Source organism: Streptomyces sp. DSM 120436 (genome assembly GCF_055778765.1).
Window position 1 is genome coordinate 2,713,783 of sequence record NZ_JBSKBS010000001.1, and the last position, 57,671, is coordinate 2,771,453.

At 73.1% G+C, this 57,671-nt stretch carries 38 protein-coding genes and 1 pseudogene (2 of these 39 only partly in view); 19 read left to right on the plus strand and 20 right to left on the minus strand.

The window, feature by feature from the left end; translation table 11 throughout:
• Positions 1–168: the 3' end of a coenzyme B12-dependent isobutyryl-CoA mutase large subunit gene (locus ACWH4W_RS12580; RefSeq protein ID WP_473075827.1), read on the plus strand. The gene continues 1,533 nt to the left of window position 1, outside the view; only the last 168 of its 1,701 coding nucleotides appear in the window; the start codon falls outside the window, past its left edge; it ends in the stop codon at positions 166–168.
• A gap of 188 nt (positions 169–356) precedes the next feature.
• Here the strand turns inward: ACWH4W_RS12580 and ACWH4W_RS12585 are convergent, their stop codons facing one another.
• The 3 genes and pseudogenes from ACWH4W_RS12585 to ACWH4W_RS12595 all read right to left on the minus strand — a co-directional run bounded on the left by ACWH4W_RS12585 (position 357) and on the right by ACWH4W_RS12595 (position 3,015).
• Entirely contained in the window at positions 357–1,709 is a 1,353-nt protein-coding gene (locus tag ACWH4W_RS12585) for a WD40 repeat domain-containing protein (RefSeq protein ID WP_473075828.1), read from the minus strand.
• Positions 1,710–2,112: 403 nt separating this feature from the next.
• A pseudogene (locus ACWH4W_RS12590) lies at positions 2,113–2,307 on the minus strand (VOC family protein); the annotation flags it as partial.
• Positions 2,308–2,379: 72 nt separating this feature from the next.
• Positions 2,380–3,015 (minus strand): TetR/AcrR family transcriptional regulator, encoded by a 636-nt coding sequence (locus ACWH4W_RS12595; RefSeq protein WP_473075829.1) that lies wholly within the window; start codon positions 3,013–3,015, stop codon positions 2,380–2,382.
• Between the two features lie 237 nt (positions 3,016–3,252).
• On the opposite strand from ACWH4W_RS12595, the gene ACWH4W_RS12600 reads away from it, so the two are divergent.
• The 6 genes from ACWH4W_RS12600 (at position 3,253) to ACWH4W_RS12625 (ending at position 12,197) form a co-directional block, all read left to right on the plus strand.
• A complete protein-coding gene (locus ACWH4W_RS12600) occupies positions 3,253–4,227 on the plus strand; it encodes a tetratricopeptide repeat protein (protein WP_473075830.1) in 975 nt (324 codons plus the stop codon).
• 659 nt (positions 4,228–4,886) lie between these two features.
• Positions 4,887–5,531 carry a DUF6230 family protein gene (locus ACWH4W_RS12605; RefSeq protein WP_106412378.1) on the plus strand — a complete coding sequence of 215 codons (645 nt, stop codon included), beginning with the start codon at positions 4,887–4,889 and terminating at the stop codon, positions 5,529–5,531.
• 107 nt (positions 5,532–5,638) lie between these two features.
• Positions 5,639–6,202 (plus strand): DUF6114 domain-containing protein, encoded by a 564-nt coding sequence (locus tag ACWH4W_RS12610; protein ID WP_365421521.1) that lies wholly within the window; start codon positions 5,639–5,641, stop codon positions 6,200–6,202.
• Positions 6,192–7,550: a hypothetical protein gene (locus ACWH4W_RS12615; RefSeq protein WP_473075831.1), complete on the plus strand. Its 1,359-nt coding sequence runs from the start codon at positions 6,192–6,194 to the stop codon at positions 7,548–7,550. The genes ACWH4W_RS12610 and ACWH4W_RS12615 overlap by 11 nt, the downstream gene beginning before the upstream one ends.
• A 420-nt stretch (positions 7,551–7,970) precedes the next feature.
• A complete protein-coding gene (locus tag ACWH4W_RS12620) occupies positions 7,971–11,789 on the plus strand; it encodes a cell envelope integrity TolA family protein (RefSeq protein ID WP_473075832.1) in 3,819 nt (1,272 codons plus the stop codon).
• An 18-nt stretch (positions 11,790–11,807) separates the two neighbouring features.
• Complete coding sequence (locus tag ACWH4W_RS12625) at positions 11,808–12,197, plus strand: hypothetical protein (RefSeq protein WP_473075833.1); 390 nt, start codon at positions 11,808–11,810, stop codon at positions 12,195–12,197.
• Positions 12,198–12,282: 85 nt separating this feature from the next.
• Here the strand turns inward: ACWH4W_RS12625 and pyk are convergent, their stop codons facing one another.
• The 3 genes from pyk to pta all read right to left on the minus strand — a co-directional run bounded on the left by pyk (position 12,283) and on the right by pta (position 17,142).
• Positions 12,283–13,710, minus strand: coding sequence for a pyruvate kinase (gene pyk, locus ACWH4W_RS12630; protein ID WP_473075834.1), 1,428 nt, complete (start codon positions 13,708–13,710; stop codon positions 12,283–12,285).
• A gap of 73 nt (positions 13,711–13,783) precedes the next feature.
• On the minus strand, positions 13,784–14,971 hold the full coding sequence (locus tag ACWH4W_RS12635) for an acetate kinase (RefSeq protein ID WP_473077484.1): 1,188 nt from the start codon (positions 14,969–14,971) through the stop codon (positions 13,784–13,786).
• A gap of 74 nt (positions 14,972–15,045) precedes the next feature.
• Positions 15,046–17,142, minus strand: coding sequence for a phosphate acetyltransferase (gene pta / locus ACWH4W_RS12640; protein ID WP_473075835.1), 2,097 nt, complete (start codon positions 17,140–17,142; stop codon positions 15,046–15,048).
• A gap of 223 nt (positions 17,143–17,365) precedes the next feature.
• Here pta and ACWH4W_RS12645 point away from each other — a divergent pair, with 223 nt between their 5' ends.
• A complete protein-coding gene (locus ACWH4W_RS12645) occupies positions 17,366–18,391 on the plus strand; it encodes an ATP-dependent 6-phosphofructokinase (protein ID WP_473075836.1) in 1,026 nt (341 codons plus the stop codon).
• Positions 18,392–19,331: 940 nt separating this feature from the next.
• Here ACWH4W_RS12645 and ACWH4W_RS12650 read toward each other — a convergent pair.
• Together ACWH4W_RS12650 and ACWH4W_RS12655 are read right to left on the minus strand one after the other, a co-directional pair.
• Positions 19,332–20,027 carry a response regulator gene (locus ACWH4W_RS12650; RefSeq protein WP_473075837.1) on the minus strand — a complete coding sequence of 232 codons (696 nt, stop codon included), beginning with the start codon at positions 20,025–20,027 and terminating at the stop codon, positions 19,332–19,334.
• Positions 20,024–21,739 (minus strand): sensor histidine kinase, encoded by a 1,716-nt coding sequence (locus tag ACWH4W_RS12655; RefSeq protein ID WP_473075838.1) that lies wholly within the window; start codon positions 21,737–21,739, stop codon positions 20,024–20,026. The genes ACWH4W_RS12650 and ACWH4W_RS12655 overlap by 4 nt, the downstream gene beginning before the upstream one ends.
• A gap of 155 nt (positions 21,740–21,894) precedes the next feature.
• Between ACWH4W_RS12655 and ACWH4W_RS12660 the strand changes: the two genes are divergently transcribed.
• The 4 genes from ACWH4W_RS12660 to ACWH4W_RS12675 all read left to right on the plus strand — a co-directional run bounded on the left by ACWH4W_RS12660 (position 21,895) and on the right by ACWH4W_RS12675 (position 26,643).
• Positions 21,895–23,289: a cation:dicarboxylate symporter family transporter gene (locus ACWH4W_RS12660; protein ID WP_473075839.1), complete on the plus strand. Its 1,395-nt coding sequence runs from the start codon at positions 21,895–21,897 to the stop codon at positions 23,287–23,289.
• A 203-nt stretch (positions 23,290–23,492) separates the two neighbouring features.
• On the plus strand, positions 23,493–23,921 hold the full coding sequence (locus tag ACWH4W_RS12665; protein WP_473075840.1) for a MerR family transcriptional regulator: 429 nt from the start codon (positions 23,493–23,495) through the stop codon (positions 23,919–23,921).
• Complete coding sequence (locus tag ACWH4W_RS12670) at positions 23,918–24,241, plus strand: thioredoxin family protein (protein ID WP_473075841.1); 324 nt, start codon at positions 23,918–23,920, stop codon at positions 24,239–24,241. The genes ACWH4W_RS12665 and ACWH4W_RS12670 overlap by 4 nt, the downstream gene beginning before the upstream one ends.
• Before the next feature lie 170 nt (positions 24,242–24,411).
• A complete protein-coding gene (locus ACWH4W_RS12675) occupies positions 24,412–26,643 on the plus strand; it encodes a HelD family protein (RefSeq protein ID WP_473075842.1) in 2,232 nt (743 codons plus the stop codon).
• A gap of 12 nt (positions 26,644–26,655) precedes the next feature.
• Here the strand turns inward: ACWH4W_RS12675 and glgB are convergent, their stop codons facing one another.
• The 4 genes from glgB to ACWH4W_RS12695 form a co-directional block, all read right to left on the minus strand.
• Entirely contained in the window at positions 26,656–29,370 is a 2,715-nt protein-coding gene (gene glgB, locus ACWH4W_RS12680; protein WP_473075843.1) for a 1,4-alpha-glucan branching enzyme, read from the minus strand.
• A 32-nt stretch (positions 29,371–29,402) separates the two neighbouring features.
• Positions 29,403–30,821, minus strand: a complete 1,419-nt coding sequence (locus tag ACWH4W_RS12685; RefSeq protein ID WP_473075844.1) for a maltokinase N-terminal cap-like domain-containing protein — start codon at positions 30,819–30,821, stop codon at positions 29,403–29,405.
• A 110-nt stretch (positions 30,822–30,931) separates the two neighbouring features.
• Positions 30,932–32,632: a maltose alpha-D-glucosyltransferase gene (treS, locus tag ACWH4W_RS12690; RefSeq protein ID WP_473075845.1), complete on the minus strand. Its 1,701-nt coding sequence runs from the start codon at positions 32,630–32,632 to the stop codon at positions 30,932–30,934.
• Positions 32,629–34,785: an alpha-1,4-glucan--maltose-1-phosphate maltosyltransferase gene (locus tag ACWH4W_RS12695; protein WP_473075846.1), complete on the minus strand. Its 2,157-nt coding sequence runs from the start codon at positions 34,783–34,785 to the stop codon at positions 32,629–32,631. Before ACWH4W_RS12695 ends, treS begins: the two co-directional genes overlap by 4 nt.
• Before the next feature lie 771 nt (positions 34,786–35,556).
• On the opposite strand from ACWH4W_RS12695, the gene ACWH4W_RS12700 reads away from it, so the two are divergent.
• Entirely contained in the window at positions 35,557–38,175 is a 2,619-nt protein-coding gene (locus ACWH4W_RS12700) for a glycosyltransferase family 1 protein (protein WP_473075847.1), read from the plus strand.
• Positions 38,176–38,276: 101 nt separating this feature from the next.
• Here ACWH4W_RS12700 and ACWH4W_RS12705 read toward each other — a convergent pair whose 3' ends face one another.
• The 7 genes from ACWH4W_RS12705 to ACWH4W_RS12735 form a co-directional block, all read right to left on the minus strand.
• A complete protein-coding gene (locus tag ACWH4W_RS12705; RefSeq protein WP_473075848.1) occupies positions 38,277–38,798 on the minus strand; it encodes a DUF1990 domain-containing protein in 522 nt (173 codons plus the stop codon).
• Positions 38,799–38,878: 80 nt separating this feature from the next.
• The gene (locus ACWH4W_RS12710; protein ID WP_473075849.1) at positions 38,879–40,924 is read right to left on the minus strand and encodes a M4 family metallopeptidase; all 2,046 of its coding nucleotides are present in this window, start codon (positions 40,922–40,924) and stop codon (positions 38,879–38,881) included.
• 311 nt (positions 40,925–41,235) lie between these two features.
• Positions 41,236–42,999 (minus strand): ABC transporter ATP-binding protein, encoded by a 1,764-nt coding sequence (locus ACWH4W_RS12715; RefSeq protein ID WP_473075850.1) that lies wholly within the window; start codon positions 42,997–42,999, stop codon positions 41,236–41,238.
• Positions 42,996–44,717: an ABC transporter transmembrane domain-containing protein gene (locus ACWH4W_RS12720; protein WP_473075851.1), complete on the minus strand. Its 1,722-nt coding sequence runs from the start codon at positions 44,715–44,717 to the stop codon at positions 42,996–42,998. Before ACWH4W_RS12720 ends, ACWH4W_RS12715 begins: the two co-directional genes overlap by 4 nt.
• 61 nt (positions 44,718–44,778) lie before the next feature.
• Entirely contained in the window at positions 44,779–45,663 is an 885-nt protein-coding gene (locus ACWH4W_RS12725) for a fructosamine kinase family protein (protein WP_473075852.1), read from the minus strand.
• Between the two features lie 77 nt (positions 45,664–45,740).
• Entirely contained in the window at positions 45,741–47,594 is a 1,854-nt protein-coding gene (locus ACWH4W_RS12730; RefSeq protein ID WP_473075853.1) for an ABC transporter ATP-binding protein, read from the minus strand.
• Positions 47,591–49,378 carry an ABC transporter ATP-binding protein gene (locus ACWH4W_RS12735; RefSeq protein WP_473075854.1) on the minus strand — a complete coding sequence of 596 codons (1,788 nt, stop codon included), beginning with the start codon at positions 49,376–49,378 and terminating at the stop codon, positions 47,591–47,593. The genes ACWH4W_RS12730 and ACWH4W_RS12735 overlap by 4 nt, the downstream gene beginning before the upstream one ends.
• Before the next feature lie 220 nt (positions 49,379–49,598).
• On the opposite strand from ACWH4W_RS12735, the gene ACWH4W_RS12740 reads away from it, so the two are divergent.
• From ACWH4W_RS12740 to ACWH4W_RS12755, 4 genes are read left to right on the plus strand one after another with little or no spacing between them, the layout of a single operon-like run.
• Entirely contained in the window at positions 49,599–50,501 is a 903-nt protein-coding gene (locus tag ACWH4W_RS12740) for an ABC transporter ATP-binding protein (protein WP_473075855.1), read from the plus strand.
• The gene (locus tag ACWH4W_RS12745; RefSeq protein ID WP_473075856.1) at positions 50,498–51,247 is read left to right on the plus strand and encodes an ABC transporter permease; all 750 of its coding nucleotides are present in this window, start codon (positions 50,498–50,500) and stop codon (positions 51,245–51,247) included. The genes ACWH4W_RS12740 and ACWH4W_RS12745 overlap by 4 nt, the downstream gene beginning before the upstream one ends.
• A gap of 26 nt (positions 51,248–51,273) precedes the next feature.
• Entirely contained in the window at positions 51,274–52,530 is a 1,257-nt protein-coding gene (locus tag ACWH4W_RS12750; protein WP_473075857.1) for a sensor histidine kinase, read from the plus strand.
• Positions 52,520–53,194, plus strand: coding sequence for a response regulator (locus ACWH4W_RS12755; RefSeq protein ID WP_473075858.1), 675 nt, complete (start codon positions 52,520–52,522; stop codon positions 53,192–53,194). Before ACWH4W_RS12750 ends, ACWH4W_RS12755 begins: the two co-directional genes overlap by 11 nt.
• Before the next feature lie 11 nt (positions 53,195–53,205).
• On the opposite strand, the gene glgX is transcribed toward ACWH4W_RS12755, so the two are convergent.
• Positions 53,206–55,458: a glycogen debranching protein GlgX gene (gene glgX, locus ACWH4W_RS12760; RefSeq protein WP_473075859.1), complete on the minus strand. Its 2,253-nt coding sequence runs from the start codon at positions 55,456–55,458 to the stop codon at positions 53,206–53,208.
• Between the two features lie 186 nt (positions 55,459–55,644).
• Between glgX and ACWH4W_RS12765 the strand changes: the two genes are divergently transcribed.
• Both ACWH4W_RS12765 and ACWH4W_RS12770 read left to right on the plus strand, forming a co-directional pair.
• Positions 55,645–56,871 carry a L,D-transpeptidase gene (locus ACWH4W_RS12765; RefSeq protein ID WP_473075860.1) on the plus strand — a complete coding sequence of 409 codons (1,227 nt, stop codon included), beginning with the start codon at positions 55,645–55,647 and terminating at the stop codon, positions 56,869–56,871.
• A gap of 235 nt (positions 56,872–57,106) precedes the next feature.
• A protein-coding gene (locus ACWH4W_RS12770; RefSeq protein WP_473077485.1) for a L,D-transpeptidase crosses the window boundary here: on the plus strand, positions 57,107–57,671 show its 5' end (the start). It continues 650 nt past the right edge of the window; only the first 565 of its 1,215 coding nucleotides appear in the window; the start codon lies at positions 57,107–57,109; the stop codon falls past the right edge of the window.

The following is a 57,671-nucleotide window of genomic DNA, read 5'->3' on the forward strand; positions in this document are numbered from 1 at the left end:
GACGCGAAGGTGCGCGGCGCGCTCGACGCCATGGTCGAGGCGGCCCGCTCCGGCGCCAACATGATCGAGCCGATGCTCGACGCCGTACGCGCCGAGGCGACGCTGGGCGAGATCTGCGACGCCCTGCGCGACGAGTGGGGCGTCTACACGGAGCCCGCCGGGTTCTAGACCCGACGCCACTCCGTCACGACGGCGGGGGAGCCGCCGACGCGGCCGCCCCCGCCGTCGTGCCGCTGGTCGGAGGTGTTCCGCGCGGTCTCGGAGCCGGTGGCCGGCTCCGAGACCGCGCGGAAGGGAGGTCGCCGTGGTCCGCGGTCCTGATCCGGGCCACGGCGACCTCCGTGCCTGAGGCCGGGTCAGCGGCGGGTGATCTCCACGGTCACCTCGGCGGAGGCCGCGGTGTGCCAGGGGTCACCGGCGTACGTCACGCCGTACCTCACCTGACCGGTCCTGCTCGGCGTGTCGGTCACGGTGAAGGTGCCGTCGGCCGACACGGTGACGGTGCCCAGCGAGGTGCCTTCCGGAGCGGCGGCGTCGTAGCGCGTCACCGCGACGGTGGCGCCGGGAGCGAAGCCGGCGGCCGGAGCCAGGGTTCCGGTGACGGTCAGTTCCCGGTACCTCCTGCTGGTCGGGGGCGCCTCGAGGGCAAGGGTGGTCTGCACGGTGGTGGCGACCTGCCGCGCGTGGAACCGGAGTCCGATGACGCGGGGCTGCTGCGTCACGGCGAAGACCCGGCTCCCGTCCGGCGCCCAGGCCAGTCCCCCGTCCACCAGCCTCTCGGTGTCACCGCCCAGCTCGACCGTGGTCAGTGGAGCGGGAGCGCCCGGCGCGTAGAAGGACAGGTCCGGCACGTCGACGCTGTTGTTGGAGGTTCCTCCGGCCACCGTGCCGTCGGGTGCGACGGCGACGGCCAGGGGAGAGGGCGAAGCCGCGGGGGTTCCCTGGTCCGAGAGGTCGTCGAGGCGGAAGGTCTGGTAGCCGGGCGATGTGAGGGCGGCCACGACGACGCTCCGGCCGTCGGGTGTCACGTCCAGGTCCCGCAGACCGTTCATCTCCGTCCCGGAGAAGACCCGTCGGGCGGTCACCTCGGGTGATCCGCTGCCCACGTCGTACACCGTGAGGGTGTTGACGTTGGGGTTGCCCGTGCCGGCCACCAGTACGTCGGAGTCGGCGGGAGAGGCGACGAGATCCGCCCCCCAGTCCAGTGAACCGTCCAGACCGAGCTCGACCACCGGCTCGGCACCGGACACGTCGACCGACCCGAGACCCCCGGTGTCGCCGTATCCGAACCACAGCTTCCCGCCCGCGAAAGCCAGGCTCCACGGGGCGGTGTCCTCGCCCACGAAGTACCGTGCGGTCTCCGTCAGTGTCGCGGTGTCGTACGCGACGATGGTGTCGATGTCCCGCGCGGCCACGTAGAGGGTCCGGGAGTCGGGTGAGAGGGCCAGCCCGCCGGCGCCCGGCAGGCCGTCCAGCCAGGTGCTGTTCCCGCCGTCGTAGTCCGTCACCACGACCCGGCCGTCCACCCCCGCGGGCATGCTGAGGAAGACCTGCCGGTTGCTCCCGTCGACCTCCATGTCGGCGAGGGAGTACATCGGCAGCGGCACGGCATCCGCCGCGGACGCCGGGGCGGCTCCCGGAACGGTCAGCAGCAGCGAACCGAGGGCTGCGGTGAGCGTGGTGCCCAGCGCCCGTCTGAGTATGCGCAAGGTGGTGCCCTTCTGTGTCCCATGAGTCACGGCGGCACACCGGTTGGACGACCGGAGGGGACGGCGTAGGGCGCCGCCCGCCAGGATTCTGCGGCGCGGAGTCCCTCGAATCACGGCGGCACACCGGTGGGACGACCGGAGAGGGAGGCGCGCGGCGCCGTCGGGATTCTGCGGCGCGGAGCCAGGAACTCGGGACTCCGTAGCTGCGGCTCGACGCGTGTTCCCGACCGGTTCCGCGTGTGCCGCAGTGACCGCCCCGCACGGCGGGGCGGTACGGAACCCGTGACCGGTGCCGATGAGCGGCGAGCGGGTCACCCGGCCGGCCTCCGCCCCCTGGGGCGCGGCCCGCCGGCCGGGGCACCGCGGCAGGGGAGACGGCTCCCCACCTCGTCCCGGGAGACGCTCAGTCGAGACAGAACTCGTTGCCCTCGATGTCCCGCATCACGATGCACGACTCGTTGTCCTCGCCGGCGTACAGCGTTCGCTCGTGTACCGCGCCGAGCGCGACCAGTCGTGCGCACTCGGCCTCGAGCGTGGCGAGGCGCTCCTCACCCACGAGCCCGGTACCGGCCCGCACGTCGAGGTGCACCTGGTTCTTGAATTTCTCGCGGGCAAGAAGGGATGAAATGATCTTACCGACGGGAAAGGGGCGTCTCCTGTCACGTTTTGACTACGCCGGGCGGTCGGCTGTCGCTGCGGAGGTGAGGCCCGACAGCAGGACCCGGGTGAAGCCGTGCACCCACTCCTCGTCGGCCGGTTCCGCGCTCACCAGGGTGCGGTGCACCACCGCGCCGGCCACCATGTCGAAGATCAGGTCGACCGTGCGCTCCGCCTCCCGCGCGTCGGACTCCGGCGGCAGTTCGCCCCGCGCCTGCGCCTGCGCCCGGCCGGCGAGGACGAGACGCTTCTGCCGGTCCACGATCGAGGCGCGGATCCGCTCGCGCAGCGCCTCGTCACGGGTGGCCTCGGCGACCACCGCCATCAGCCCGCTGCGCGCCTCCGGACGGTCCAGGATCGCGGCGAACTGGAGCACCACGCCCTCGATGTCGGCGGCCAGCGAGCCGCGGTCGGGCAGGGTCAGTTCGTCGAAGAGCTCCGCGACGGCGTCCACGACGAGTTCGTTCTTGCCCGCCCAGCGCCGGTACAACGTCGTCTTGGCCACCCCCGCGCGCACCGCGACGTCCGAGAGCGTGAGCTTGGACCACCCCAGGTCCACCAGCGCCTGCCGGGTCGCGGCGAGGATCGCGGCGTCGGCCGCGACGCTGCGCGGACGCCCGGTGCGACCGGCTGGGGTGCGGCTCTGCATGGCACGACGATAACGGCGGACCCCGTACGTCGGTGCGTGAGGGAGATCACCGGAGCACCCTGTTCAGCGGACCCCGGCCGGCATTACGCTACGACCCGTAGCGAAAGCACGCGTGACCGGCGTGCCCGAGCGACGACCACCGCGCCGGGTGGGGACCCGGCGCACCCGCACCACACGTACGCCTGGGTTTCCCGGGGGCTTTTCACACTCACGCGGAGTACGGGGGAGGATAGGCGCATGCAGCCACGGAACATGTCCATGAGCGGAGTCGTCGACCTCGCCGCGGTGAAGGCGGCCCAGGAGGCCAAGGCGAAGGCGGAGCAGGCGCGCGCCGAAGCGGCCCGGAGGGGCGGCACGGGCGCCGTCTCGCCCGCCGATCTCGTCATCGACGTCGACGAGGCCGGATTCGAGAGCGACGTCCTGCAGCGCTCCACCGAGGTCCCGGTCGTCATCGACTTCTGGGCCGAGTGGTGCGAGCCCTGCAAGCAGCTGAGCCCCGTCCTGGAGCGGCTCGCCGTCGAGTACAACGGCCGTTTCCTCCTCGCCAAGATCGACGTCGACGCCAACCAGATGCTGATGCAGCAGTTCGGCATCCAGGGCATCCCCGCCGTCTTCGCGGTGGTGGCCGGCCAGGCCCTGCCGCTCTTCCAGGGCGCCGCGGGCGAGGCGCAGATCCGCCAGACCCTGGACCAGCTCGTGCAGGTCGCCGAGGAGCGCTTCGGCCTGACCGGGCTGACCGTCGACCCCGAGGCCGAGCCGGGCGGCGGCGCGGCGGCCGACGAGGCCCCCGCCGGCCCCTACGACTCCCTCCTCGAGGCCGCCGCCCGCGCGCTGGACGCCGACGACCTGGACGGCGCGGTGCGGGCCTACCAGAACGTGCTCGCCGAGGATCCGGCCCACCCCGAGGCCACGCTGGGCCTGGCCCAGGCCGAACTGCTGCGCCGGGTGCGGGACATGGACCCGCAGCAGGTGCGCAAGGACGCCGCCGAGAAGCCGGGCGACGCGCAGGCCCAGATCGCCGCCGCCGACCTGGACATGGCGGGCGGCCACGTCGCCGACGCCTTCGGCCGGCTGGTCGACACGGTGGCCCGCACGGCGGGCGACGAGCGCGAGGCCGTGCGCGTGCGGCTGCTGGAGCTGTTCGACGTGGTGGGCGCCGACCACCCCAGCGTGGTGACCGCGCGCCGGGCCCTGGCCCGCGCCCTGTTCTGAACCACCCGCACCCGGGCGCCCGTTGTAGCCTCTTTCGCCCGTTATGGCGACGAACGGGGCCCGAGGTGCCGCCTCGCCGGCAGAGGCTGAAGCGGCCGCGCTTTACCAAATCTTGGTAAGCGCGGCCGCTGTTACTGCGAGTAAGTCGCGGGAGTTGGCCTGTCGGCTTCTGTCCACTGATCAACAGTTTTGTCCACCCCCGCCGGTGCACCCAGCGTCGCCGATCGGGCCCGGCGGGTCGCGTCGCGGTGACCCGGCCGTTACTAGCCAGTAACGAACCCCCTTGTGCGGGCGGCGAGAATGCACCACGATCGGCGACGCTCGGTCCCTTGCCCGTACACCCGACAGCCGGTCGGGCCGCGGGAACCCCTGGGTCCCCACCGAGCAGGAGCGTCGGCAGTGACGTCGCTCCTTGGACAGGGGGGTCTTCGTCCATCCGGCGAAGCCTGTCCAGCAGGGTTGTGCGTGATGCGTGTCAGGCGCGACCAGTGGTTGTCGCTCGGGGGTGGTCGCCGGCGAATCCGGGCGCGTCACCCGCGCCGCGGAATGCGGGCGCTCCCCTTCCCGAGGACGTAGCACTTCTCCCATCCCTGCCCGACTCGGCCGCCGGTCAAGGCGGTGAGCCAGGACAGGAGATGTACGTCCGAGAAGGAGGAAATATGGAGTCCCAGGTGCGTGGCGGGACCAGATGGAAGCGGTTCGCCGTGGTCATGGTGCCCAGCGTGGCCGCCACGGCGGCGGTGGGCATCAGCCTGGCGCAGGGCGCCCTCGCGGCGTCGTTCAGCGTGTCGGGCCAGTCGTTCAAGGTGACGGCGCAGAAGCTGGAGGGCAAGGGCTTCTCGCAGTACGGCGCGCTCACCGAGGGCTACACCCTCACCGGCGGTAAGGCGACCCACCCGGTGGCCGTCTCGGCGTTCAAGGACGCCACGATCCAGAAGATGTGCCAGTCGGTCGTCACGCCGAACATCCCGGTGCTCGGCTCCGTCACGCTGCGGCTGACGGCGGGTGACAGCTCCGACAAGGACAGGCAGGTCAAGGCCGAGAACCTCTACATCGATGTCGCCAACCTCGAGGCGGACGCCACCTTCGGGGGCATCGACATCGGTGTTGCGGCCAAGGACGCCAACAAGGGCCCTGGCATGAAGGGCGGCAAGGAGGAGGCGAACCCGTTCGGCTTCGCTCAGCAGGCGGACACGGCGCTGCTCACCGACGTGAAGCAGACGGCGTGGGCGACCACCGCCGGAACCTTCAAGCTCAGCGGCCTGAAGATGTCGCTGTCCACGAAGAACAAGGAGTGCTACTAAGCACTCCTTGGCGGGCGGGGCGCCACCGGCTCCCCGCCCGCCCGGCCCGTCCTCCGGGCGCGGCCCCATCATCACCACAGCAACGCCGCACCAGGGAGCTGTTTTCCATGAGCGCCGAGACATCTGCCGCCTCCGGCCAGTTCACCCGCCGGAGGCTGCAGTTCCGGGCCTGGCGGGGATCGCGACCGTTCTGGGCGGGCCTGTTCGTCCTGTTCGCAGGCTTTCCGATCATGTACTTCCCGTACGCGAACCTCCAGATCGGTCATCTGACGCTGGCCATGTCCACGACTGCGGGTGCCGGCTCCCTGATCATCGGGGCGCTGTTGGTCGTCCTGGGCGTCAGCCTGTGGGTCCAGCAGCACATCCGCGTCTTCGCCGGCGTCGCGGCCATCCTGCTGGGACTGGTCTCCCTCCCGGTGTCCAACTTCGGCGGCTTCCTCATCGGTTTCCTCTTCGCCCTCATAGGCGGAGCGATGGCCGTGTCGTGGGCGCCGGGCGTTCCGCCCGAGCCGCAGGCGGCTGGGGCGGGTGAGGACGGGGGCGCGGCCCCGGAGGCGGACGCGGTGCCCGGCGGCACGCTCCCCGAACCGCGGGACGGGGCGGACGAACCGAACGATCTGTCAGGAACGAGCCCGGCGAACGGGGCGAACGGGAGGCACAGTGCCGGCTGACGAGGCGACCCGCGGGGCTGATGTGGAGCCGTCCCGTGAGAGAACCGGGCCGCGTCACGCGGCGCCCAAGAAGCCGTTGTTCACCAGGTTCCACATGCCCGCGGGGAAGGCGATAGCCATCGCGGCGATGCCGACCGCGGTACTGATGGGGATGGGCTTCACGCCGACGCTCGCCCAGGCCGACGACCAGCCGTCGTCGAGGAGTCTCACGGCGGACGAGTTCAAGGAGTGCCTGGAGGCCATCGAGCAGGCGGAGAAGGGGGATGCGAGCGCGTCGCCCACCCCGTCCGCCACCGCGAGCGAGGGCGCCTCCGAGGACGACGAGGAGCCCTCGGCGGACCCGTCCGCCTCGGCCCCCGTCCAACAGGCCCCGGACAAGGACGCGGACAAGGACGCGGACAAGGGCTCGGACTCTTCGCCGGATTCAGGTTCCGACGACGAGGCCGCCCCCGCGCCCACGCCCTCCGCGACCGCGGGCGGACAGGCGGCGGAGGCCGAGCCCGCCCCGTCCCCGTCGGAGACCGACCGGAACCTGCTGGAGCAGATCGGGGACGCCGTCAAGGACGTCTTCACACCCGGCGACAAGAAGGACGAGGAGACGCCGAGCCCCGGCCCGTCCGCCCCCGCGTCGTCGTCCGCCCCCGCCGAGGAGACGGACGACAAGGGCGAGGAGATCGTCCGGGAGCCCGCGGAGAAGGCCGCCGAGACCGCCGGGGACACCGATGAGAAGGCCGGCGAGGCGGCGGAGGAGATCACGGAGCAGCCCGAGGAGCCTGCGGCGAAGGAGCCCGCGGCGGAAGGGACCGAGGAGCCCGGGGCCACCGCCTCGCCCAGCCCCTCCGAGTCGTCCGGGATGGACCTGGAGGACTGCCCGGTCGCCACCGACGCCGAGGGCGGGGTCGACAACAACGTCCCGCTTCCCGACGAGCCGTGGTTCCTGAACGCCAGCTCGCTGCTGCTGAAGGGCGCCGACTACAAGGGCATCGTCGAGGTCCGCACCGCCGGCGGCAAGACGAAGAAGGTGCTGAAGTACGTCATCTCCGACGGCACCGACATCGGCGACCTGCACCAGACGGTCAAGGACGAGCAGAGCGGCAAGACGTACCACGTCCAGGCCGCCAAGGGCTCCACGTCGACCATCCGCGACGGCGACACCGTGATGTACACCGAGAGCATCTCCGGCAACCTGCTGGGCCTGATCCCGGTGACGTTCAACCCGGAGAACCCGCCGCCGCTGAACATCCCGCTGATCTACTTCACCAAGGTCACGGTCCAGCAGGCCGGCCAGTTCGGCGGAACCCTGCACGTGCCCGGACTGCACCAGTTCACTACCGACGGGACGGCGTGAGCGACTGAACCGTCGCCTCGCCGTGTTCCTTCCGGGAGCCGGGAAGGAATGTGCCCCACCGCGCACCGGCGCGGTGGGGCACATTTTTTTCGAGCGCATGGTGGCATGCATGGCGCAAATCGAACCTGAAATCGAGTCAAGGGTTCCCCAGCGCATTTCCCTCTGTCATGATGATCGTGTCCTCTTGGGGAGGGGGGCACGGGGGGACGCGTGTTGACCGCACGCGGACAACGGGAATTCTCCCACTTTCCTGTTCTTGCCTTTTTCGCTCGGCGCGCCATCTGAACGACTAACAGGCTCGCCGACGATTCGTCGTGCCTTTTTCCTGTGCGGACGAGACCGACCATCGGACTGACCACCCAGGCAGGAATCGACGTGCGAACAACACGAAGACCACAGAGAAGGCCCCAGTTTTCCGGCGTGCGGAAGGGGTTCACGGCTGTCGCTCTTGCGACCGCCACCGCCGTGCTCGGCGGACTCGTCGGCGCCGCCCCCGCGTTCGCCGACGAACCGGGCGACAACCCAACCAACCTGTACGAGCGCACCCTCCGGATCAGCCTGGGCGCCCAGGCCCGTATGGACCGCTGCCAAGTGGCGCGGGCGGTGCACTTCGGCGGGCCCGAGATGAAGACGTACGCGGCGGGCAAGCTCGCCGGTCCGGACGCCGGACTGCGTACGGTCGTGGCCAACTGGACCCTGGGTGAACTGGGCGAGGCCCACCGGCGCGACCTGGACGCGGGCCTGGCGGACTGGAAGACGAACCGTGACCGCCAGGACACGTTGAACACGGCCAACAAGCCCTATGCGTCGGTGAACTACTGGGGCGGACGGGAATACCACGCGCCCGACTTCGGCAAGGACGTCGTCGCCTTCACCCTCGGCACCCAGCGCGACCTGTACGACAAGGCCTGGGAGAACCCGACCCCGAGGCCCGGCACAGCGTCGCTGGACCAGGCCCGCAAGGTGCTCGACGCGTTCGACACCGGTGACGATGCGTGGGCCGGCGCCTACAAAGACGTCGCCGGACGAGAACTGCTCGACACGAGCAACCTGGGCTACTCCTCCGCCAACGACGTCGCCACTTTCCTACGGTTCGGCGGCTTCCCCACCAAGGCCCCCGAGACCGACTCGCTGGAGTTCCGCAACGAGGTCGAGGCGCTCAAGACGGCCTGGGCGTCCTGCGACAGCAACAACCCCATCGACCACTACCGGGTACTGACCGGCCCGGTCACGCAGGCGTACACGGAGTGGGAGGCGGAGTACGCCGGCCAGGCCGAGCAGCGCAAGGCGATCGTCGCCGCCGAGTCCACCGCGTCGAAGGAGACCCGGGTCGCCACGGGCGCGATGATCGAGGCGGTCCGGCAGGCCTGGCAGGCGGACCAGATCCTGTACTGGCAGAAGTACTGGGCCGCGCACAAGGAGTCCGTCAACTACCCGTCGAAGACTCAGTTCACCAAGGCAACGACGGACCTGAACGCCGCGAAGAGCAAGGCCGCCGCGCAGGTGTCCGTGGCGAACGCGGCGGCCGGCCGGGCCAAGACGGCGGCGGACACTGCGGGCGCCGAGCAGGCGAAGGCGTGGGCGATCGCCGACGCCGCGAAGCTGCCGCGCGGGCGGGGTCTGCTATACGCGCAGCAGTCCGTACAGGCCGCCAAGGCGTCGTCCGCGGCGGCCCAGGCGGCGGCCAAGGCGACACTGACGGCGTCCAACGCGGCGAAGGCAACCGTGGCCGACTCGCAGACGCTGCTGGCGCTCGCGAAGACCCAGACGCACGCGTTGAACACGGAGTTCCGCAAGGTGGCCGCGCTGGAGGCCAAGGCCCAGGCGAAGGCGGCCGCCGAATCCGCCGCCAAGCTGGCCGCCGGAGCCGCGGCCGATGCCGCCACCGCGAAGAAGGCCCGGGCGACCGCCGAGAAGGCGGAGCAGACGGCCAAGGACCAGGCCGCCGAGGCGAAGCGGCAGCGCGGTATCGCGGAGGCCGAGAAGGCCACGGCCGAGCGCGAGAGTGACACCGCGGCGAGCGAACGCAAGAAGGCCGACGCGGCCGAGCAGCGGGCGAAGGGTGAGGCCGACAAGGCCAGGACGGCGCGGACGGCCGCGGAGGCCGCGGGTTCGACGGCCACGCAAAAGCTGGCAGCGGCTCTGGACGCCGAACGGCGGGCCTACGCGGCACGCAACGTGGCGGTCAAGGCCGAACGCGAGAAGCAGGCGACCGCCTCCCGGGCGGCTGCTCTGGAGTCGGCTGCGGCCGCTGCCGAGGGCACCGCGGCCGCAGGCGAGACCCGGCAGGCGGCCAACGAGGCACGTAGCGCCGCCACCGAGGCGGCCGGCGCCGCTACCCGGGCCCGTACCGCGGCGAACGAGGCCACCACGGCGGCGGTGAACGCCCGTGCGGCGGCGACCCGTGCACAGGGCGCGGCCGAGCGTTCCAGGTCCGCGGCGGCGTCGGCCCAGGCGGCGTACACCAAGACCCAGGCGGCGGCCGCGACCGCGCACGCCGCGGCGGCCGAGGCGATCGACGCGTCCCAGTCCGCCAAGGACAAGGCCAAGAAGGCGGACGCCAAGGCGAAGGACGCCCAGGCCGCCGCGATCACCGCGCGCAAGGAGGCCACCGCGGCGGTGGCCGAGGCCGCCAAGACGGCGGCGTGGGCGGCAAAGACCGCCGGGTACGCGCTCGCCACAGCTCAGTACGCGCAGGGCGCCCGGGATGCCTCGAACGCCGCGACCAAGGCGGGTGACGAGGCGGTCACCATTGGCTCCCCGTACCGCGAGAGCGACACCTCGGCGGCGTACGCGGTACTGATTGGGCAGACGGCCAAGACGATGGCCGAACAGCAGGCCAGCGCTGCCAAGGCCAAGTCGGACGAGGCGAAGAAGGCGGCGGCGCAGGCCAAAGCGCTCGCCGAGAAGGCCGCCGGCGACGCGAAGATCGCCCTGCAGGCGGCGGCCGACGCCGCGGACTACGCCGTACAGGCAGTCGCGTCGGCCGCTGCGGCCAACGCCTCCGCCACGGCGGCGGCGACCGACGCGGCGGCGGCGGCGAAGGCCGACGCGAACGCCCAGAAGTACGACCAGCAGGCGGGCACCGACGCGTTCTGGGCGAACTCCGCCGCGAACGACGCCGAATCGGCCGCCGCCCAGGCCGACCGCGACGCCACGGCGGCCGAGAAGGACGCGACGAGCGCCCGCTCCGCCGCCACCATCGCCGAGAACGACGCCTCGGCGGCAGACAAGGTCGCGACGCGCGCCGAGTCGGACGCGGGCAAGGCCGAGGAGGCGGCGTCCAACGCGGACGCCGCTGCCAAGGAGGCTGACGCTGCCGCCACCCGCGCCGAGGAGGAGGAGCGCAAGCGGCTGGAGGAACTCCGCAAGGAGTATGCCGAGCAGGGCCCCGACCCCGGTCCGGGCCTGTCCTCCGACGAGGAGGCCGCCCTGCTGCGCATGTGCGGGCAGGAGTGCGTGGACGAGTACCGGTCCGCGCTCGCCCTGGCCTCGCTGAGCCTGCTCGAATGGGTCAAGCAGAACGGCGGCCAGATCCTCCTCGACGAGATCGGCTGGACCGACCTCAAGAACTGTCTCACCAAGGGTGATGTCGAGGCGTGCCTGTGGACGCTGGCGAAGGCCGTCCCGGCCAGCAAGATCGTCGGGGTGGGCAAGGCGATCGTCCGGATCGCCTCGGGCGTCGTCGGGTTCTTCGAGAAGTCGGCGAAGGCCAAAAAGACCCTCGACAAGCTCCGCAAGCTGGCCGACAAGGCGAAGAAGGAGCCGGAGCTCCCGTCCTGTGAGAAGAAGCCCGCGGCGACCGCCTCCGCGGTGCGTACGGTCTCCTTCGCGAAGGCGTCGACGGTCGCGGCTTCCGGTGACGACGAAATCGACTTGGACCTTTGCGACTTCAACCTGTCGCAGGACCTGCCGTACGAGGTTCTGGCGGACATCGAGAAGAAGTACGGCTCCGATGTCGCGGACGGCGTCGAGTACCAGTGGATGCGGATGGCCAGCAACAACGCCCAGCACGCCGCGGACCATGCCCTGCCGGGCATCAACCGCAATTTGAAGGACATGGCCGAGTACTTCAAGAAGTGGCGGGGCAAGCAAACCCACATCGACACCAGGACCCAGAATCCCGTGGCCTACGATGAGGACAAGGGTTTGATCATCATCCTTCAGCCCCACCGCATCCACGCCTACAAGATGAGGTGGGAGACCTTCCACAACGGTGGCCGCTACGAGGCTCTCTGAGCCACGGGAGGAGAGACTGTGCGAACACAGTTGAGGCTGACCCGCGACGGGGACGTGTTCGTCGCCCGGCTGGCGTCCTCCCAGGCGTCGGCGATGCACGAGGCGCTGAGCTGTCTGCGCGAGCGGGAATCCGGCGACGCGGCGCTGACCTTGCTGGTCGGCGCGGGCGGGGCGGCGGTCGACGCCGTCCTGGAACGCCTGGCCGGGCCGCACGCCGAGGCGCGTGACGTTCGGTTCTCCGTGGCGGAACTCCACATGGTGCACAGCGCGCTGACCGCCGCGCCCACCCTGTTCGTCGAGCGCGGAGGCCTTTTCGCGCAGGAGCCCTTCCACATCCGTACGGGCTTCTACCGGGAGAACTTCGACGCCCTGGCGTCCGCGCTCCTCCAGGCGGCCGGTCAGGCGTGAATCCCGCCGTGAGGCACTGACACACACAGAGGGCGCCCCCCGCCGCGAAGCGAGGGGCGCCCTCGGGCGTGCAGCGGGTGCCGGGTCAGGCGGTCGCCTCGCCGAGGTGGTGGACGCGGACCATGTTGGTGGTGCCGGGGACGCCGGGCGGGGAGCCGGCGGTGATCACCACGATGTCGCCCTCGTTGAACCGGCTGAGCCGGACCAGCTCCTGCTCCACCAGCGCGACCATCTCGTCGGTGCTGTTGACGAACGGCACCACGTACGGCTCCACGCCCCAGCTCAGCGCGAGCTGGTTGCGGGTCGACTCGTCCGTGGTGAACGCCAGGATCGGCTGCGCGACGCGGTAGCGGCACAGCCGGCGGGCCGTGTCGCCGGACTGGGTGAAGGCCACCAGGCCCTTGCCGCCGAGGAAGTCGGCGATCTCGCAGGCCGCGCGGGCCACCGAACCGCCCTGCGTGCGCGGCTTCTTGCCGGGCACCAGCGGCTGCAGGCCCTTGGACAGCAGCTCCTGCTCGGCCGCCTGGACGATCTTCGACATCGTCCGCACGGTCTCGATCGGGTACGCGCCCACGCTGGACTCGGCGGACAGCATGACCGCGTCGGCGCCGTCCAGGATCGCGTTGGCCACGTCGGAGGCCTCGGCGCGGGTCGGGCGGGAGTTGGTGATCATCGACTCCATCATCTGGGTCGCCACGATCACCGGCTTGGCGTTGCGCCGGCACAGCTCGATCAGGCGCTTCTGCACCATGGGGACCTTCTCGAGCGGGTACTCGACGGCCAGGTCGCCGCGGGCGACCATCACGCCGTCGAACGCCATCACGACGGCCTCCATGTTCTCCACCGCCTGCGGCTTCTCCACCTTGGCGATGACGGGGACGCGGCGGCCCTCCTCGTCCATCACGCGGTGGACGTCGGCGACGTCCTTGGCGTCCCGGACGAAGGACAGGGCGACCAGGTCGCAGCCCATCCGCAGGGCGAACCGCAGGTCCTCGACGTCCTTCTCGGACAGCGCCGGCACGTTCACGGCCGCGCCGGGCAGGTTGATGCCCTTGTGGTCGGAGATGACGCCGCCCTCGATGACGATCGTCTTCACCCGGGCGCCCTCGACGTCGACCACCTTCAGCTCGACGTTGCCGTCGTTGATGAGGATCTGGTCGCCGCGGGAGACGTCGCCGGGGAGGCCCTTGTAGGTGGTCCCGCAGATCGTCCTGTCACCGGGGACGTCCTCGGTGGTGATGGTGAACTCGTCACCGCGCACCAGCTCGACGGGGCCCTCGGCGAAGGTCTCCAGGCGGATCTTCGGGCCCTGGAGGTCGGCGAGGACGCCGATGGCCCGGCCCGTCTCCTTGGCGGCGGCCCGGACCCGGTCGTACCGGCCCTGGTGCTCGGCGTGCGAGCCGTGGCTGAAGTTGAAGCGGGCCACGTTCATGCCGGCTTCGATCAGAGCGACGAGCTGCTCGTGGGAGTCGACCGCGGGGCCGAGAGTACAGACGATTTTCGAACGGCGCATGGGGCGATCCTATCGGTTTGTTTCGCTCCGGAATATTCCGTCTGGCGGAATGAACACATGAGGTTCCCGCTGCTCAGTTGTCCTTTCCGACCAGTGCGTAGGTCTGCTGTGCGATCTCCATTTCCTCGTCCGTGGGTACCACCGCGACCGCCACCCGTGCCCCCTCGGGCGAGATCAGCCGCGCCCCGCCGCCGCGGACGGCGTTGCGCTCGCCGTCCACCGCGAGGCCCAGCCCCTCCAGGCCCGCCACGGCGGCCTCGCGCACCTCGGCGGAGTTCTCGCCGATTCCGGCGGTGAAGGCCACCGCGTCCACCCGCCCGAGCACGGCGTAATAGGCGCCGATGTACTTCCTCAGACGGTGAATGTAGATGTCGAAGGCGAGGCGCGCCCGTTCGTCGCCCGCGGAGATCCGGCGCCGGATCTCCCGCATGTCGTTGTCCCCGCACAGGCCGACCAGCCCGCTCTTCTTGTTCAGAAGGGTGTCGACGTCGTCGGCGGACATTCCGCCGACGCGCATCAGATGGAAGATGACGGCCGGGTCCATGTCACCGGACCGCGTACCCATCACGAGCCCCTCCAAGGGGGTGAGCCCCATGGAGGTGTCCACGCAGCGGCCCGCCCGCACGGCCGAGGCGGACGCCCCGTTGCCCAGGTGCAGCACGATCACGTTCACCTCCTCGGGCGCCTTCCCCAGCAGCCGCGCCGTGGCCCGGGAGACGTACGCGTGCGAGGTGCCGTGGAAGCCGTAGCGGCGCACCCGGTGCGCGTCGGCGGTCTCCACGTCGATCGCGTAGCGGGCCGCCGACTCCGGCATCGTGGTGTGGAACGCGGTGTCGAACACGGCGACCTGCGGCAGGTCCGGGCGCAGCGCCGTCGCCGTGCGGATGCCGGTGAGGTTGGCCGGGTTGTGCAGCGGCGCCACCGGGATCAGCCGCTCGATCTCGGCGAGCACCCGCTCGTCGATCACCGTCGGCTCGGTGAAGTGCTTGCCGCCGTGCACCACCCGGTGGCCGATCGCGAGCAGTTCGGGGGAGTCCAGGCCCAGGCCGTCGGCGGCCAGCTCCTCGGCCATCGCCTTCAGCGCGGCGTCGTGGTCGGCGACCGGCCCGGTCCGCTCCCGGGGCTCCCCGCCGGACGCCAGCGGGGTGTGGCGCACCAGCGAGGTCCGCTCGCCGATCCGCTCGACGAGACCGGAGGCCAGCCGGCTGCTGTCGCTCATGTCCAGCAGCTGGTACTTCACCGACGAGGAGCCGGAGTTCAGGACGAGGACGCGGGCGGGAGGGGCCGGGCGCGGCTCGTCGGACGGGGTGGTGGCGGGAGACGGGCGGGCGGGACTCACTGGGCGGCTGCCTTCTCGCTCGGGGCCGGGGACTGGGCCTGGATCGCGGTGATCGCGACGGTGTTGACGATGTCCTGCACCAGGGCGCCCCGGGACAGGTCGTTGACCGGCTTGCGCAGGCCCTGGAGGACCGGGCCGACGGCGATCGCGCCGGCCGAGCGCTGCACGGCCTTGTAGGTGTTGTTGCCGGTGTTCAGGTCGGGGAAGACCAGCACGGTCGCCTGGCCGGCCACCTCGGATCCGGGCAGCTTGGTCGCCGCGACCGACGGCTCCACGGCCGCGTCGTACTGGATCGGCCCCTCGACGCGCAGGTCCGGCCGGCGTTCGCGCACCAGCGCGGTCGCGGTGCGCACCTTGTCCACGTCGGCGCCGGAGCCGGAGGTGCCCGTCGAGTACGACAGCATCGCGATCCGCGGCTCCACCCCGAACCGCGCCGCGGTGGCCGCCGACTGCACCGCGATGTCGGCGAGCTGCTCGGCGTCCGGATCCGGGTTGACCGCGCAGTCGCCGTACACCAGCACCTTGTCGGCGAGGCACATGAAGAACACCGACGAGACGATGTCCGCGTCCGGGCGGGTCTTGATGATCTCGAAGGCCGGGCGGATGGTCGCCGCCGTGGAGTGCACCGAGCCGGACACCATGCCGTCGGCGAAGCCCTCCTCGACCATCAGCGTGCCGAAGTAGTTCACGTCGGACACCACGTCGTACGCCAGCTCCACGGTGACGCCCCGGTGGGCGCGCAGCGCCGCGTACTTCTCCGCGAAGGAGTCGCGCAGCTCGGAGACGGCCGGGTCGATCAGCTGGGTGCCGCCCAGGTCGATGCCCAGGTCGGCGGCCTTCTTGCGGATCTGGTCGACGTCGCCGAGCAGGGTCAGCTCGCACACGCCCCGGCGCAGCAGCACCTCCGCCGCGTGCAGCACCCGCTCCTCGGCGCCCTCCGGGAGCACCACCCGGCGCAGGTCGGAGCGTGCCTGTTCGAGCAGCTTGTGCTCGAACATCATCGGAGTGACGCGGCCGCCGCTGGGCGCGGACACCTGGCGGGTGAGCTCGGCGGTGTCGGTGTACCGCTCGAACAGGCCGAGCGCCCGTTCCGCCTTGCGCGGGGTGGCCGCGTTCAGCTTGCCCTCCAGGGAGAACAGCTGCTCGGCGGTGGGGAAGCTGTTGCCCGGCACCGACAGCACCGGCGTGCCGGGCGCCAGCCGGTCGGCGAGGGCGAGGACGCGCTCGCCGGGCACCTCGTCCAGGGTCAGCAGCACCCCGGCTATCGGCGGGGTGCCGGCGTTGTGCGCGGCCAGCGCGCCCACCACCAGGTCGCCCCGGTCGCCCGGGGTCACCACCAGGCAGCCCGGGGTCAACGCGGCGAGCAGGTTGGGCAGCATCGCGCCGCCGAAGACGAAGTCCAGGGCGTCGCGGGCGAGCCCGGAGTCGTCGCCGAGCACCACCTTCGCCCCCAGGGTGTGGGCGATCTGGGACACCGTGGGCGCGGACAGCGCGGGCTCGTCGGGCAGCACGTAGCAGGGCACGGGCAGCCGGGAGGCGAGCCGCTCGGCGATCTCGTCCCGGTCCTCGCGCGCCACCCGGTTGACCACCATCGCCAGCACGTCGCAGCCGAGGGTGTCGTAGGCGCGGTAGGCGTTGCGGGTCTCCGCGCGCACGGACTCGGCGGTCTGCCTCCGACCGCCGACCACGGGGATCACCGAGGCGCCGAACTCGTTGGCGAGGCGGGCGTTCAGGGACAGCTCGTCGGGGAACTGCGTGTCCGCGTAGTCGGTGCCCAGCACCAGCACCACGTCGTAGTCGCGGGCCACCAGGTGGAACCGGTCGACCAGGGTGGACACCAGCTCGTCGGTGCCGCGCTCCGCCTGGAGCGAGCCGGCCTCGGCGTAGTCCATGCCGTAGACGGTCGAGGGGTCCTGGGAGAGCCGGTAGCGGGCGCGCAGCAGTTCGAAGAGCCGGTCGGGCCCGTCGTGCACCAGGGGACGGAACACGCCCACCCGGTCGACCTGCCGGGTCAGCAGCTCCATGACCCCGAGTTCGACGACCTGGCGGCCGTCGCCGCGGTCGATGCCGGTCACGTACACGCTGCGGGTCACGCGCGCTCTCCGTTTCGTCGGGGGCCGCACAGACGACCTCGTCGAGGCCGCAAGGCAACGGCAGGGCCTTGAAACCGCCCACACAGGTGAGTGGATCCCTCTTGACAATACCCGCGGCGCTGGTTTAGGTGCCCGCGCATCCGGCCGTCGGCGGCGCTCCGGAGGACGTGAAACAATCGGCAGTGGCTCACCGGTATCGACAGCGACCAGGAGACACATCACGATGCGTATAGGAGTCCTCACCGCAGGCGGCGACTGCCCTGGGCTGAACGCAGTGATCCGGTCGGTCGTGCACCGGGCGGTGGACAACTACGGCGACGAGGTCATCGGCTTCGAGGACGGCTACTCCGGCCTGCTCGACGGCCGCTACCGCACGCTGGACCTCAACGCGGTCAGCGGCATCCTGGCCCGCGGCGGGACCATACTGGGCTCCTCCCGGCTGGAGCGCGACCGGCTGCGCGAGGCCTGCGAGAACGCCTCCGACATGATCCACCAGTTCGGCATCGACGCGCTGATCCCGATCGGCGGCGAGGGCACGCTGACGGCGGCGCGGATGCTGTCCGACGCCGGTCTGCCGGTGGTCGGCGTCCCGAAGACGATCGACAACGACATCTCCTCCACGGACCGCACCTTCGGCTTCGACACCGCCGTCGGCGTCGCCACCGAGGCGATGGACCGCCTGAAGACCACCGCCGAGTCGCACCAGCGGGTGATGGTCGTCGAGGTGATGGGGCGGCACGCGGGCTGGATCGCCCTGGAGTCCGGCATGGCGGCCGGCGCCCACGGCATCTGCCTGCCCGAGCGGCCCTTCGACCCGGCCCAGCTGGTCAAGATGGTCGAGGAGCGCTTCGACCGGGGCAAGAAGTTCGCGGTCATCTGCGTCGCCGAGGGAGCCCACCCGGCCGAGGGCACCATGGACTACGGCAAGGGCGAGATCGACAAGTTCGGCCACGAGCGCTTCCAGGGCATCGGCACGGCCCTGGCGTACGAGCTGGAGCGGCGCCTCGGCAAGGAGGCCAAGCCGGTCATCCTGGGCCACGTCCAGCGCGGCGGCGTGCCCACCGCGTACGACCGCGTCCTCGCCACCCGCTTCGGCTGGCACGCGGTGGAGGCCGCCCACCGGGGCGAGTTCGGCAAGATGACCGCCCTGCGCGGCACGGACATCGTGATGGTCCCGCTCGCGGAGGCGGTCACGGAACTGAAGACGGTCCCGAGGGACCGCATGGACGAGGCGGAGTCGGTCTTCTAGGCGGTCCCCTCACCGGCCGTCGTCCTTGCCCGCCCGCCGCTCCGGCCGGGGCGGCGGGCGGGCGGTCCCGTGCCTCGACGAGGCCGACAACCGATTCCGGTGCTCCTGACGGCTCCCCCGACCCGCTGTCCGAAGCGCGGTGCTCCCGGCGACGGAGAAGGTCCTCCACGCCGACCAGCCGTCGTCGCCGTGCCTGCCGTCGTACGGCGACGTGCGGAACCCGTACGTCGTCCTGCCGTCGACCTCGACGCCGTCGGCGTCGCGACGGCAGGACGACACCGTCCTGCACCTGTCCACCGTCCACGGCGACGTCGCCCTCCGGCTCCCACGGGACACGGCCCGGGCGCCCGTCGAGTTGCCGCCGGGACTGGCGGAGGCAGCGCTGGTTGCAGTGCGTCCGGGCACGTGCCTCGTTGCAGCTCGGGCCCGGTCCAGGAACTCGCGCCGGAGGGCGCCCACCGCTCCCTCGCAGATCGCGTTCGCTCTCGGCGCCTGCGGCGGGCCGAGGAGGATCCACACGTCGTCGGCCTGGAAGACGGCGTCGAAGGCGTCGGCGTACTGACGCTGTGGCGCTGAAGCGCCTGTACGCCCTCGCGCCGGAGCCCGAGGTGAGCAACAAGGCCGTTGCCGCGCCGGCCGGCGCCGAGAAGCCTCCGGTGCCGGCTCTGAGGACCCTGGCCCGTGCCCACCTCACGGAGCGGGAAAGTGAGCGCGGATGGCGGCGGTTCCATGATCCGGTGCGGGTGCTCGGGGCGGGTGCGGTGGCGGGGACGTGGGGCCGCGGGAGGAGGCGAGCGAGGCGTACGGCGAGTCTCCGAGGCCCTGCCGGACGTTTCAGGACCGGCACGGTCGAGGGGCGAACCCGTCACGAGCCGGCCTTCGTTCACGAGGACGCCCACCGCCCCGCCGGGGCTCGCGCCGCCCTGGAGACCCCCGCTCCCTAACGCCTCTTCTCCCCTCCCCGAACCCACCGGTAAACCAACTCCGGCCGTCCCACCTGCCCATAAACCGGAGTCCGCCCGGCCCTCCCCGTCTCCACCAGATGCTCCAGATACCGCCGGGCCGTGATCCGGGATATCCCCACGGCCTCGGCGACCCCCGCCGCGGTCAGCCCGCCCTCGGCCTCGCGCAGCGCCCCCGTCACCCGCTCCAGCGTCGGCCCGCTCAGCCCTTTCGGCAGTGCGGCCGGTCCCGGTGCCCGCAGTGCCGCCAATGCCCTGTCCACCTCGTCCTGGCCGCTGGCCTCGCCGGCCGCCGCGCGGAACTCGGCGTAGCGCACCAGCCGGTCGCGGAGCGTCGCGAAGGTGAAGGGCTTCAGCACGTACTGGACGACGCCCAGGGACACCCCCTCGCGCACCACCGCCAGGTCCCGCGCCGAGGTCACCGCGATCACGTCGGCGTGATGGCCCGCCGCCCGCAGCGAGCGGGCCAGCCGCAGGCCGTGCACGTCGGGCAGGTGCAGGTCGAGGAGCAGCAGGTCGACGGGGGTGCGGTCCAGCGCCCGGCGGGCCTCGGCCCCGGTGTGCGCCGTGCCGACGGCGACGAAGCCGGGCACCCGCCCGACGTACATCACGTGCGCGTCGGCGGCGACCGGGTCGTCCTCGACGACCAGCACCCTGATGGGCTGCCCGGTCATCCGGCCCCGCCCGTGCCGTGGGCGGCCGCGTCGGCTGTGCCGTGCGTGACTGCCCCGCCCGTGCCGTGCGCGACCGCATCGCCCGCACCGCGCACGACCGCACCGGCCCTCTCCCGCAGCGGGACGCGCACGTCGAACACCGCGCCGCCGTCCGCGCCGGAGGTCACCGAGAGGGTGCCGCCGTGCCGGGACACCGCCTGCCGGACCAGGGCGAGGCCGAGGCCCCGGCCGCCCAGGCCGGACGGCTTGGTGCTGTAGCCGAGCCGGAACAGCTCCTCGGTGCGGTCCGGGTCGACGCCGGGACCGGTGTCGCCGACCCGCAGGGCCAGCTCCGAGCCGTCCTCCTCGGTCAGCGCCGTCACCGTCACCCGCGGCCGCACCCCGCCCTGCGCCGCGTCCACCGCGTTGTCGATCAGGTTGCCGAGGATGGTGACCAGGTCGCGGGAGGACAGGGCGTCCGGCAGCAGGCCGTCGTCCAGGCGGCTGTCCGGCGACACCACCAGCTCCACGCCCCGCTCGTTGGCCTGCGCGGTCTTGCCCAGCAACAGCGCCGCCAGCACCGGCTCGCTCACCGCCGCCACCACCTGGTCGGTGAGCGCCTGCGCCAGCTCCAGCTCGGCGGTGGCGAACTCCACGGCCTCCTCGGCGCGGCCCAGCTCGATCAGCGACACCACGGTGTGCAGCCGGTTGGCCGCCTCGTGCGCCTGGGACCGCAGCGCCTGCGTGAAGCCCCGCTCCGAGTCCAGCTCGCCCATCAGCGCCTGCAGCTCGGTCACGTCCCGCAGCGTCACCACCGAGCCGCGCCGCTGGCCGCCGGTGACCGGGGAGGTGTTCACCACCAGCACCCGGTCGGCCGTCAGGTGCACCTCGTCGACCCGGGGCTCGGAGGCGAGCAGCGCGCCCGTCAGCGGACCGGGCAGGCCCAGCTCCGCGACCGACCGGCCCACCACGTCCTCCTCCTGGTCCACCCCGAGCAGCTCCCGGCCGCCGTCGTTGATCAGCGCCACCCGGTACTGCCCGTCCAGCATCAGCAGACCCTCGCGCACGGCGTGCAGCGCGGCCTGATGGTAGTCGTGCATGTGGCTGAGCTCGGTCGCGTTCATCCCGTGCGTGTGCCGGCGCAGCCGGGCGTTGATCACGTACGTGCCGACCGCGCCGAGCCCGAGGGCGCCCGCCGCGACCGCCAGCAGCGCGGCGAGCTGCTCCTGGACGCGCCGGCCGATCTCCTCGACCCGTATGCCCGCGCTGACCAGGCCGACGATCCGGTCGCCGTCCCGCACCGGGGTGACGGCCCGCACCGACGGGCCGAGCGTGCCGGTGTAGGTCTCGGTGAAGGTACGCCCCGCGAGGGCCGGGCCCGTGTGGCCCTGGAAGGGCAGGCCGATCTGGTCCGGGTCGGGGTGGGTCCAGCGGATGCCCCGGGGATCCATGACGGTGACGAAGTCCACGTCGGCGTCGCGCACCACCGCCAGCGCGTACGGCTGGAGCCCGGCCGACGGGTCGGACGAGCGGATCGCCTCCCGCACGGACGGTGAGTCGGCGACCGAGCGGGCCACCGAGGTGGCCTGCCGTCCCGCGGCCTCCTCGGCCTCGCTGCGGTGGCTCAGATAGGTGGCCAGCGCGTACCCCGCCACCACGACCGTGAGCAGCACGGCCTGCATGGCGAAGAGCTGTCCCGCGAGGCTGCGGGGCCGGGGGAGGGGGATACGCACCCCGCCAGTCTGCCTCGCACCCGCGCGGTGAACTAAATGAACGGAAGGGTGACCACGCTCACAAGGCGCGACATAGTCACCGCGTTCCCCCGAACCATCCCCCGGACGTGAGCCGCACGCCGGTGATGCCGACGACGACGTCAAGGAGGGCCGCCGTGACCAGCGCCGCCGATACGGCACCTGCCGCACCCAAGGTCAAACGGGACCGCACGCACTATCTCTACATCGCGGTGATCATCGCGGTCGCCCTCGGCATCGCCGTCGGTCTGGTCGCCCCGGACTTCGCGGTCGAGCTGAAGCCGATCGGCACCGGCTTCGTGAACCTGATCAAGATGATGATCTCGCCGATCATCTTCTGCACCATCGTGCTGGGCATCGGGTCCGTGCGGAAGGCCGCCAAGGTCGGCGCGGTGGGCGGCATCGCCCTCGGCTACTTCATGGTCATGTCGGTGGTGGCGCTCGCCATCGGCCTGGTCGTCGGCAACATCCTGGACCCGGGCACCGGCCTCGCGGTCACCGACGCCGTCAAGGAGACCGGCCACGCGCAGATCGACTCGGAGGCGAAGGACACCACCGAGTTCCTGCTCGGCATCATCCCGACCACCATCGTGTCCGCCTTCACCCAGGGCGAGGTGCTGCAGACCCTGCTGATCGCCCTGCTGTGCGGCTTCGCCCTGCAGGCCATGGGCAACGCCGGTCAGCCGGTCCTGCGCGGCATCGAGCACATCCAGCGGCTGGTCTTCCGCGTCCTCGCCATGATCATGTGGGCGGCCCCGGTCGGCGCCTTCGGCGCGATGGCCGCGGTCACCGGCTCGGCGGGCCTGGAGGCGCTCAAGAGCCTCGCGGTGCTGATGATCGGCTTCTACATCACCTGTGTGCTGTTCGTCTTCCTGGTGCTCGGCGCGATGCTGAAGCTCGTCGCGGGCCTGAACGTGTGGAGCCTGTTCAGGTACCTGGGCCGCGAGTTCCTGCTGATCCTGTCCACCTCCTCCTCCGAGTCCGCGCTGCCGCGGCTCATCGCGAAGATGGAGCACCTGGGCGTCAGCAAGCCGGTGGTCGGCATCACCGTCCCGACCGGCTACTCCTTCAACCTCGACGGCACCATGATCTACATGACCATGGCCTCGCTGTTCATCGCCGACGCCATGGGCACCCCGATGTCGGTCGGCGAGCAGATCCCGCTGCTGCTGTTCCTGCTGGTCGCCTCGAAGGGCGCCGCCGGTGTCACCGGCGCCGGCCTGGCGACCCTGGCCGGCGGCCTGCAGTCGCACAAGCCCGCCCTGGTGGACGGCATCGGCCTGATCGTCGGCATCGACCGCTTCATGAGCGAGGCCCGCGCGCTGACCAACTTCGCCGGCAACGCGATCGCCACGGTGCTGATCGGCACCTGGACCAAGGAGATCGACAAGGAGCGGGTCGCCGAGGTGCTGGCCGGCCGCGCCCCGTTCGACGAGCGGACGCTGCTGGACGACCACGACGAGGACGCCGGCCGCGACGACGCCGCCGAGACGTCCGAGCCCGGCGGCGAGAAGGAACTCGTCAAGGCCTGACCCGGGCAGGCGCCCCACACCCCGGCCGGCCGGGCCGCACCCCCGTCGCCCCGGCCGGCCGGTCACCGGAGGCCCACCCCCCCTCCAGGGCCTCCCGCCGGGCGGCCGGACTCCTCCCCCGTGAGTCCGGCCGCCCGGCCTTCCCGCGTCTCCGGCCTCCCGCCCTTGCCCTGACGCCGACGTCAAGCCTTACGTTCGACGGCATGCGAATCGGCGAGCTGGCCGCACGCGCCGGGACCACGACGCGGACGCTGCGGTACTACGAGTCCCGTGGGCTGCTGCCCGCACGGAGGTCGGGAAACGGATACCGGACGTACGACGAGTCCGATCTGAAGCTGCTGCGGCAGATCCGCACGCTCCAGGACTTCGGGTTCGGTCTGGAGGAGACCCGGCCGTTCCTGGAGTGTCTGCGGGCCGGACACCCGGAGGGCGACTCCTGCCCGGCCTCGCTGCAGGTCTACCGGCGCAAGCTCGACGAGCTGGACGCGCTCATCGCCGAGCTGGGCGCGGTGCGGGAGAAGGTCGGACGGCAGCTGGCGCGGGCCGAGGCGGCCCGGGCGGCGCTGGCCGCCGACGCGGCGGTCCCGGGAGGTCCGGAACCGAAGTGCGAAGGGGGAGGGGGACCGCGATGAGCGGCGTGCCCGAGGTGACCGACGCGGACTTCGCGGAGGAGGTGCTGGGCGCCGGGCTCCCGGTGCTGGTGGAGTTCACCGCCGACTGGTGCCCGCCGTGCCGGCAGATGGCGCCGGTGCTGCGCGAGCTGGCCGCGGCGGAGGAGGGCCGGCTGAAGGTGGTCCGGCTGAACGTGGACCACAACCCCGCCACCACCCACGCCTACAAGGTGCTGTCGATGCCGACCTTCGTCGTCTTCCGCGACGGCGAGCCGCTGCGGTCGATGGTCGGCGCCCGGCCGGGGCGGCGGCTGCGGGAGGAACTGGGCGACGTGCTCTGACCGGCCGCCGCAGAGATGAGGAAAACCCCCGGGCCATTGCACCCGGGGGTTTTCCTTGCGTATATTCGTGGATTCACGACTTCGTCATGGGGGTCGTGAAAGAAGTTCAGTGAGCATAGTATATCCGGGCGGGAGCGGAATTGTCAAACACCGAATTTCCGGACGATGAATTGCGGCACGAACAGGAATTCATCGACGGACTGTACGCACGGGTGGACGCCCTGCGGGGCGATGCCGAGGCCGGTGTGGCGGACGCCCTCGCCCAGGGCCACACCCCCCGGCAGGCCAGGCTGGAGCGGGACATCCTGGTCGCCGAGCGCTCCGGGCTGCTCGCCGCGCTGAACGCGGTGGACGGCTCCCTTTGCTTCGGCCGGATCGACCTCGCCTCGGGGCGGACCCACCACATCGGACGCATCGGCCTGCGCGCCGACGACGACGAGCGCACCCCGGTCCTCATCGACTGGCGGGCCGACGTGGCCCGTCCCTTCTACCTGGCCACCGGCCACACCCCGATGGGCCTGCGCCGCCGCCGGCACATCGCCACCGAGGGCCGCCGGGTCACCGGCCTGCACGACGAGATCCTCGACCTCGGCGACGAGACCCGCACCGGCCACGAGGACCCCACCGGCGACGCCGTGCTGCTCGCCGCCCTGAACTCCGCGCGGACCGGCCGCATGGGCGACATCGTCCGCACCATCCAGGCCGACCAGGACCGCATCATCCGCGCCCCGCACCGGGGCGTCCTGGTGGTCGAGGGCGGCCCCGGCACCGGCAAGACCGCCGTCGCCCTGCACCGCGCCGCGTTCCTGCTCTACGAGCACCGCGAGCTGCTGGCCCGCCGCGCCGTGCTGATCGTCGGGCCCAACCCGGCGTTCCTCGGCTACATCGGCGAGGTGCTGCCCAGCCTCGGCGAGACCGGCGTGCTCCTCGCGACCGTCGGCGAGCTGTTCCCCGGGGTGCGGACCACCCGTACGGACACGCCGGAGGCCGCGGCCGTCAAGGGACGGGCGGAGATGGCCGGCGTGCTGGCGGAGTTCGTGCGCGACCGGCAGGCACTGCCCGACCCGGTCATCGCGATCGAGCACGACCGCGAGGTCCTGATGCTCGACGACGGCCTGGTGAACGTCGCCCGGGAGCGCACCCGCGCCACGAAGCTGCCGCACAACGTGGCCCGCGAGCACTTCGAGGGGCACATCCTCAACACGCTCACCGACATGCTCGCCGAGCGCATCGGCACCGACCCGTACGACGGGACCAACCTGCTCGACCCGAGCGACATCACCCAGATCCGCGACGAGCTCGCCGAGAACCCCGAGGTGTGGTCCGCGATCGACCGGCTGTGGCCGCGGATCACCCCGCAGCGCCTGGTCGCCGACTTCCTCGCCGCCCCGGAGGGCTACCTCCCCGACGAGGACGCCGCCGCGATCCGCCGTCCGGTCACCCGGCACTGGACCGTCTCCGACGTGCCGCTGCTGGACGAGGCCGCCGAGCTCCTCGGCGAGGACGACCGGCTGGCCCGCGACCGCGCCGAGCGTGAGCGGCAGCGGCAGATCGCCTACGCGCAGGGCGTGCTGGACGTCTCCTACGCCTCCCGGACCTTCGAGTTCGAGGACAAGGAGGAGGACGACCCGGAGTCGTCCGAGGTGCTGTCCGCGCACGACATCATCGACGCCGAGCGGTTCGCCGAGCGGCACGAGGAGGAGGACCACCGCAGCGCCGCCGAACGCGCCGCCGCCGACCGCACCTGGGCGTTCGGCCACATCATCGTCGACGAGGCGCAGGAGCTGTCCCCGATGGCGTGGCGACTGCTGATGCGCCGCAGCCCCACCCGGTCGATGACCCTCGTCGGCGACCCGGCGCAGACCTCGGAGGCGGGCGGCGTCGGCTCCTGGGAGGGCATCCTCGCCCCCTACGTCGAGGACCGCTGGGAGCACCACCGGCTGGGCGTCAACTACCGCACCCCGGCGGAGATCATGGAGGTCGCCGCAGCGGTGGTGCGCGCCGCGCACCCCGGCTTCGAGCCGCCCGGCTCGGTGCGCGCCACGGGGGTGCGGCCATGGGCCCGCCGCACCGGCGACCTGCCCGCCGCCACCGCCGAGGCGGTCGCGGAGCTGACCCCGCGGGAGGGCCGCCTCGCCGTCATCGCCCCGCGGGAGCTGCACCGCGCCCTGGCCGCCCGGCTGGACGGGGTGACGGCCGGCGCCGAGCCGGACCTCACCCACCGGGTGGTGCTGCTGGACCCGCGCCAGGCCAAGGGGCTCGAGTTCGACTCGGTCCTGGTGGTCGAGCCGGGCCGCTACGGCACCAGCGACCTGTACGTGGCGCTCACCCGCGCCACCCAGCGGCTCGGCGTGCTGCACACCGAGCCGCTGCCGGAGCCGCTCGCGAAGGCCCTCGGGTAGACCGCGCCCGGGTCAGGCCGGGCGCAGCCACACCGTCGCCAGGGGCGGCAGGGTCAGCCGGATGCTCGCCGGCCGGCCGTGCCACCCCTGCGGCTCCGGCTTCACCGGGTCCGGGGTGGTGACGTCGGAGCCGCCGTAGCGGGCCGCGTCGGTGTTCAGGACCTCGCGCCAGGCGGGCACGTCGTCCGGGACGCCGATGCGGTAGTCGTGCCGGACCACGGGGGCGAAGTGGGACACCGCGAGCAGCGGCGCGCCGTCGGCGTCGTACCGCAGGAAGGCCAGCACGTTGTCGTCGGCGGCGTCCCCGGTCACCCAGCGGAAGCCGGACGGCTCGGTGTCGTACTGCCACAGCGCCGGGGTGGCGCGGTAGACGGTGTTGAGGTCGCGCACCAGGTCCCGCACGCCGCGGTGGTCGGCCTCGGCGCCGTAGTGCGGGTCGAGCAGCCACCAGTCCGGGCCGTGCGCCTCCGACCACTCCGCGCCCTGCGCGAACTCCTGCCCCATGAAGAGGAGCTGCTTGCCCGGGTGGGCCCACATGAAGCCGAGGTAGGCGCGCAGGTCGGCGCGCTGCCGCCACCAGTCGCCGGGCATCTTCGACACCAGGGACCGCTTGCCGTGCACGACCTCGTCGTGGGAGATCGGCAGCACGTAGTTCTCGCTGTACGCGTACACCATCGAGAAGGTCATCTCGCCGTGGTGGTACGCGCGGTGCACCGGCTCGTGGCTCATGTACTGCAGCGAGTCGTGCATCCAGCCCATGTTCCACTTCAGCCCGAAGCCGAGCCCGCCGAAGCCGCTCGGGCCGCGGTGGTGGGTGGCGCGGGTGACGCCGTCCCAGGCGGTGGACTCCTCGGCGATCGTCACGACCCCCGGCACCCTGCGGTACACGGTCGCGTTCATCTCCTGCAGGAACGCCACCGCGTCCAGGTTCTCCCGGCCGCCGTGCTCGTTCGGCGTCCACTGGCCCGGCTCGCGCGAGTAGTCGAGGTAGAGCATGGAGGCGACCGCGTCGACCCGCAGCCCGTCGATGTGGAACTCCTCGCACCAGTACAGCGCGTTGGCCACCAGGAAGTTGCGCACCTCGCGGCGCCCGAAGTCGAACTCCAGGGTGCCCCAGTCGGGGTGCGCGGCGCGCAGCGGATCGGAGTGCTCGTACAGCGGGCGGCCGTCGAACTCGGCCAGCGCCCACTCGTCGCGCGGGAAGTGCGCGGGCACCCAGTCCATGATCACGCCGATGCCGGCCCGGTGCAGCGCGTCCACCAGGTACTTGAAGTCGTCCGGGGTGCCGAGCCGCGCGGTGGGCGCGTAGAACCCGGTGACCTGGTACCCCCAGGACCCGCCGAAGGGGTGCTCCGCGACCGGCATCAGCTCGACGTGCGTGAAGCCCAGGTCCTTCACGTAGGCGGGGAGCTGCTCGGCGAGCTGCCGGTAGGTGAGCCCCGGCCGCCACGACGGCAGGTGCACCTCGTAGACGGAGAACGGCGCCCGGTGCGCGGGCACCCGCGCCCGCCGCTCCAGCCACTCCGCGTCGCCCCACGCGTACCGCGACGACGTGACGATCGACGAGGTGGCCGGGGGGACCTCGGTACGGCGGGCCATCGGGTCGGCGCGCAGCGTCTTGGAACCGTCGGGTCGGGTGATCTCGAACTTGTACAGCTCGCCCTCGCCGATCCCCGGCACGAACAGCTCCCACACCCCGGTCGAGCCCAGCGAGCGCATCGGGAAGCCGGTGCCGTCCCAGAAGTTGAACGAGCCCGCCACCCGCACCCCGCGCGCGTTCGGCGCCCACACCGAGAAGCGGGTGCCGGTCACCCCCTGGTGGGTCATCGGGTGCGCGCCCAGCACCGTCCACAGCTCCTCGTGCCGGCCCTCGCCGATCAGGTGCAGGTCCAGCTCGCCCAGCGTGGGCAGGAAGCGGTAGGCGTCCTCCGTCTCCAGCTCCGTCCCCTCGTACGCGACGCGCAGCCGGTACGCCGGGACCTCGCGCAGTGGCAGCAGCCCCGAGAAGAAGCCGTCGCCGTCGTCGTGCAGGGCGACGGTCATGCCGCCCGACACCACGGTCACCGCCCGCGCGTAGGGCCGGAACGCGCGGAAGGCCACCCCGCCGGGCACGGGGTGCGCCCCGAGCACGGAGTGCGGGGCGTGATGCGTCCCGTGCAGCAGCCGCTCCCGGTCGCCGGAGTCCACGGCGGGGGAGACGGCGATCTCCGCCTCCGGCGGCGCGGACCGCTCGGCCGGTGCCGGTGCCGTCCGCGCGGTGTCCCGCCCACGGGTCTCGGCGGCCTCCCGCCCGGCCGTCTCCGTCGGAACCGCCGGTCCGGCGGACGCCGCCTTCGCGGAGGGCGTCCCGGCAGGCGTGGTCCTCGCCGCCGCCGGCCCGGCGGGCGCCGCCGGCACTGCTGTCGGCCCCGCGGGCGCCGTCGTCCCGCCCGGGGTCTTCTTCGCGGCCGGGCTCTTTCCTGCCGTCTTCTTCGCCGCCGTCTTCTGGGCGGCCGCCTTCTGGACCGTCGCCTTCGCGGTCGTGGCGGTCTTCGCCGCGGCGGCGGCCGTCCTCTTCGCGGGCGTCTTCCGCGCCGCGGCCTTCTTCGCAACGGTCTTCTTCGCCGCGGCTGCCGCGGGCTGCTGCTGCGCGGCCGGCTCCTTCCGCGCGGGCGCCGGCGGCTCGGTAGGCCGCTGGTCGGCCGGCTGCTCCGGATGCGAACCGCTGGACTCGGGGCGGGGGGTCACGAGGGAAGCCTCCTGGACGCGGGTCGGGTGGATCAGGTCGGGTCGGCCGCGGCGAGCCGGTGCAGGGCCGCCAGCGGCACGGGCAGCCAGTCGGGGCGGTGCCGGGCCTCGTAGACCGCTTCGTAGACCGCCTTGTCGGTCTCGTAGGCGCGCAGCAGCACCGGCTCGGTGCGTGGGTCGCGGCCCGCGGCCTCGGCGTACCCGGTGCAGTACGCCGCCCGGCAGCGGGCGGCCCAGTCCGGCTGCGGCGGATTCGCCGTACGCGCCGCGTAGTCGAAGGAACGCAGCATGCCCGCCACGTCCCGCACGGCCGGCTGCGGCATCCGGCGCTCGGCCAGCGGCCGGGCCGGCTCCCCCTCGAAGTCGATCAGCGACCAGGCGCCGGCCGGGGAGCGCAGGCACTGCCCGAGGTGCAGGTCACCGTGGACCCGCTGGGCGGTCCAGGTGCGGCCCTCGGCCGCGAGGTCGTCCAGCGCGGTGTACGCCGAGCGCAGATCGTCCGCGTACGGCCGCAGCGCGGGCACCGCGTGCACGGCCGCCTCCAGCCGCTCGGTCATGGCGTCGGCCAGGGCGCGCATCTGCACATGACCCAGGGTGACCGTGGGCAGCGCACGCGCCAGCGCGGTGTGCACCTCGGCGGTGGCCCGCCCGAGGGCCCGCGCCTCGGCGACGAAGTCCTCCCCCTTGGCCAGCTCCCGCAGCGCCAGCTCCCAGCCGTCGGTGGCGCCCTGCACGAACGGCTGGAGCACCCCCAGGACGTAACGCCCGGCCGGGTGCGGCGGGCCCGGTTCGTCCCCGGCGTCGGCGACCAGCCACGCCGTCGGCGGCGGCACCCGGGAGCAGCCCTCGCGGGCCAGCGCCAGCGGCAGCTCCAGGTCGGGGTTGACGCCGGGCATCACCCGGCGCAGCAGCTTCAGGATGTAGGTGTCGCCGTAGACAACCGACGAGTTCGACTGCTCGGCGGTCATCAGGCGCGGCACCAGCCCCGGCCGGATCTCCTGGCGCGGGTCGCGCTCGAAACGAAGCCCGCCGATCCGGGCCCGGGTGCGCAGGGCCTCCAGGAGCAGGTCGGCGGGCCGGGTGTCGTGCAGGGCCTCGTAGACCGTCCGTCCGGCCAGGGGGCCCCGCGACACATGACCGATCAGCGCGGGCGCCAGCCGGGGCGGCAGCGCCTCGCGCACGCCTATGAACAGCTGGTAGCAGTCGCCCGGCTGCTCGGACCCGCCGTGGCCGGGCTGGAGCGGCTGACGGGCGCGCACCAGCAGGTGGTACAGGCCCAGCTTGGCGGTGGGCGGCAGCAGCTCGGTGGCCGCGACCAGGTCGAACCCGGTCACCGGGCGCCCCTTGCCGGCGAACCAGCGCTGTCTCGGCAGCCATTCCCGCAACAGTGGATCGAGTGACGCAAGGAGGCCGGGCGGGGTCGTGACAGTGCGTGTGACGGCTTCCGACATGGCGTCGCGTCCTTTCCCCTCTGTCGGCGCGCCGCGGGGCGCCGCCGGTGGGCGGGGTGCTACTCATGCGTGCCCCGGGCGGAGCGGGGGAAACCGCCCCGCCCCGGGTTCTAGGCGGTGTCCTCGCGGAGCCGGAACCAGTAGAAGCCGTGCCCCCCGAGCGTCATCAGGTACGGCAGTTCGCCGACGGCGGGGAAGCGCACCCCGCCGAACAGCTCCACCGGGTGCCGCCCCTCGAAGGCGCTGAGATCCAGCTCCGTGGGCTGTGCGAAACGGGAGAAGTTGTTGACGCACAGGACCAGGTCGTCCTCGTATTCGCGCAGGAAGGCGAGGACGGCGGGGTTGGAGGAGGGCAGTTCGGTGTAGGAGCCGAGGCCGAACGCCGGGTTCTGCTTGCGGATCTCGATCATCCGCCGGGTCCAGTGCAGCAGGGAGGAGGGGGAGGCCATGGCGGCCTCGACGTTGGTGACCTGGTAGCCGTGGACCGGGTCCATGATGGTGGGCAGGTAGAGGCGGCCGGGGTCGCAGGAGGAGAAGCCGGCGTTGCGGTCGGGGGTCCACTGCATGGGGGTGCGCACGGCGTCGCGGTCGCCGAGCCAGATGTTGTCGCCCATGCCGATCTCGTCGCCGTAGTAGATGATCGGCGAGCCGGGCAGGGACAGCAGCAGGGCGGTGAACAGTTCGATCTGGTTGCGGTCGTTGTCCAGGAGGGGGGCGAGGCGGCGGCGGATGCCGATGTTGGCGCGCATGCGGGGGTCCTTGGCGTATTCGGCCCACATGTAGTCGCGTTCCTCGTCGGTGACCATCTCCAGGGTCAGCTCGTCGTGGTTGCGCAGGAAGATGCCCCACTGGCAGCCGGAGGGGATGGCGGGGGTCTTGGCGAGGATCTCGGAGACCGGGTAGCGCGATTCCCTCCGCACGGCCATGAAGATGCGGGGCATGACGGGGAAGTGGAAGGCCATGTGGCATTCGTCGCCGCCGGCGGCGTAGTCGCCGAAGTAGTCGACGACGTCCTCGGGCCACTGGTTGGCCTCGGCGAGCAGGACGGTGTCGGGGTACTGGGTGTCGATCTCCTTGCGGACCCGCTTCAGGAACGCGTGCGTCGCCGGCAGGTTCTCGCAGTTCGTCCCCTCCTCCTGGTACAGGTACGGCACCGCGTCCAGCCGGAACCCGTCGATCCCGAGGTCCAGCCAGAACTTCAGCGCGGAGATCATCTCCTCCTGCACGGCCGGGTTCTCGTAGTTCAGGTCCGGCTGGTGCGAGAAGAAGCGGTGCCAGTAGTACTGCTTGCGCACCGGGTCGTACGTCCAGTTCGACGCCTCGGTGTCGACGAAGATGATCCGGGCGTCCTGGAACTGCTTGTCGTCGTCGGCCCACACGTAGTAGTCGCCGTACGGCCCGCCGGGGTCGCGCCTCGACTCCTGGAACCAGGGGTGCTGGTCGCTGGTGTGGTTCATGACGAAGTCGATGATCACGCGCATGCCCCGCTGGTGGGCGGAGTCGACGAACTCCACGAAGTCGGCGAGGTCGCCGAACTCCGGCAGGACCGAGGTGTAGTCGGCGACGTCGTACCCGCCGTCGCGCAGCGGCGACTTGAAGAAGGGCGGCAGCCACAGGCAGTCGACGCCCAGCCACTGCAGGTAGTCCAGCTTGGCGGTCAGGCCCTTCAGGTCGCCGACGCCGTCGCCGTTGCTGTCCTGGAAGGAGCGGACGAGGACCTCGTAGAAGACGGCGCGTTTGAACCAGTCGGGGTCACGGTCCTTGGCGGGGGTGTCCTCGAAGGTGTCCAGGACGGGTTCGTTGACGCTCATGTGGCGGAAGACCCTCCGATCTGCGGGGTGGACGGTCGCAGAACCGCGCTGTGCGCCCCGGGAGGCCCGTCCCCGGACCCCCCGCCGACGACGAGTACATGTGCCCCGCCCGGACCGAGACGCACATAGTTGGCACTGCCCCAGTGATAGGTCTCGCCGGTGAGCTCGTCGCGCACCGGCACGGACTCGTGCCAGTCCAGGCCGAGTTGCGGCATGTCCAACGAGACCGTCGCCTCCTGGGTGTGCCGGGGGTCGAGATTGGCGACGACGAGCACCGTGTTGCCGCCCCGCCGCTTCGAGTACGCGATGACCTCCTCCTTGTCCGCCTGGTGGAAGTGGAGGTCGCGCAGCTGCCGCAGGGCCGGGTTCTCGCGCCGGATGGTGTTGAGCCGGGTGATGAGGGGGGCGATGGTGCGTCCCTCGCGTGCGGCGGCTTCCCAGTCGCGGGGTTTGAGCTGGTACTTCTCGCTGTCGAGGTACTCCTCGCTGCCCTCGCGCAGCGGGGTGTTCTCGCACAGTTCGTAGCCGCTGTAGATGCCCCACGTGGGGGAGAGGGTGGCGGCCAGGACGGCGCGGACCTCGAAGGCGGGCCGGCCGCCGTGCTGGAGGTAGGCGTGCAGGATGTCGGGGGTGTTGGCGAAGAAGTTGGGCCGCATGTAGGAGGCGGCCTCCCCCGTCAGTTCGGTCAGGTACTCCGTCAGCTCCTGCTTGGTGTTCCGCCAGGTGAAGTACGTGTAGGACTGCTGGAAGCCGATCTGGGCCAGGGTGTGCATCATCGCCGGGCGGGTGAAGGCCTCCGCCAGGAAGAGGACGTCGGGGTCGGTGCGGTTGATCTCGGCGATCACCCGCTCCCAGAACACCACCGGCTTGGTGTGCGGGTTGTCCACCCGGAAGATCCGCACCCCGGTGTCCATCCAGTGCCGCAGGATCCGGCAGGTCTCGGTGACCAGCCCGTCCAGGTCGGCGTCGAAGGCGACGGGGTAGATGTCCTGGTACTTCTTCGGCGGGTTCTCCGCGTACGCGATGGAGCCGTCGGGGCGGTGGTGGAACCACTCGGGGTGCTTGTGCACCCAGGGGTGGTCGGGGGAGCACTGCAGCGCGAAGTCCAGGGCGACCTCCATGCCCAGCTCGCGGGCGCGGGCCACGAAGCGGGTGAAGTCCTCCAGGGTGCCCAGGCGCGGGTGCACCGCGTCGTGGCCGCCCTCGGGGGAGCCGATCGCCCACGGCACCCCCACGTCGTCCGGGCCGGCGTCCAGGGTGTTGTTCGGGCCCTTGCGGAAGGTCGTCCCGATCGGGTGGACGGGCGGCAGGTAGACCACGTCGAAGCCCATCGCCGCGATCGCCGGCAGCCGCCGCGCGGCGGTGTCGAAGGTGCCGTGCGGCTGCTCGGGCGTGCCCTCCGAGCGGGGGAAGAACTCGTACCAGGAGCCGTACAGCGCCCGCTCCCGCTCGACCAGCAGCGGCAGCGGATCGCTGCTGGTGACCAGCTCCCGCAGCGGATGCCGGGCCAGCACCGCGTCCACCTCCGGCGTCAACGCCGCCGCCAGGCGGGCCGCCGCCGGGCGCTCCGTGTCGCGCAGGGCCTCCACGGCCGCGCGCAGCACCTCCCGGTCACCGGAGCCGGGGACCTGCTCGGCCGCCCGTTCGTGCAGCCGCGCCCCTTCCTCCAGCACCACCTCGGTGTCGATGCCCGCCGGGACCTTGATCCGCGCGTGGTGCCGCCAGGTGGTGACCGGGTCGCCCCACGCCTCCACGGCGTAGGTCCACAGTCCCGTCCCGGTCGGGGTGACGGTGGCCCCCCACCGGTCCGTGCCGGGCGCCAGCTCCCGCATCGGCGTGAAGGGGCCGGGGCGCCCTTCCGGGTCCTTCAGCACCACGTTGGCCGCGACCGCGTCGTGCCCCTCGCGGAACACGGTCGCCGTCACCTCGAACGACTCGCCCACCACGGCCTTCGCGGGCCGGCGCCCCTGCCGCACCAGCGGCCGGACGTCCAGCACCGGGATGCGGCCGACGGAGGTCCCGGGCGGCGCGGGCGGCGCGGAACTCCCGGCGGCGGGCCGCGGGGGCGCGGCGGAGGGGGGAGGGCCGGACGCGGCCGGGCGGGCCGGCGTGCCGGACGGCGAAGGGGATGACGAGTGGTGCGTGGCGGGCATGACCGCTCCTGTCCGCGTCAACGAGGGTGGGCGGAAGACTGTGGGGAGGTGGGTCCTGCGGGGTCCTTGTGGGGTGTACCCGCAGGAGCCTTCCCACACTGTCCGGGTGGGCAATCCGGCCCTTTGTTAACTACTCACGCGTATGTCGACACACAAGACCGGCCGGGACCGCCGGGCGCCCGGCCGGTCCGGAGCGCGCCCGTGATGGGTTCGTTCCCACCGGTCGGCACGGGTGGCGGGCGCCCTGGAGCGGACGCGCCACCCCGGCGCGCGGGCGCCGGAGCGAGCGGTGCGCGCGTGCCGGGGGTGCGGCGTCCGGCACCCTCGGTGACCAGCGGCTTCTGCGTCCGCCCCCGCCGTCGTCGGCCCGGAGTGCGGCGACCTGCCCGCGGCGCACGCGGACGGCGGCGCGTGACCGCCGGGGCGGGCGAGGCGGAAGGGGGTGCGAGGGGCCTGGATCCCGGAGGTGACCGGGGTGGCGGCCCGGCGGGCGGCGGAAACGGCCGGTTTCTTGCCCTGCCCGGCGACCGGCCCGGTCCGCACGGCCGGACGCGCGGGCCGGAGCGGCGGCACGACCCGCGGAGGCACGCATGAGCAGGACCGCACATGCGTGCGGAACCGGCCGTATCCGCTGTGCGGTGAACCGTTTGGACACGGCCAGGGAGGTACCCGTATCCCCCGGCTTCCCCCGCGGACGGTGTCCGCGCCGGTACTGTCGGCTGCGATACCCGGACGCACACCGCGTCTCTCACGAACGCGCCGAGGTGGCTTGTGAAGGCTATCCGTCGATTCACCGTCCGACCCGTCCTCCCCGAACCGCTCCGGCCGCTGAGCGATCTGGCCCGCAATCTGCGCTGGTCCTGGCACGCCGGAACCCGTGACCTCTTCCGCTCCGTCGACCCCGAACGCTGGGCCGCGGCCGGCGGCGACCCCATGCGCCTGCTGGGCAGCGTGCCGACCGAGCGGCTCACCGAACTGGCCGGCGACCGCGACTTCCTCGACCGCCTCGCCGCGGTCGCGGACGACCTGCACACCTACCTGACCGGCGACCGCTGGTACCAGCGGCAGAGCGGCCGGCTGCCCGCGGCCGTCGCCTACTTCTCCCCCGAGTTCGGCATCACCGCCGCCCTGCCGCAGTACTCCGGCGGGCTCGGCATCCTCGCCGGCGACCACCTCAAGGCCGCCAGCGACCTCGGCGTCCCCCTGATCGGCGTCGGCCTGCTCTACCGGCACGGCTACTTCCGCCAGTCCCTGTCCCGGGACGGCTGGCAGCAGGAGCACTACCCCGTCCTCGACCCGCACGAGCTGCCCCTGGACCAGCTCAAGGAGGCCGACGGCGCGCCCGCCCAGATCACCCTCGCCCTGCCCGGCGGGCGCTCCCTGCGGGCCCGCGTCTGGGTCGCCCAGGTGGGCAGGGTCCCGCTGCTCCTGCTCGACTCCGACGTCGAGGAGAACGACCTCGGCGAGCGCGGGGTGACCGACCGGCTCTACGGCGGCGGCAGCGAGCACCGGCTGCTCCAGGAGATGCTGCTCGGCATAGGAGGCGTCCGCGCGGTCCGCGCGTACTGCGGGCTGACCGGGCATCCGGCGCCCGAGGTGTTCCACACCAACGAGGGGCACGCCGGGTTCCTCGGCCTGGAGCGGATGGCGGAGCTGCGCGCCGAGGGGCTCGACTTCGACGCGGCCCTGGAGGCGGTCCGCGCCGGAACCGTGTTCACCACGCACACGCCCGTCCCGGCCGGCATCGACCGCTTCGACCGCGAACTGGTCGCCCGGCACTTCGGCCCGCACGCGGAACTGCCGCACCTGGAGGTCGACCGCATCCTGCGGCTCGGCAGGGAGACCTACCCCGGAGGCGAGCCCGGCCTGTTCAACATGGCCGTGATGGGCCTGCGCCTCGCCCAGCGGGCCAACGGCGTGTCCCTGCTGCACGGCCGGGTCAGCCGGGAGATGTTCGCCGGACTGTGGCCCGGGTTCGACCCCGAGGAGGTGCCCATCACCTCCGTCACCAACGGGGTGCACGCGCCCACCTGGGTCGCCCCCGAGGTGTACCGGCTCGGCGCCCGGCAGATCGGCACCCAGCGCGCGGAGGAGGCGCTCAGCATCGGCGACTCCGACCGCTGGGACTCCGTCGCCGACATTCCCGACCAGGACATCTGGGACCTGCGCCGGTCACTGCGCGAACTGCTCGTGCTGGAGGTGCGGGAACGGCTGCGCGCCTCCTGGCGGCAGCGCGGCGCCGGGACCGCCGAACTGGGCTGGATCGACGGCGTGCTGGACCCGGACGTGCTCACCATCGGCTTCGCCCGGCGCGTCCCGTCGTACAAGCGGCTGACGCTGATGCTGCGCGACCGGGAGCGGCTGACGGACCTGCTGCTGCACCCCGAGCGGCCGGTGCAGATCGTGGTCGCGGGCAAGGCGCACCCGGCGGACGACGGCGGCAAGCGGCTCATCCAGGAACTGGTGCGGTTCGCCGACGACCCGCGCGTGCGGCACCGGATCGTCTTCCTGCCCGACTACGGCATGGCCATGGCGCAGAAGCTGTACCCCGGCTGCGACATCTGGCTGAACAACCCGCTGCGCCCGCTGGAGGCGTGCGGCACCAGCGGGATGAAGGCCGCGCTCAACGGCGGGCTCAACCTGTCCGTGCCGGACGGCTGGTGGGACGAGTGGTTCCAGCCCGACTTCGGCTGGGCGATCCCCACGGCGGACGGCGCCGGGACCGACCCGGACCGGCGTGACGACATAGAGGCCGCGGCGCTGTACGACCTGCTGGAGCAGCGGGTGACCCGCACCTTCTACGAGCGCGGGCGCAGCGGGCTGCCGGACCGCTGGATCGAGATGGTGCGGCGGACGCTGAGCCTGCTCGGGCCGAAGGTGCTGGCCGGGCGCATGGTGCGGGAGTACGTGGAGCGGCTGTACACGCCGGCCGCGCACGCGCACCGGGCGATGGACGCCGATGCCGCGCGGGAGCTGGCCGAGTGGAAGGCGACGGTGCGGGGGGCGTGGCACGGGGTGACCGTCGACCACGTCGAGACGTCCGTGGCCTCGGCCACCGCGGAACTGGGCAGCACGCTCGCCCTGCGGGTGCGGGTGGGGCTCGGCGGTCTGCGGCCGGAGGACGTCGAGGTGCAGGCGGTGTCCGGGCGGGTGGACGAGGAGGACCGCATCACGGAGGCGTCCGCCGTGCCGTTGAAGCCGGTGGGTGCGCCCGCACCGGGGGGTGAATGGGTGTACGAGGGGCCGTTGGCGCTGGACCGTACGGGGCCGTTCGGGTACACCGTGCGGGTGTTGCCGAGTCATCGGCTGCTGGCGTCCGGGGCGGAGCTGGGGCTGGTGGCCGTGCCGTCGGAGGACGTGGCCGGGGCGGCGGGGTTGTTGATGAGGTGACGTGACCGGCGGCCGGGACGGGCGCGGGCGGTGCGGCCCGGCGGGGGCGCCGCCCGCGCCCGCCCGTGCCGTCGGGGGGACGACGACCCGCAGGCCGCGTGTCAGGCGTCCTCCACCCCCCGTGTCGCCAGCCGGCGGAGGGTCTTGCCGGCGTGACGGGCGTAGGCGTGCTGGAGGGAGCGGGTGGCGGGGCCGCCGGCCCGGGCGTACCAGCGGGCCGGCCTGCTGAACGCCGAGACCGTCAGCCACACCGTCCCGTCGCCCGTGCGGTGCACGACGAACGCCTCCTCGCCGCTCTCCGGGTGGCCGGCCAGCGTGCCGTAGGCCCAGCCGGCCGTGCGGTGCTCCTCCGCCGTCCACACCACCCGGCAGGGCGCCTTCACCAGCCCGGCCAGGGTGACGGTGACCTCGACGTCCGGCGCCGCCCGGTCCGCCGAGGCGTCGATGCCGACGCCCATCTCCCGGTGCAGCTCCCAGGTGAACAGCGCGTCGGCGGCCTGCCGGAAGACCTTCTCCCCCTCGCCGAGCCGGGTGCGCTCCCTCAGGCGGTGGAAACCGGGAGGGCAGAAGTCGGGATCCCGGCTCGCGCCGACGTGGTCGTAGGTGAAGTCCGCCGCAGACATGGGACCCAAGCCTAGGCGGTGGGACGGTGAATCCCGGCGGCACCCGGAGCGGTGGGCTCCGGGTGCCGCGCGGTGTCCGTCTACGGGAAGGTCAGGCTCCAGCCGTTGATGTGGCCGGTGTCGTAGCGGGCCATGTCCCGCACCTGCAGCCGCCAGGTGCCGTTGGCCGTCTCCGACGACGCGTCGACGGTGTACGTCTCGTTGATGTTGTCCGCCGAACCGCCGGTGCGGTTGCGCAGCCGGTACGACGTGCCGTCCGGGGCCAGCAGGTCGACGACCAGGTCACCGCTCCAGGTGTGCACGATGTCCACCGAGACCCTGAGGTTGCCCGGCGCGTTGCCGGTGCGGCCGGTGACGGTGATCGCGGACGTCACCGCGGCGCCGGCGTCCGGGATCGCCACGTCGGTGGTGGACTCGAAGGTGGTGCCGCCGCCTCCGGGGCCGCCGGAGCGCGTGCCGACGTTGACGGCCGCCCAGGCGTCCTGCACCGCCTTGTACTCGGCGCTGTCCGTGCCGTACAGCTCACCGGTCGCCGCCAGGGTGCCGGTGCGGGCCGCCGCGTAGTTGGTGGTGGAGGTGAACTTCGTGGTGAGCGCGCGGAACCAGATCTTCTCCGCCTTGGCGCGGCCGATGCCGGTGACCGGCAGGCCGTCGGAGGTGGGGGAGTCGTAGGTGACGCCGTTGACGGTCTTGGTGCCGCTGCCCTCGGCGAGCAGGTAGAAGAAGTGGTTCGCCACGCCCGACGAGTAGTGCACGTCGATCGAGCCGATGCCGGAGTACCAGGAGTCCTTGGACCGGCCGTCCTTGCTGGGCTTGTCCATGTAGCGCAGCGGCGTGCCGTTGCCGTTGATGTCGATCTCCTCGCCGATGAGGTAGTCGCCGACGTCGGAGGAGTTGTTCGCGTAGAACTCGACGGTCGAGCCGAAGATGTCGCTGGTCGCCTCGTTGAGGCCGCCGGACTCGCCGCTGTAGACCAGGCCCGCGGTGTTCGAGGTGAGGCCGTGGGTCATCTCGTGCGCGGCCACGTCGATCGAGGTGAGCGGGTTGGCGTTGCCGGCGCCGTCGCCGTAGGTCATGCAGAAGCAGCTGTCCGACCAGAAGGCGTTGACGTAGTTGTTGCCGTAGTGGACCCGGGAGTACGCGCCGACGCCGTCCCCGCGGATGCCGTTGCGGCCGTGCACGTTCTTGTAGTAGTCCCAGGTCAGCGCCGCCCCGTAGTGGGCGTCGGCGGCGGCCGACTCCAGGTGGGAGGGGCTGCCGTCGCCCCAGACGTCGTCGGCCCCGGAGAACAGGGTGCCGGTGCCGGAGGTGCCGCGGTTGAGGTTGTACGTGCGGTGGTTGCCGCGCGCCCCGTCGGTCAGGTTGTACGTCGAGCCGGACCGGGTGGTCGTCAGGTCGACGGTGCCGCTGTACACGGTGTGGCCGGTGCCGTTGTGCACGGCCTGCCACTCGTACAGCTTCTCGCCGGTGGTGGCGTCGGTGACGACGTGCAGTTCCTGCGGGGTGCCGTCGTGCTGCAGGCCGCCGACGACCGTCTCGTACGCCACGACCGGCTTGCCGTCCGCCGCCCAGATCACCTTGCGCGGGGCCCGGTCGACGTCCGCGCCCTCGGCCCGCTCGGCCTGCGCGGCGGACAGGGCCTGCTGCTCGGCCTTCGCGGCCGGCACCCTCGCGGCGGTGGTGGCGGGCTCGACCGCGGCGCGGGTCGCCTTGACGACCTTGTCCGCCTCGCCGGCCGTGTCGCCCTGGACGACCAGGTCGCCGCCGAGGACGGGCAGCCCGTCGTAGGTGCGCTCGTAGCGGACGTGCACGGTGCCGTCGCGGTCCTTGAGGACGTCACGGACGACGAGCTTCTCCTTCGCGCCCAGACCGAGGTCCCTGGCGGTCTCCGCCGTGGCGGCATCGGCCTCGCGGATCAGCGCGGCGCGCTGGGCGGGGGTGAGCCGCACCGACTCCGCGCCGGGCGCGGCGGTGCCCGCGGCCCGGGGCGCCGTGTCGGGGGCGGCGGTGGCGGCGCCGGACTGCACGGCCGTGGCGATCAGCGCGGCCACCCCGGCGAGGGCGACGGCGGCGGCGCGGCGCTGCGCGGTGCGGGGGGTGCGTCTGTGGGACGTCCTGCTTCTCAACGCTGACTCCTTCTGCGGGGCCGCGGGGGTGCGCGGCCTGGGGAGACCGATCGGCGGGTCAGCCGGCCGGGCAGAACGGAAGTGCTCCGAGCAGTGGCCGTCGGGCAACGGGCAGCCGAAGCTGTGGGGTTGCTGTGCGGCGGCCGTGGGAAGAGTCGCAGGGGATCGCGGTTTCTGTCAGGAGCGCGTCAGGAAGTTGGCCGGAATCCGTTCGGTGTCCGGGAGGAGGTATCCGGTATGCGGACGCGAGGGAGGGGGTCCCGGCACAGGCGGCCGGGACCCGCCGCCGTGACGGGCCCCGGCCGCCGGCCTCACGGCGCGCCGGCCGGCCGGTCCCCGTGCCAGGACCGCCACAGCGCCGCGTACACCCCGTCCGCCGCCACCAGGGCGTCGTGCGTCCCCAGTTCGCAGACCCGGCCGTCCTCCATCACCGCCACCCGGTCCGCGTCGTGCGCGGTGTGCAGCCGGTGCGCGACGGCGACGACCGTACGGCCCTCCAGCACGGCGGCCAGCGCCCGCTCGGCGTGCCGGGCCGTCGCCGGGTCGAGCAGGGCGGTGGCCTCGTCGAGGATCAGCGTGTGCGGATCGGCCAGCACCACGCGCGCCAGGGCCAGTTGCTGCGCCTGCGGGCCGTCCGTGGGGTGACCGCCCTCGCCCAGCCCGGTGTCCAGGCCGCGCGGCAGCTCCCGCACCCAGCCGTCCGCGCCCACCACGGCCAGCGCCGCCCACAGCTCCCCGTCCCCGGCGTCCGGTGCGGCGATCCGCAGATTGTCCCGGACCGACCCGAGGAAGACATGGTGCTCCTGGGTCACCAGCACCACCTGCCGGCGCAGCCGCTCCGGGTCCAGCGACGCCACCGGCACCCCGCCCACGGTCACGCTCCCTGAGGTCGGCGCGTCCACCCCCGCCAGCAGCCGGCTCAGCGTGGTCTTGCCCGCGCCCGACGGCCCCACCACCGCCAGCCGTTCGCCCGGCGTCACCGTCAGGTCCACCCCGCGCAGCACCTCGCCGCCCCCGTCGTACGCGTAGCGCACCCCGGTCACGTCGATGCGGTCCCCGGCCGGGTCCGGGGTATCGCTCCGTCCCGCCGCGCGCGGCGCCCGGGCCAGCCCCTCCACCCGGGCGAACGACGCGCCGCTGCTCTGCAGTTGCTCCAGCCGCATCAGCACCTCGTCCAGCGGGCCGCTCAGCTGCAGCAGATACAGCGAGGCCGCCACCACCGCGCCGAGACTCACCGCTCCCCGCCCGTGCAGCCACCCGCCGCACAACAGCACCCCGGCCACCGGCACCACGTACGACAGCTCGACCACGGGGAGGAACACCGAGCGCAGGAACAGCGTGCGCACGCGGGCGCGGCGGGACGTCTCCAGCGCCTCCCGGCTCGCCCGGACCCGCCGCTCCTCCAGCCGCAGCGCCTCCACGGTGCGCACGCCCGACACCGTCGACGCGACCACCTCGGCCACGTCCGAGTTGGCCGCGCCCTCGGCGAGGTACGCGTCCCGGGCCCGCCGCAGGTACCAGCGCAGCACCAGCCAGATCGGGGTGAGGCACAGCAGCCCCAGCGCGCCCAGCAAGGGGTCGACGAACAGGATCGCGGCCATGACGAACAGCGACTGCACCGCGTTGACCAGCAGCGAGGGCCCGGCGTCGCGCAGCGTGGTGCCCACGGCGGTCACGTCGGCCGTGCCCCGCGTCGTCAGATCGCCGGTGCCCGCCCGCTCCACCACGGCGGAGGGCAGCGCCAGCACCCGGTCCACGAACCGCTCCCGCACCCGCGCCAGCGTCCGCTCGCCGAACCGGTGTCCCACCAAGCGGGCCCAGCGGGACAGCAGGAGCTGCGCCACCGCGCACGCCAGGATGACCGGCGCCAGCCGGTCCACCACCGCGGTGCCGCCGCCCGCCCGCACCTCGTCGACGATCCGCCCGAGCAGCCACGGCCCGGCCAGGCCGGCCAGGGCCGCCAGGCCGTTCAGCGCCAGCACGCCCGCGAAGGCCCGGCCGTCCGCCCGCACCAGCTCCCCGGCCGCCCGGCGGACGTCGGCCGGTCCCGCCACCGCGAGCCGCTCCCCGCTCATCCCGCCACCTCCTCGGGGGCGCCCTGCCCGGCCTCCCTGGCCACGAGGCGCCGGTACTCCGGTTCGCCGTCCAGCAGTTCACGGTGACGGCCGCTCGCCGCCACCTTCCCGTCGACCAGGAAGAGCACCCGGTCGGCCCGGTCCAGCACCAGCGGCGAGGTGGTGGCCAGCACGGTCGTACGGCCCTGCCGCGCGGCGCGCAGCCGGTCGGCGACCAGGGCCTCGGTGTGCGCGTCGAGCGCCGAGACCGGCTCCACCGCCAGCAGCACCTCGGGGTCGGCGAGCAGCGCCCGGGCCAGCCGGACCCGCTGCCGCTGGCCGCCGGAGAGGCTGCGCCCCTGCGCGGACACCACCGAGTCCAGCCCGCCGGGCAGTCCGCGCACGACGTCGTCGGCGGCCGCCGCGCGCAGCGCGCGCAGCACCTCCGCGTCAAACGCCCCGCCCCGGCCCGCCACCACCTCCCGCAGCGGACCGGCGAACAGCGCGGCCTCCGGATCGGCGACCAGGATCCGCTCCCGCACCCGCGCGAGCGCGATCTCGTCCAGCCGGACCCCGCCCCAGGTGACGTCCGACGGCGCGTACCGGCCCAGCCGGTCCACCACGGCCGCCGCGTCCGCGGGCCGCGCGCACACCAGCGCGGTCAGCCGCCCCGGCGGCACCCGCACCCCCGACTCCGGGTCGTCCAGCGCGGCCGGCCCGGCCGGCGGGTCGGCGGCGGCCGCGTCCGGCGGCGGCTGGATCCGCAGCAGCGCCGCCACCCGCCCGGCCGCCACCACGCCCCGGCTGAGGTAGTAGCCGCACTCGATCAGGAACATCACCGGCCACACCAGGACCGTCACGTACCCGTACACCGACACCAGCTCGCCGATGCTGATGTCCCCCTGCGCGGCCTGCCGCGCCGCGATCCAGGTCACCACCGCGAGGAACAGCGTCGGCAGCCCCGCGGCCAGCGCCTGCATCCAGCTCGTCACCGCCCCGACCCGGTAGCCCTGTTCCCGCAGCCGCCCCGAGTCGCGGCGGAACGCGTCCGCGACCAGCCCCTTGCCGCCCAGCCCGCTCAGCACCCGCAGCCCGCCCGCGAGGTCCCCGATCCGGGCGGTCAGCACGCCCTGCCGCTGCCGGTACTCCGTCTCCGCGCCCTGGAGCCGTCCCGTCAGCGGCCCCACGACCAGCCCGATCACCGGCACCCCGAGCAGCACCACCACGGCCAGCAGCGGCGACACCGACAGCAGCAGCCCCGCCACCGCCGCGTACGCCACGACCGCGCCGAACCCCGGCCCGACGGCGGTGAGCGACTGGGCGATCACCTGTACGTCGCCCACCCCGATGGTCACCACCTCCCCGGCCGCCGCCCGCCGCTCCAGCGCCGCGCCCAGCCTCACGGTGTGCCCGACGACCACCTTCACCGTGCGGAAGTTGGCGTCCATCCGGACCATCGTCATCGTGCGGTGCCGCATCATGCCCAGCCAGGCGTTGAAGGCGGTCACCAGGACCAGGGCGCCGGTCCAGCCGGCCAGCGCCGTCAGGTCGCCCGTCCCCAGCCCGTCGTCCACCGCCCGCGACATCAGGTACGGCACCGCCGCCAGCAGCACCATCCACACACTGCCGTACACCGCCCCCGCCACGCAGCGCCCCGGCTGCCGGCGCACCAGCCACCACAGATAACGGGCCCCGCCGCGCCCGTCGGGCGTGCCGGGATCCTCGTAGGCGTCGATCACGTCCGTTCCCCTCCCCGTACGGCCCGGCGGCCGGTGTGTCCCGTCGTCGCGTCGGCCGCTCTCACGGGCGCTTCCGGAACGGCGCGAGCGTGGCCCGTACGTGCTCGGCGGCGCCCCAGTCGGGCTCGAACTGGGCGATCACCGCCAGGTGCTGCCGCAGCTGGAGGACGGGCATCCGGTCCCGCCAGCCGGCGTCGAGCCCGGTCAGCTCGGCGTACCGCTCGAAGAACACCCGCGCCTCGGGCGGGGGTGAAGTCGTCCACAGGTGGGCCAGGTCCACCTCGGCCCAGGTGTACGACACGGCGGGGTCGACCAGCGCGGGCCGCCCGTCGGGGGCGGCCATGACGTTCCGCGCCCACAGGTCGCCGTGCGTCAGGCACGCGGGCCGGGCCGGCAGCAGCTCGGGCAGCCGGTCGCACAGCCGCTCCAGCGCCCGCCGGTCGGCGGCGTCCAGCGCCCGGTGGACCCGGGGCTCCTCCAGCCAGCGCAGCAGCCGGTGCCGGGCGAAGAACTCGAAGCCGTCGTCGGTCCAGGTGTTGACCTGACGGCGGCGGCCCAGCCAGTTGTCCCGGTGCCAGCCGAACCGGTCGTGCCGTGTGCCGGTGTGCAGCCGGGCGACCGCGTGCGCGCACGCCTCCCAGAACGCCTCCGTGTCCGGCCGGGGACGCAGCACCGACAGCACGAGCAGGTCCCGGTCCGCGAGGACGACGTCCGGCGTGGTGACGCCGCCCGCCTCGCGCAGCACCGTCAGCCCCTCGGCCTCCGCGGCGAAGGCGTCGTCCGCCGGCGGCTCGTCGAACGCCTTCACGAACACCGGTGTGCCGTCCGCGCGGCGCGCCAGCCCCGCGGTCGCGGCGAGGCCCCCGGAGACCGGCTCGACCGTGCCGGCATCGGTCAGCCCGGCCGCGTGCAGGCGGGCGAGCAGCATCGACGTCGCCTCCGCCACAGGTGTGCTCCTCTCGATCGGTCCCTCACCGCGGCCCCGGGAGCGGTCCCCGCGACGGCGGCTCCCCCGGCGGGGCGTCACACCAGGCTGTCCCGCCAGGCCCGGTGCAGATCCGCGAACCGGCCGGCGCCACCGATGAGTTCGTCCGGGCTGCCGTCCTCCACGATCCGCCCGCGCTCCATCACCAGCACCCGGTCCGCGATCTCCACGGTGGACAGCCGGTGCGCGATCACCACCGCCGTACGGCCCTTCAGCACCGTGGCCATCGCCCGCTGCACCGCCCGCTCGCCGGGGACGTCCAGCGAGCTGGTCGCCTCGTCCAGGATCAGCACCGCCGGGTCCGCGAGCAACGCCCGCGCGAACGCCACCAGCTGGCGCTGTCCGGCCGAGATGCGGCCGCCGCGCTTGCGGACGTCCGTGTCGTAGCCGTCGGGCAGCGCGGCGATGAAGTCGTGCGCGCCGATCTCCTTGGCGGCCTGCTCGATCTCCTCCCGGCCGGCCTCCGGACGGCCGATCGCGATGTTCTCGGCGACCGTCCCGGAGAACAGGAACGCCTCCTGGGTCACCATCACCACCTCGCGCCGCAGGTCCCGTCCCGTCAGGTCGCGCAGGTCGACGCCGTCGAGCAGCACCCGTCCGCCGGTGGGGTCGTAGAACCGGGCGAGCAGCTTCGCCAGCGTCGACTTGCCCGCGCCGGTGGAGCCGACGACCGCGACGGTCTGCCCGGCCGGCAGGGTGAGCCCGAAGCGGGGCAGCACCTCGCCGCCGGTGCGGTACGCGAACCGCACGTCGTCGAAGACCACCTCGCGCCCGGGGAGGGCGGGGCGCCGCCCCGGCAGCTCGCGGGGGGCCGCCGGCTCGGGCACGGACGGGGTCTGCGCCAGCAGTCCGGCGATCTTCTCCAGCGAGGCCGCCGCCGACTGCGCCGAGTTGAGGAACATGCCCAGCCGGTCGATCGGGTCGTACAGCCGCCGCAGGTACAGCACGGCCGCCGCCAGCACACCGAGCGCCAGCGTCTCCCCGGCCACCCGGTAGGCGCCCCACAGCACGATCAGCGCGACCGTGGTGTTGGCGGTCACCCGGGAGCCGACGACGTAGCGGGCCATCTCCAGCAGCGCGTCGCCGTTGGTCCTCTCGTGCCGCCGGTTCAGCACCGCGAAGTCGGCGTCGTTGGCCCGCTCACGGCGGAAGGCGCGCACCGGACGGATGCCGTTCATCGTCTCGACGAACTTCACGATCACCGCGGCGATCGCCGTCGACCGCCGCCGGTACACCCGCCGCGCCCGCCGCTGGTACGACCGCACCAGCAGGTACAGCGGCACGAACGACGCCACCGCCACCGCGCCCAGCCCCAGGTCCAGCCACAACAGCAGCACCGAGATGTACACGGCGGACAGGACGGTCGTCACCAGTTCCTGCAGGCCCTCCTCCAGCAGCTCCCGCAGCGACTCGACGTCGGTGGTGGAACGGGAGATCAGCCGGCCGGAGGTGTAGCGCTCGTGGAAGTCCACGCTCAGCGCCTGCGCGTGCCGGAAGATCCGGCCGCGCAGGTCGAGCAGCACGTCCTGGCTGACCCGGGCGGACGCGGTGATGAACGCGTACTGCAGCGCGCCGGCCGCCGACGCGCACAGCAGGTACCCCACCGCCACCGCGATCAGCGGTCCGTGGTCGTCGCCGCGGAACGCGGGCACCGCCCGGTCGATCGCGTACGCCACCAGCAGCGGGCCGGCCTGCACGGCGGCCTGCTGGAGCAGCAGCAACAGCGCGGTCAGCGCCACCCGGCCGCGCATCGGCGCGAGCAGGGAGCGCAGCAGCGCGCCGGTGGCGCCCGGGGGAGTGGGCAGCACGTCCCGGTCGAAGGGGTCGCCGCCCTTCTGCGGTGTCCGGTCGTCGTCCTCGTCCAGGACGGGTGCGGTGGTGGCCGCGGTCATCGCTGTTCCTCCTGTTCCCCCGCCGGGGCGCCGGACATGAGGTGGGCGTACTCCCGGTTGCCGCGCAGCAGTTCGTGGTGGGTGCCGACCGCCGTGATCCGTCCGCCGGACAGCAGCGCCACCCGGTCGGCGAGCAGCACCGTGGACGGGCGGTGCGCCACGATCAGCGCCGTGGTGTCGGCGAGCACCCGGCGCAGCGCGGCCTCGACCGCGGCCTCGGTGTGCACGTCCAGCGCGGACAGCGGGTCGTCCAGCACCAGGAAGTCGGGGCGCCCCACGACCGCGCGGGCCAGCGCGAGCCGCTGCCGCTGCCCGCCGGACAGGCTCAGGCCCTGCTCGCCGACCTGGGTGGCGGTGCCCTGCGGGAGCGCGTGCACGAAGTCGGCCTGGGCGACGGCCAGGGCGCGCGCCAGGTCCTCCTCACCGCTGCCGCCGCCCATCAGGACGTTCTCGCCGACGGTCGCGGAGAACAGCGTCGGCTCCTCGAAGGCGACGGCCACGCGGGAGCGCAGCTCCTCCCGGGACATCTCCGTGATGTCCCGCCCGTCGAGGGTGATGCGCCCCTCGGTGACCTCGTGCAGCCGGGGCACGAGCGCGGTCAGCGTGGTCTTGCCGCTGCCGGTCGCGCCGACGAGCGCCAGCGACTCGCCGGGCCGGATGTGCAGGTCGACGCGGTCCAGCACGGGCGGCGAGCCCTCGGGGGCGTCCGGGTAGCGGAAGGTGACGTTCTCGAACCGCAGCCCGCCCTCCCGGTGTCCGCCGGGCTTCCCGGCGGACACCGTGGTGCCGGACTCCGGCTCCGCGTCCATCACCTCGAAGTACCGCTCGGTGGCCGTCGCCGCCTCCTGGCTCATCGCCAGCAGGAAGCCGATCGAGTCCACCGGCCAGCGCAGCGCCAGCGCCGTGGACAGGAACGCCACCAGCGTGCCCGCCGACAGCGAGCCGTCCGCCACCCGCACCGCGCCCAGCACCAGCGCCGCCCCGACGGCCAGTTCGGGCAGGGTCACGATCACGCCGAGGATCGTCGCCAGCAGCCGCGCCTTGTGCAGCTCCGTGCCGCGCAGCTTCCCCGACAGCTCCCGGAACGCCCGCGCCTGGCTGCGGTGCCGGCCGAACCCCTTGATGATCCGGATGCCGAGCACGCTCTCCTCGACCACGGTCGTCAGATCGCCCACCTGGTCCTGCGCCTGCCGCGCCGCGCTCGAGTACCGCTTCTCGAACACCACGCAGGTGATCAGCACCGGCACCGCGGGCACCAGGACGACCAGCCCCAGCGTCCAGTCCTGGACCAGCATGATGATCACGCCGACCAGGATCGTCACCCCGTTGACCAGCAGGAACGTCAGCGGGAACGCCAGGAACATGCGCAGCAGCATCAGGTCCGTGGTGGCCCGGGACAGCAACTGCCCCGAGGGCCAGCGGTCGTGGAACGCGATCGGCAGCCGCTGCAGATGCCGGTACAGGCCGGCCCGCATCTCCGCCTCGACGTGCGACAGCGGCCGCGCCACCAGCCAGCGCCGCAACCCGAACAGCAGGGCCTCCGCCAGCCCGAGCAGCAGCAGGTACAGCGCGCCGAGCCACACCCCCGCCGGGTCCCGGTCGGCGATCGGCCCGTCGACCATCCACTTCAGCACGAGCGGGATGACCAGCCCGATGCAGGACGCCAGGACGGCGATGAACGCGGCGGTGAACAGGCGCGCCCGCACGGGACGCACGTACGGCCACAGCCGCAGCAGCGTCCGCACGGTGGAGCGGGGTTCCCGGGGAGAAGGTGGAGTGTGCATCAGTAGTGAGCGTACGGTTCGCCACTGTCGCTGCCCACCGAATTCCGTCCCGGTCCGCCTCGGTCCCGGGACCTACGACCCGCGCCGCCGGACGGCCGTGTCCCGGTGGACGGGCGCCGCGCAGCGGGGAGTCGTACCACTCCATCGGCCGATCGGACGATGCGCGGCCGAGCGCGACGGCCGATGTCCGCGCACCCCGCCCGCCGGAACACTGGCCGTCATGTCCGTCATCGACGTCACCGACCTGCGCAAGGCCTACGGCGGCCGGCCCGCCGTCGACGGGGTGTCCTTCTCCGTCGACGAGGGCGAGATCTTCGGCATCCTCGGCCCCAACGGCGCCGGCAAGACCACCACCGTGGAGTGCGTGGAGGGGCTGCGCGTCCCCGACGCCGGGCGGGTCCGGGTCGCCGGACTCGACCCCGTCGCCGACCACGAGGAGGTCACCCGCATCCTCGGCGCGCAGCTCCAGCAGAGCGAACTCCAGCCCAAGCTGACCGTCCGCGAGGCCCTGGAGCTCTACGCCTCCTTCCACCCCCGCCCCGCCGACTGGCGTCCGCTCGCCGAACGGCTGGGCCTCACCGCGAAACTGACCACCCGGTTCGCGAAGCTGTCCGGCGGCCAGAAGCAGCGCCTGTTCATCGCGCTCGCCCTCATCGGCAACCCGCGGATCGTGGTGCTGGACGAGCTGACCACCGGCCTCGACCCGCGTGCCCGGCGCGACACCTGGCACCTCATCGAGGACGTCCGCGCGGGCGGCGTCACCGTCCTCCTCGTCACCCACTTCATGGAGGAGGCCCAGCGCCTCTGCGACCGCATCGCCGTCATCGACCGGGGACGCGTCGCCGCCCTCGACACCCCGGCGGGACTCATCCGCCGCTCGGCCGGGGCCACCGTCATCAGCTTCACCCCGTCCGCCCCGCTCGACGACGCCGACCTCGGCGCGCTGCCCGGACTCGCCTCGGTCGCCCACAAGGACGGCCGGATCACCCTGTCCGGCACCGACGACACGGTCAACGCCGTTCTCACCCTTCTCGCCCGCTCCCGCGTCACCGCCCACCAGCTGCGCGTCACCGACGCCACGCTGGACGACGCCTTCCTGGACCTCACGGAGACCACGGCATGAGCACCGGACTCGTCAACACCGCAGTGCTGAAAACTGAGTCGAGGCTCTTCCGGCGCGAACCCGGCGGCATCTTCTGGATCATGCTCTTCCCGACCCTGCTGCTGGTGATCCTGGGGTCCATCCCCTCCTTCCGGGAGGCCGACCCCGCCCTCGGCGGACTGCGCCCGGTCGACGCCTACGTGCCGGTCACCCTCCTCCTCGGCCTGATCATCGGCGGACTCCAGGGCATGCCGCCCACCCTCACCGGCTACCGCGAGACCGGCATCCTGCGCCGCATGTCCACCACACCGGTCCGTCCCGCCGCCCTGCTCGCCGCCCAGATGACGGTGCTCGGCGCCGCCTCCCTGGTCTCCGCGGCGGTCACCCTCGCCGTCGGCCGGCTCGCCTTCGACGTCGCCCTGCCCGGGCAGCCGCTCGGCCACCTGCTGGCGCTGCTGCTCGCCCTGGCCGCCTCCCTCGCGCTCGGCGCGCTGATCAGCGCCCTGGCCCGCACCGCGAAGATCGCCACCGCGATCGGCTCCACCGCGCTGTTCCCGGCCATGTTCACCGCGGGCGTGTGGCTCCCGGTCGAGGCCATGCCGGACCTGATGGCCGACATCGTCGGCTGGACCCCGTTCGGCGCGGCCGCCCAGGCCCTGAACGACGCGGCGGCGGGCGACTGGCCCGGCGCGGCGCACCTCGCGGTGACGGCGGGCTGGGCGGTGCTGCTCACCGCGGGCGCGGTGCGCTGGTTCCGCTGGGAGTGAGGAGGGCTGTGCCGGACACTGGTGCGATGACCAGAACGGCCCGACTCGACGACCGCTGGGCGGTGTTCGACCGCTGGGGCCCGTACGGGCTGCTGCTGCTGAGCACCGTGATCGCCTGGGCGGCAGCGGACCCCCTCGGGATGAGCACCGGCGAACGCCGGGCGGGCGGCGCGCTCGTCGTGGCGGCCGTCGCCGTGGAGCTGTGGTGGGGCCGGCGGTCGCGCACCCGGCCGCCCGGCCCGTCCGCGGCGGGCGCCCGCCTGTACGCCCTGCGCTGGGCCCTCGGCTTCGCGCTCACCTGGCTGAACCCGCTGTTCGCCTTCTACGCCGTCCACGGCTACTTCAGCACCGAGCGCCTGCTGCCGCGCCCGTTGCGCAAGGCCGGCCTGTGCGCCACCGCCGTGACCCTGGCCGGTTCCCAGTCGGGAGGGATGCCGCCGGACGGCCGGCTGGGCTGGACGCTCTTCGGCTCCCTGCTGGCCGCCAACGGCTTCCTGGTCCTCCTCTTCAGCCACTTCGCCGACCTGGAGGAGGACCGCGGCCGGGCCCGGCTGGCGACCATCGCCGAACTCGAACGCACCAACACCGCCCTGCAGCAGGCCCTCGACGAGAACGCCGCCCTGCACTCCCAGCTCCTCGTCCAGGCGCGGGAGGCAGGCGTCGCCGACGAGCGCCGCAGGCTGGCCGCGGAGATCCACGACACCCTGGCCCAGGGCCTGACCGGCATCATCGCCCAGCTCCAGGTCGCCGCGAACACCCCCGACCCCGTCGCGGGCCGTGCCCATCTGGACCGGGCGCTCGCCCTGGCCCGCGACAGCCTCGGCGAGGCCCGCCGCTCCGTGCACAACCTGTCCCCGGTCGCGCTCGCCGACGGCGGACTGCCCGGCGCGCTGAAGCGGGCCGTCGCCGAATGGGGCGAACGCACCGGCGTGAACGCCGCGTTCACCGTCACCGGCACCGTCGAGCCGCTGCACGACGAGATGGCGGCCACCCTGCTGCGCATCGCCCAGGAGGCCCTGTCCAACACGGCGCGGCACGCGCGGGCCGCCCGGGCCGGCGTCACCCTCTCCTACATGGGGGACGAGGTCACCCTCGACATCCGCGACGACGGCGCGGGCTTCGACCCGCTCGCCGTCCCCGCGCACACCTCCGCCGGCGGCTTCGGCCTCGACGGCATGCGGGCCCGCGCCGAACGCGTCGCCGGGTCCCTCACGGTCGAGTCCGAACCCGGCGGCGGGACGGCGGTCTCGGCTCGCGTACCGTTGGTCCGCCATGACCCATGACGCCGCGTCCGCAGAGGCCGCCGAGGCCGCGCCCGTGATCTCCCTGCTGGTCGTCGACGACCACCCGGTCGTCCGGGACGGCCTGCGCGGCATGTTCGAGTCCGCGCCCGGCTTCCGGGTGCTCGGCGAGGCGGCCGACGGCGCGGCGGCGCTCCAGCGGGCGGCGGAGCTGGACCCCGACGTGGTCCTGATGGACCTGCGGATGCCGGGCACGGGCGGCGTGGAGGCCATCCGGGAGCTGACCCGCCGGGGCGCGCGGGCCCGGGTGCTGGTGCTGACCACGTACGACACCGACTCCGACACGCTGCCCGCGATCGAGGCGGGCGCGACCGGCTACCTGCTCAAGGACGCCCCGCGCGAGGAGCTGTTCGCGGCCGTCCGGGCCGCGGCCGGGGGCCGTTCCGTGCTGTCCCCGGCCGTCGCCTCCCGGCTGGTGTCCGCCGTCCGCGCGCCCCGGACCCCCGGCGCCGAACCGCTGTCCGCGCGGGAACGCGAGGTGCTGGCCCTGGTCGCCAAGGGCACCTCCAACCGGGAGATCGCCCGCGAGCTGTTCATCAGCGAGGCCACGGTCAAGACGCATCTGACGCACATCTTCGCCAAGCTGGGCGCCAAGGACCGGGCGGCGGCCGTGGCGACGGCGTACGACCGGGGCATCCTCGGCTGACGGGCCGCCCGTCAGGACGCCACCCGCAGCAGCAACACGGTCCGCCCCGGCACCGTGATCACGGCCCCCGCCGCGTACGTCACGTCCGGCGGCCCGCTCTGCTCCTCCCGCCCGGTGTCGACCACCACCTCGTACCGCTCCGCCCACGGGGACCCCGGCAGCGCGAACCCCACCGGGTCCGCGCCCGCGTGCAGGACGGCCAGGAAGCTGTCGTCGAGCACCGGCGCGCCCCGCTCGTCGCGTCCCGGGATGTCCCGGCCGGAGAGGTACATGCCGAGCGTGGCGGCCGGCGCGTACCAGTCGCCCTCGGTCATCTCCCGGCCGTGCGGGGTGAACCAGGCCAGGTCCCGCAGCCCGTCCGCGGAGTGCGCCCGGCCGGAGAAGAACGAGCGGCGGCGCAGCACCGGGTGCCGGTGGCGCAGCGCGATCAGCCGCGAGGCCAGCGCGAACAGCGGCCGCCACTCCGGGTCGTCCCGCAGGCTCCAGTCCACCCAGCCGGTCTCGTTGTCCTGGCAGTAGGCGTTGTTGTTGCCGCGCTGGGTGCGGCCCATCTCGTCGCCGGCCACCAGCATCGGCACGCCCGTCGACAACAGCAGCGTCGTCAGCAGGTTCCGCAGCTGCCGCCGCCGCAGGGCGCGCACGTCCCCGTCGTCCGTCTCGCCCTCCGCGCCGCAGTTCCACGACCGGTTGTCGTCCGTGCCGTCGCGGTTCCCCTCCCCGTTGGCCTCGTTGTGCTTGCGGTCGTACGACACCAGGTCGCGCAGGGTGAAACCGTCGTGCGCGGTGACGAAGTTGACCGAGGCGTACGGCCGCCGCCCGCCCCAGGCGTACAGGTCGCTGGACCCGGACAGCCGGTAGCCCATCTCCCGCACGTCCGGCAGCGCGTGCCGCCAGAAGTCCCGCACCGCGTCCCGGTAGCGGTCGTTCCACTCCGTCCACAGGGGAGGGAAGGCGCCCACCTGGTAGCCGCCGGAGCCGACGTCCCACGGCTCCGCGATCAGCTTCACCCGGCGCAGCACCGGGTCCTGCGCGATCACCGCGAGGAACGGCGACAGCATGTCCACGTCGTGCATGGAGCGGGCCAGCGCCGCCGCCAGGTCGAAGCGGAAGCCGTCCACGCCCATCTCCGTCACCCAGTAGCGCAGCGAGTCCGTGATCAGCCGCAGCACGTGCGGCTGCACCACGTGCAGGGTGTTGCCGCAGCCGGTGTAGTCGGCGTAGCGGCGGGCGTCCGGCTGGAGGCGGTAGTAGCCGCGGTTGTCGACGCCCTTGAACGACAGCGTGGGGCCCAGTTCGCCCGCCTCGGCGGTGTGGTTGTAGACGACGTCGAGGATCACCTCGATGCCGGCCGCGTGCAGGGCCCGCACCATCCGCTTGAACTCGCCGACCTGCTGCCCGGCCGTTCCCGAGGCCGCGTAGGCGGCGTGCGGGGCGAAGTAGCCGATGGAGTTGTAGCCCCAGTAGTTGCGCAGGCCCCGGCGCAGCAGGTGGTCCTCGTGCGCGAACTGGTGCACCGGCAGCAGCTCGACCGCCGTCACGCCCAATCGCACCAGGTGCTCGATCGCCGCGGGGTGCGCGAGACCCGCGTAGGTGCCGCGCAGCTCCTGAGGGACGTCCGGGTGGCGCATGGTGAAGCCGCGCACGTGCAGCTCGTAGATGACCGAGTCGGCCCACGGCGTCTTCGGCCGCCGGTCGTCCGCCCAGTCGTCGTCGTCGTGGACGACCACCCCCTTCGGCACGAACGGCGCCGAGTCCCGGTCGTCGCGCACGGTGTCCGCGACGTGCTGCTCCGGCCAGTCGCGGACGTGCCCGTACACCTCGGGCGGCAGCGCGAAGTCGCCGTCGACGGCCCGGGCGTACGGGTCGAGCAGCAGCTTCGCCGGGTTCCAGCGCCCGCCGGTCCACGGGTCCCAGCGGCCGTGCACCCGGTAGCCGTACCGCTGCCCGGGCAGCACCCCCGGCACGAAACCGTGCCAGATGCCGTGCGTCAGCTCGGTCAGCCGGGCCCGGCTCTCCCGGCCGTGCTCGTCGAACAGGCACAGCTCCACCCCCTCCGCCCCGCCCGCCCAGAGCGCGAAGTCGGTCCCCGCCACCCCGTCCGGGCCGGTGCGGAACCGGGCGCCCAGCGGCGCCGGCCGGCCCGGCCGGACGGGCACCGTGGGCGCGGGCCGCGCCGGCCGCGCGCCGTTCACGACGACGGCCGGCCGCCCGTCCCCGGCGGCCCGCTCTCCGGCCACCGTCTCCTGCTCGGCTGCGCTGGACACCTGTCAGCCTCCCGCGGCTCGTGGGGGACGACGGCGGACAGAGGAGCCACGGCCCGTGCGGCTCCGGCCGTGGCTCCCCGGTGCGTCGTCCTCCCCCTGTTCTGCCCAGAGCGCGCCTCGCACTCACGTTTCCCCGAGGGGCGGCACGGTCGTTTCCCGGAGGCGACGCCCGTCGTTGGGTACCGCGTGAGGCACGTACAAGGGCGCGCACGGCGCGCGAGGGCCGCGCTGGCCGTCGTGGTGACAGGGGCGGGACTGCTGGCCGCGACGGCCGGGTGCGGCCCGGAGGGTTCCGTTCCGGGGGCGTTCGGGCCATCGGGGCGCGCGGACGTCGTCCAGGTGTCCCCGCGCGACGGCAGCACCGGCGTCCGCCCCGGCGAGCACCTGCGGGTGCGGGTGGCGGAGGGCCGGCTGGAGTCGGTGAAGGCGGTCGTGTCGCAGGACGCCCGCGAGTCGCCCGTCCCGGGCAGCGTCTCCGGCGACGGGCGCACCTGGAAGCCGGACGACGAACGGCTGGCGCTCGCCGCGAAGTACACCGTCGACGCGGTCGCCGTCGACGGCGCGGGACGCCGCTCCGCCCGGCGCACCACCTTCACCACCCACGTCCCGGAGGAACGCTTCATCGGCCACGTCGCCCCCGAGGACCGCTCCACCGTCGGCACCGGGATGATCGTCTCCCTGGAGTTCAACCGGAAGATCACCCGCCGCGCGGCCGTGGAACGCGCGGTCCGGGTCACCGCACGGCCCGCCGTCGAGATCCGGCCCCACTGGTTCGGCGGCACCCGGCTCGACTTCCGCCCCGAGCACTACTGGAAGCCCGGCACCGAGGTCACCGTCGACCTGGACCTGCGCGACGTCGAGGGCGCGCCCGGCGTCCACGGCCTGCAGCGCCGCACCCTCACCTTCACCGTCGGCCGCAGCCAGGTGTCCGTGGTCGACGCCGCCGCCCACACCCTGCGCGTCCGCCGGGACGGGGAACTGCTCGCCACCGTGCCGGTCACGGCGGGCGCGGCCGGGACTCCCACCCACAACGGAAAAATGGTGATCACCGAGATGCTCGAGGTCACCCGCATGGCCAGCCGCACGGCCGGTCCCGGCGGCGAGTACGACGTCCCCGACGTCCCGCACGCCGTCCGGCTGACCGGCTCCGGCACCTTCCTGCACGGCGACTACTGGACGGCGCCCGAGGTGTTCGGAAGCCGCAACGTCAGCCACGGCGGCGTCGGCCTGCGCGACGTGCAGGGCGGCGGTGCGGACACCCCGGCGGGCTGGTTCTTCGACCGCAGCCTGACCGGCGACGTCGTCGAGGTGGTCAACAGCAAGGCCCGCACGGTCGCGCCGGACGACGGCCTCGGCGGCTGGAACATGGACTGGAAGGAGTGGAAGGCGGGCGGCGCGGTGAACCGCCGCTGACCGCACCCCCTCGGCGGGCCGTGACCGTTGTGACCCCTGTGACCCCCGTGACCGCCGTGACCGCCGTGACCGCCGTGAACTTGGAACGGAACGGTGACAGAACCGCCGTCTTCCACGCCCCTGGCCTGTGGTTACCATGCGCGGTGTGCGCGAGTGGCGCACGGGGGGGGCCGGGTCCGGTCAGACCCGCCGAGGGGAGAAACAAGTGAACGTGGGGCCGATATCGGGGGCGCCGATGGGCGCGCGGCGCGGCGGCAGGAAGCTCGCGGCGCTGGCGCTCGGGGTGATGCTGGCGGTCACCGCCTGCGGCGGCGGGGGAGCGGAGCAGGGCTCCGGCCCGGACGACGGCAAGGGCAAGGCCAAGGACTCCACGGCGGCGCGCAGCACGCGGTCCGAGGCCGTGGTCGCCATCGCCCCGCGTGACGGCGCCACGTCGGTCGGGACCAGCGGTGAGCTGAAGGTGACGGCCGCCCGCGGCAAGCTCACCGAGGTCGTCGTCAAGAACGCCGAGGGCAAGGCCGTCGAGGGCGCGATATCCGGGGACGGCGCCTCCTGGACGCCGTCCACCCACCTGGCCGCCTCCACCACCTACACGGTGCACGCGGTCGCCGAGGACGCCGAGGGCCGCACCACCTCGCAGGACTCCCGCTTCACCACCCTGACGCCGAAGAAGACCTTCCTCGGGCACTTCACCCCCGAGGACGGCTCCACCGTCGGCGTCGGCATGCCCTTCTCCCTCAACTTCACCCGGGGCATCACCCACCCCGACGACGTCGAGAAGGCCATCCGCATCACCACCG

Coding starts and splice junctions, on each gene's coding strand:
- ACWH4W_RS12695 (WP_473075846.1), bottom strand. CDS start 34,785: ATGCCCGCCACGCACCACTCGTCATCCCCTTCGCCGTCCGGCACGCCG.
- pyk (WP_473075834.1), bottom strand. CDS start 13,710: ATGCGCCGTTCGAAAATCGTCTGTACTCTCGGCCCCGCGGTCGACTCC.
- ACWH4W_RS12600 (WP_473075830.1), top strand. CDS start 3,253: ATGCAGCCACGGAACATGTCCATGAGCGGAGTCGTCGACCTCGCCGCG.
- ACWH4W_RS12715 (WP_473075850.1), bottom strand. CDS start 42,999: ATGAGCGGGGAGCGGCTCGCGGTGGCGGGACCGGCCGACGTCCGCCGG.
- ACWH4W_RS12670 (WP_473075841.1), top strand. CDS start 23,918: ATGAGCGGCGTGCCCGAGGTGACCGACGCGGACTTCGCGGAGGAGGTG.
- ACWH4W_RS12650 (WP_473075837.1), bottom strand. CDS start 20,027: ATGACCGGGCAGCCCATCAGGGTGCTGGTCGTCGAGGACGACCCGGTC.
- ACWH4W_RS12755 (WP_473075858.1), top strand. CDS start 52,520: ATGACCCATGACGCCGCGTCCGCAGAGGCCGCCGAGGCCGCGCCCGTG.
- ACWH4W_RS12730 (WP_473075853.1), bottom strand. CDS start 47,594: ATGACCGCGGCCACCACCGCACCCGTCCTGGACGAGGACGACGACCGG.
- ACWH4W_RS12685 (WP_473075844.1), bottom strand. CDS start 30,821: ATGTCGGAAGCCGTCACACGCACTGTCACGACCCCGCCCGGCCTCCTT.
- ACWH4W_RS12705 (WP_473075848.1), bottom strand. CDS start 38,798: ATGTCTGCGGCGGACTTCACCTACGACCACGTCGGCGCGAGCCGGGAT.
- ACWH4W_RS12745 (WP_473075856.1), top strand. CDS start 50,498: ATGAGCACCGGACTCGTCAACACCGCAGTGCTGAAAACTGAGTCGAGG.
- ACWH4W_RS12735 (WP_473075854.1), bottom strand. CDS start 49,378: ATGCACACTCCACCTTCTCCCCGGGAACCCCGCTCCACCGTGCGGACG.
- treS (WP_473075845.1), bottom strand. CDS start 32,632: ATGAGCGTCAACGAACCCGTCCTGGACACCTTCGAGGACACCCCCGCC.
- ACWH4W_RS12645 (WP_473075836.1), top strand. CDS start 17,366: ATGCGTATAGGAGTCCTCACCGCAGGCGGCGACTGCCCTGGGCTGAAC.
- ACWH4W_RS12605 (WP_106412378.1), top strand. CDS start 4,887: ATGGAGTCCCAGGTGCGTGGCGGGACCAGATGGAAGCGGTTCGCCGTG.
- ACWH4W_RS12595 (WP_473075829.1), bottom strand. CDS start 3,015: ATGCAGAGCCGCACCCCAGCCGGTCGCACCGGGCGTCCGCGCAGCGTC.
- ACWH4W_RS12610 (WP_365421521.1), top strand. CDS start 5,639: ATGAGCGCCGAGACATCTGCCGCCTCCGGCCAGTTCACCCGCCGGAGG.
- ACWH4W_RS12665 (WP_473075840.1), top strand. CDS start 23,493: ATGCGAATCGGCGAGCTGGCCGCACGCGCCGGGACCACGACGCGGACG.
- ACWH4W_RS12740 (WP_473075855.1), top strand. CDS start 49,599: ATGTCCGTCATCGACGTCACCGACCTGCGCAAGGCCTACGGCGGCCGG.
- ACWH4W_RS12750 (WP_473075857.1), top strand. CDS start 51,274: ATGACCAGAACGGCCCGACTCGACGACCGCTGGGCGGTGTTCGACCGC.